The organism is Shewanella sp. SP1S2-4 (assembly GCF_031932075.1).
Lineage (GTDB): Bacteria > Pseudomonadota > Gammaproteobacteria > Enterobacterales > Shewanellaceae > Shewanella > Shewanella baltica.
Genome location: NZ_JAUOET010000006.1, coordinates 57,672 through 115,342, shown reverse-complemented (window position 1 = coordinate 115,342; position 57,671 = coordinate 57,672). Strand labels below are relative to the sequence as shown.

41 protein-coding genes (1 of these 41 only partly in view) are annotated in these 57,671 nt (G+C 47.8%); 27 read left to right on the top strand and 14 right to left on the bottom strand.

From position 1 onward, the window contains the following. Window positions 1–382: 382 nt before the first annotated feature. From phsA to nrfD, 3 genes are read left to right on the top strand one after another with little or no spacing between them, the layout of a single operon-like run. Entirely contained in the window at window positions 383–2,665 is a 2,283-nt protein-coding gene (gene phsA, locus Q4Q52_RS08580) for a thiosulfate reductase PhsA (RefSeq protein WP_311990370.1), read from the top strand. Between the two features lie 12 nt (window positions 2,666–2,677). Continuing rightward, window positions 2,678–3,244 carry a 4Fe-4S dicluster domain-containing protein gene (locus tag Q4Q52_RS08575; RefSeq protein WP_198573398.1) on the top strand — a complete coding sequence of 189 codons (567 nt, stop codon included), beginning with the start codon at window positions 2,678–2,680 and terminating at the stop codon, window positions 3,242–3,244. Between the two features lie 2 nt (window positions 3,245–3,246). Then, window positions 3,247–4,194, top strand: coding sequence for an NrfD/PsrC family molybdoenzyme membrane anchor subunit (gene nrfD, locus Q4Q52_RS08570; RefSeq protein WP_105251317.1), 948 nt, complete (start codon window positions 3,247–3,249; stop codon window positions 4,192–4,194). A gap of 105 nt (window positions 4,195–4,299) precedes the next feature. Here the strand turns inward: nrfD and Q4Q52_RS08565 are convergent, their stop codons facing one another. Further along, window positions 4,300–5,043 (bottom strand): sulfite exporter TauE/SafE family protein, encoded by a 744-nt coding sequence (locus Q4Q52_RS08565; RefSeq protein WP_006087004.1) that lies wholly within the window; start codon window positions 5,041–5,043, stop codon window positions 4,300–4,302. 81 nt (window positions 5,044–5,124) lie between these two features. After that, entirely contained in the window at window positions 5,125–5,439 is a 315-nt protein-coding gene (gene metJ / locus Q4Q52_RS08560) for a met regulon transcriptional regulator MetJ (protein ID WP_006083215.1), read from the bottom strand. Between the two features lie 212 nt (window positions 5,440–5,651). Between metJ and metB the strand changes: the two genes are divergently transcribed. The 3 genes from metB (at window position 5,652) to metF (ending at window position 10,325) form a co-directional block, all read left to right on the top strand. Next, window positions 5,652–6,815, top strand: a complete 1,164-nt coding sequence (gene metB, locus Q4Q52_RS08555) for a cystathionine gamma-synthase (protein ID WP_311990369.1) — start codon at window positions 5,652–5,654, stop codon at window positions 6,813–6,815. A gap of 11 nt (window positions 6,816–6,826) precedes the next feature. Then, window positions 6,827–9,220, top strand: a complete 2,394-nt coding sequence (locus tag Q4Q52_RS08550; protein ID WP_311990368.1) for a bifunctional aspartate kinase/homoserine dehydrogenase II — start codon at window positions 6,827–6,829, stop codon at window positions 9,218–9,220. A gap of 217 nt (window positions 9,221–9,437) precedes the next feature. After that, window positions 9,438–10,325 (top strand): methylenetetrahydrofolate reductase, encoded by an 888-nt coding sequence (metF, locus tag Q4Q52_RS08545; protein ID WP_311990367.1) that lies wholly within the window; start codon window positions 9,438–9,440, stop codon window positions 10,323–10,325. Window positions 10,326–10,381: 56 nt separating this feature from the next. Here metF and Q4Q52_RS08540 read toward each other — a convergent pair whose 3' ends face one another. Beyond that, window positions 10,382–12,283 (bottom strand): methyl-accepting chemotaxis protein, encoded by a 1,902-nt coding sequence (locus Q4Q52_RS08540; RefSeq protein ID WP_311990366.1) that lies wholly within the window; start codon window positions 12,281–12,283, stop codon window positions 10,382–10,384. 221 nt (window positions 12,284–12,504) lie between these two features. On the opposite strand from Q4Q52_RS08540, the gene slyA reads away from it, so the two are divergent. The 7 genes from slyA (at window position 12,505) to Q4Q52_RS08505 (ending at window position 19,179) form a co-directional block, all read left to right on the top strand. After that, complete coding sequence (gene slyA / locus Q4Q52_RS08535) at window positions 12,505–12,978, top strand: transcriptional regulator SlyA (protein WP_220776938.1); 474 nt, start codon at window positions 12,505–12,507, stop codon at window positions 12,976–12,978. A gap of 8 nt (window positions 12,979–12,986) precedes the next feature. Further along, window positions 12,987–14,045, top strand: a complete 1,059-nt coding sequence (locus Q4Q52_RS08530) for an HlyD family secretion protein (protein ID WP_311990365.1) — start codon at window positions 12,987–12,989, stop codon at window positions 14,043–14,045. Window positions 14,046–14,222: 177 nt separating this feature from the next. Further along, the gene (locus Q4Q52_RS08525; RefSeq protein WP_006083209.1) at window positions 14,223–15,251 is read left to right on the top strand and encodes a DUF2955 domain-containing protein; all 1,029 of its coding nucleotides are present in this window, start codon (window positions 14,223–14,225) and stop codon (window positions 15,249–15,251) included. Between the two features lie 227 nt (window positions 15,252–15,478). Next, window positions 15,479–16,105, top strand: a complete 627-nt coding sequence (locus Q4Q52_RS08520) for a c-type cytochrome (RefSeq protein WP_006086998.1) — start codon at window positions 15,479–15,481, stop codon at window positions 16,103–16,105. A gap of 10 nt (window positions 16,106–16,115) precedes the next feature. After that, window positions 16,116–17,183 (top strand): c-type cytochrome, encoded by a 1,068-nt coding sequence (locus Q4Q52_RS08515; RefSeq protein WP_311890595.1) that lies wholly within the window; start codon window positions 16,116–16,118, stop codon window positions 17,181–17,183. A gap of 677 nt (window positions 17,184–17,860) precedes the next feature. Beyond that, a complete protein-coding gene (locus Q4Q52_RS08510) occupies window positions 17,861–18,418 on the top strand; it encodes a hypothetical protein (protein ID WP_259563779.1) in 558 nt (185 codons plus the stop codon). 431 nt (window positions 18,419–18,849) lie between these two features. Next, window positions 18,850–19,179, top strand: coding sequence for a cysteine-rich CWC family protein (locus Q4Q52_RS08505; RefSeq protein ID WP_311990363.1), 330 nt, complete (start codon window positions 18,850–18,852; stop codon window positions 19,177–19,179). Between the two features lie 17 nt (window positions 19,180–19,196). Here the strand turns inward: Q4Q52_RS08505 and Q4Q52_RS08500 are convergent, their stop codons facing one another. Then, entirely contained in the window at window positions 19,197–20,309 is a 1,113-nt protein-coding gene (locus Q4Q52_RS08500) for an energy transducer TonB (protein ID WP_311990362.1), read from the bottom strand. A 281-nt stretch (window positions 20,310–20,590) separates the two neighbouring features. Continuing rightward, window positions 20,591–21,394, bottom strand: coding sequence for a hydratase (locus Q4Q52_RS08495; RefSeq protein WP_311990361.1), 804 nt, complete (start codon window positions 21,392–21,394; stop codon window positions 20,591–20,593). 316 nt (window positions 21,395–21,710) lie between these two features. Between Q4Q52_RS08495 and Q4Q52_RS08490 the strand changes: the two genes are divergently transcribed. Beyond that, the gene (locus Q4Q52_RS08490) at window positions 21,711–22,685 is read left to right on the top strand and encodes a DMT family transporter (RefSeq protein WP_311990360.1); all 975 of its coding nucleotides are present in this window, start codon (window positions 21,711–21,713) and stop codon (window positions 22,683–22,685) included. A gap of 31 nt (window positions 22,686–22,716) precedes the next feature. After that, window positions 22,717–23,325 carry an HAD family hydrolase gene (locus Q4Q52_RS08485; RefSeq protein WP_311990359.1) on the top strand — a complete coding sequence of 203 codons (609 nt, stop codon included), beginning with the start codon at window positions 22,717–22,719 and terminating at the stop codon, window positions 23,323–23,325. A 56-nt stretch (window positions 23,326–23,381) separates the two neighbouring features. On the opposite strand, the gene Q4Q52_RS08480 is transcribed toward Q4Q52_RS08485, so the two are convergent. The 6 genes from Q4Q52_RS08480 to uvrA form a co-directional block, all read right to left on the bottom strand. Then, window positions 23,382–23,894: a hypothetical protein gene (locus Q4Q52_RS08480; RefSeq protein WP_311890589.1), complete on the bottom strand. Its 513-nt coding sequence runs from the start codon at window positions 23,892–23,894 to the stop codon at window positions 23,382–23,384. 141 nt (window positions 23,895–24,035) lie between these two features. After that, complete coding sequence (locus tag Q4Q52_RS08475) at window positions 24,036–24,395, bottom strand: hypothetical protein (RefSeq protein ID WP_168825605.1); 360 nt, start codon at window positions 24,393–24,395, stop codon at window positions 24,036–24,038. A 67-nt stretch (window positions 24,396–24,462) separates the two neighbouring features. Continuing rightward, window positions 24,463–24,618: a hypothetical protein gene (locus tag Q4Q52_RS08470; protein ID WP_168825603.1), complete on the bottom strand. Its 156-nt coding sequence runs from the start codon at window positions 24,616–24,618 to the stop codon at window positions 24,463–24,465. Window positions 24,619–24,759: 141 nt separating this feature from the next. Then, the gene (locus Q4Q52_RS08465; protein WP_311990358.1) at window positions 24,760–26,658 is read right to left on the bottom strand and encodes a DEAD/DEAH box helicase; all 1,899 of its coding nucleotides are present in this window, start codon (window positions 26,656–26,658) and stop codon (window positions 24,760–24,762) included. 195 nt (window positions 26,659–26,853) lie between these two features. Then, on the bottom strand, window positions 26,854–28,023 hold the full coding sequence (locus tag Q4Q52_RS08460; RefSeq protein WP_311990357.1) for a M28 family peptidase: 1,170 nt from the start codon (window positions 28,021–28,023) through the stop codon (window positions 26,854–26,856). A gap of 183 nt (window positions 28,024–28,206) precedes the next feature. Further along, window positions 28,207–31,089 carry an excinuclease ABC subunit UvrA gene (uvrA, locus tag Q4Q52_RS08455; RefSeq protein WP_311988891.1) on the bottom strand — a complete coding sequence of 961 codons (2,883 nt, stop codon included), beginning with the start codon at window positions 31,087–31,089 and terminating at the stop codon, window positions 28,207–28,209. Between the two features lie 415 nt (window positions 31,090–31,504). Between uvrA and Q4Q52_RS08450 the strand changes: the two genes are divergently transcribed. The 6 genes from Q4Q52_RS08450 (at window position 31,505) to yidZ (ending at window position 40,031) form a co-directional block, all read left to right on the top strand. Continuing rightward, window positions 31,505–32,872: an MFS transporter gene (locus Q4Q52_RS08450; RefSeq protein ID WP_006083193.1), complete on the top strand. Its 1,368-nt coding sequence runs from the start codon at window positions 31,505–31,507 to the stop codon at window positions 32,870–32,872. A 109-nt stretch (window positions 32,873–32,981) separates the two neighbouring features. Continuing rightward, a complete protein-coding gene (gene ssb / locus Q4Q52_RS08445; RefSeq protein WP_107946491.1) occupies window positions 32,982–33,686 on the top strand; it encodes a single-stranded DNA-binding protein in 705 nt (234 codons plus the stop codon). A 242-nt stretch (window positions 33,687–33,928) separates the two neighbouring features. Next, window positions 33,929–34,513 (top strand): hypothetical protein, encoded by a 585-nt coding sequence (locus tag Q4Q52_RS08440; RefSeq protein WP_311990356.1) that lies wholly within the window; start codon window positions 33,929–33,931, stop codon window positions 34,511–34,513. A 353-nt stretch (window positions 34,514–34,866) separates the two neighbouring features. Further along, window positions 34,867–37,674 carry an insulinase family protein gene (locus Q4Q52_RS08435; RefSeq protein ID WP_311990419.1) on the top strand — a complete coding sequence of 936 codons (2,808 nt, stop codon included), beginning with the start codon at window positions 34,867–34,869 and terminating at the stop codon, window positions 37,672–37,674. 229 nt (window positions 37,675–37,903) lie between these two features. Beyond that, window positions 37,904–39,097 (top strand): MFS transporter, encoded by a 1,194-nt coding sequence (locus tag Q4Q52_RS08430; RefSeq protein ID WP_311990355.1) that lies wholly within the window; start codon window positions 37,904–37,906, stop codon window positions 39,095–39,097. Continuing rightward, on the top strand, window positions 39,072–40,031 hold the full coding sequence (yidZ, locus tag Q4Q52_RS08425) for an HTH-type transcriptional regulator YidZ (RefSeq protein WP_311891431.1): 960 nt from the start codon (window positions 39,072–39,074) through the stop codon (window positions 40,029–40,031). Before Q4Q52_RS08430 ends, yidZ begins: the two co-directional genes overlap by 26 nt. A gap of 5 nt (window positions 40,032–40,036) precedes the next feature. On the opposite strand, the gene Q4Q52_RS08420 is transcribed toward yidZ, so the two are convergent. Then, complete coding sequence (locus tag Q4Q52_RS08420; protein ID WP_311990354.1) at window positions 40,037–42,766, bottom strand: DEAD/DEAH box helicase; 2,730 nt, start codon at window positions 42,764–42,766, stop codon at window positions 40,037–40,039. Between the two features lie 375 nt (window positions 42,767–43,141). Between Q4Q52_RS08420 and Q4Q52_RS08415 the strand changes: the two genes are divergently transcribed. Together Q4Q52_RS08415 and Q4Q52_RS08410 are read left to right on the top strand one after the other, a co-directional pair. After that, window positions 43,142–44,515 carry a DUF4397 domain-containing protein gene (locus Q4Q52_RS08415; RefSeq protein ID WP_311990353.1) on the top strand — a complete coding sequence of 458 codons (1,374 nt, stop codon included), beginning with the start codon at window positions 43,142–43,144 and terminating at the stop codon, window positions 44,513–44,515. A 158-nt stretch (window positions 44,516–44,673) separates the two neighbouring features. After that, window positions 44,674–45,795: a sterol desaturase family protein gene (locus Q4Q52_RS08410; RefSeq protein ID WP_311990418.1), complete on the top strand. Its 1,122-nt coding sequence runs from the start codon at window positions 44,674–44,676 to the stop codon at window positions 45,793–45,795. Window positions 45,796–45,984: 189 nt separating this feature from the next. On the opposite strand, the gene Q4Q52_RS08405 is transcribed toward Q4Q52_RS08410, so the two are convergent. Next, window positions 45,985–47,436: a LysM peptidoglycan-binding domain-containing protein gene (locus tag Q4Q52_RS08405; protein ID WP_311990352.1), complete on the bottom strand. Its 1,452-nt coding sequence runs from the start codon at window positions 47,434–47,436 to the stop codon at window positions 45,985–45,987. Between the two features lie 221 nt (window positions 47,437–47,657). On the opposite strand from Q4Q52_RS08405, the gene Q4Q52_RS08400 reads away from it, so the two are divergent. The 4 genes from Q4Q52_RS08400 (at window position 47,658) to Q4Q52_RS08385 (ending at window position 55,618) form a co-directional block, all read left to right on the top strand. Then, window positions 47,658–49,013, top strand: a complete 1,356-nt coding sequence (locus Q4Q52_RS08400; RefSeq protein ID WP_311990351.1) for a leucine-rich repeat-containing protein kinase family protein — start codon at window positions 47,658–47,660, stop codon at window positions 49,011–49,013. A gap of 294 nt (window positions 49,014–49,307) precedes the next feature. Further along, window positions 49,308–50,540 carry an efflux RND transporter periplasmic adaptor subunit gene (locus Q4Q52_RS08395; protein ID WP_311891436.1) on the top strand — a complete coding sequence of 411 codons (1,233 nt, stop codon included), beginning with the start codon at window positions 49,308–49,310 and terminating at the stop codon, window positions 50,538–50,540. Further along, the gene (locus Q4Q52_RS08390) at window positions 50,540–53,617 is read left to right on the top strand and encodes an efflux RND transporter permease subunit (RefSeq protein ID WP_311990350.1); all 3,078 of its coding nucleotides are present in this window, start codon (window positions 50,540–50,542) and stop codon (window positions 53,615–53,617) included. The genes Q4Q52_RS08395 and Q4Q52_RS08390 overlap by 1 nt, the downstream gene beginning before the upstream one ends. A gap of 183 nt (window positions 53,618–53,800) precedes the next feature. Continuing rightward, complete coding sequence (locus tag Q4Q52_RS08385; protein ID WP_311990349.1) at window positions 53,801–55,618, top strand: sel1 repeat family protein; 1,818 nt, start codon at window positions 53,801–53,803, stop codon at window positions 55,616–55,618. A 166-nt stretch (window positions 55,619–55,784) separates the two neighbouring features. On the opposite strand, the gene Q4Q52_RS08380 is transcribed toward Q4Q52_RS08385, so the two are convergent. Further along, window positions 55,785–57,671, bottom strand: the 3' portion of a protein-coding gene (locus Q4Q52_RS08380) for a M9 family metallopeptidase (RefSeq protein WP_311990348.1). Its footprint extends 1,239 nt past the window's final position; the window shows 1,887 of its 3,126 coding nt (coding positions 1,240–3,126); the start codon falls outside the window, past its right edge; its stop codon occupies window positions 55,785–55,787.

The window sequence follows — 57,671 nt, the reverse complement described above, 5'->3', positions numbered from 1 at the left end:
TTATCCTGCTAGGGTTATCGCAATTGACTGAAATGTCAGTTTTCTTCTAAGCCGCCAGTGTCCAAACTGGCGGCTTTTTTCTGCCCGTATTTTAAGACCTATTGATCTTATTCACGTATTTCAGCGTCAGTCTTAGGTTTTAGTTGCGATAGATCACACCGAGCTTCCCCATGTGGTTTACCACAATATCCGCCTACCTCTTTCGGGATAACAATCTTTGTGGATGAGCAGTGTATTCAGCGGATGCTGGTATTTTGAAGATATGGCGGCGCTGTTTTTACGCTTTTATAACTAAAAAAGTAATCAAATCAGTGAGCAAACCTCTGCTCGATGGCGCCACAAATGGCGACTGACGGGTGGGATGAGCGTGATGGAGGTAACCATGATTGAGCTTAATAGGCGAACCTTTTTAAAGGGAGCGGGAGCGAGTAGCGCCACGTGTGCGTTAGCCAGTCTGCTGCCGGGCAGCTTAGCGGCATTAGAGAATAAGCAGCTAAAGGGCATGGGCAAAGACATTGCCAGTATTTGTGAAATGTGTTCGACTCGCTGCCCGATTTCGGCGCGGGTGATTGAGGGCAAAAACGTCTTCATTAGTGGCAACAAGGCCGCTAAATCCTTTGGCGGTAAAGTGTGTGCCCGTGGCGGCGCAGGCCATAGTTTATTGTACGATCCACAGCGTATCGTTAAACCGTTAAAGCGGGTCGGTGAGCGCGGCGAAGGTAAATGGGCTGAGATCAGTTGGGATGAAGCTTATAAATTAATTGCTGAAAACCTCAATAAAATCAAAAAAGAACATGGCCCAGAAGCCGTGGCATTCTCGTCAAAATCTGGCTCACAAGAAAAGCATTTGTTTCACCTTGCGACCGCCTTTGGTAGTCCAAATACCTTTACCCACGCGTCGACTTGCCCAGGTGGTTATGAAATTGCCGCTAAGGCTATTTTTGGCACTAAGGTCAAACGTGATTTAAGTAATTCTAAATACATCATTAACTTCGGCCATAACCTGTACGAAGGCATCAATATGTCCGAAACCCGCGGCATGATGGCGGCGCAGATGGACAAAAGTGCCAAGCTAGTCGTGTTCGAGCCAAGATTCTCCGTCGTGGCCGATAAAGCCGATGAATGGTACGCCATTCGCCCCGGAACCGACGTGGCCGTCGCCTTGGCGTTATGCCATGTATTGATTGAAGATAATCTTTACGACAAGGCATTTGTCGCGCGCTATGTGGAAGGCTTCGAAGCCTTTGCCGCCGAAGTGAAAGCTTATACCCCTGAATGGGCCGAAACCATCTCCGATGTGCCTGCCAAAGACATTCGCCGCATCGCCCACGAATATGCGGCAAAAGCGCCCCATGCCGTGGTCGATTTTGGTCACAGAGCCACCTTCACCACCGAAGAGTTTGAGATGCGCCGCGCCCTGTACGCCGCCAACGTCTTGATTGGTAATATTGAGCGTAAGGGCGGGATTTATATCGGCCAGAAACCCAGTGATTACAACAAGCTTGCTGGTGAAGCTGTTGCGCCCGTATTGGCCAAACCCGGCGTGAAAGACATGCCAAAACCAGCAGCGAAACGTATCGATCAAGTGGAAGAACAGTACGCCATGATGTGGACATCGGGCGGCGTCTACCAAACCATTCTCGATGCCACCTTAAGCGCTGTGCCTTACCAGTTACACGGCTGGGTGATGTCACGCACTAACCCAATGCAAACCATGACAGACAGGGCGCGCGTTGTTGAAGCGATGAAAAAGCTCGACTTTATCGCCGTGTGTGATGTGTATATCAGCGAAACCGCCGCCTATGCGGACGTGATTTTACCTGAATCGACTTATCTTGAACGTGATGAAGAAATTGCTGATAAATCCGGTAAAAATCCGGCCTATTATGTGCGCCAACGTGTGGTTGAAACCTTAGGTGATACTAAGCCTTCTTGGCAGATCTTTAAGGATGTGGGCGTGGCTATGGGCCTTGGCGAGTTCTATCCATGGGAAAACATGGAAACCCTGCAAATGCTGCAGGTGAACCGCGACACTGACCTGCTGCGCCGTATCAAAGACGAAGGTTTTGTGAGCTTCGGTAAGCCAATTATGTTGTGCGAGCCTAAGATGGTTGCTGAGTTTATTAAGGCATACCCCAATGCGCGACCTGCCGATGAAGACGGCACTTACGCCAGTGCACTCACCTTTAAAACGCCAAGCGGCAAGATTGAACTCACTTCCGCGAAAGTCGAAGCCATGGCACCAGGCCGTGGGGTGATCAAGTTCCGCGAAGTGAATCTTAAAAAAGCAGATGAGCTGTACTTTATCCAAGGCAAAGTGGCGGTGCACACCAATGGCGCCACCCACAATGTGCCTATGCTCGCTAACCTGATGTCGGATAACGCTGTGTGGGTTCACCCCATCTCTGCGGGCAAATTAGGGATCAGCAATGGCGACCCAATCCGCCTCACCAGCAGTGTTGGCACAGAAGAAGGCCATGCCTTAGTCACGCCGGGTATTCGCCAAGATACTGTGTTTGCTTACATGGGCTTTGGTTCTAAAAACAAAGAGTTGGTCAGAGCAACGGGCAAAGGTATCCACTGCGGTAACTTACTACCGCACGTTACTGCTCCTGTGTGTGGCATGACAGTGCACACCACGGGCGTCACGCTGGCAAAGCGCTAATCGGAGGCTTAAATGAATAAACGATATGTAATGGTGCACGACGAGAACAAGTGCATCGGCTGCCAAGCTTGTAACGTGGCGTGTCGCAGTGAAAATGGCGTACCCGAAGGCGTTACTCGTCTGCAAGTGCGTGTGGAAGGCCCCTTTGGTGAGATGCCCAATCTGCATTTCAAATACCACAGGGTATCTTGCCAGCAATGTGAAGATGCACCTTGCGTTAAGGTGTGCCCAACAGGCGCGGCCTATGTGGGTGAAGACGGCATTATCTCTATCCATACCGAGAAGTGTGTCGGCTGCATGTACTGTGTGGCAGCGTGCCCCTACAAAGTGCGCTTTATGAACCCAGAAACCAAGGCGGCGGATAAGTGTAACTTCTGTAAAGACAGTCGTTTAGCGCGGGGCGAAGAGCCAGCGTGTGTGACTGTGTGTCCAACCGATGCCTTAGTGTTTGGCGATGCTAATGATCCAAGCAGTGAAGTGGCCATCATGCTCAACACTAAAATCACTTACCAAGATAAAACCCATTTGGGCACTAAACCTAGGGTATATCGCGTTCCTACCAAAAGAGGGGGGATTTGATTATGAACAATACTTGGGGCGACATGGCGCAATATGATCCTGTCACTTGGCACTGGGTCATTGCCGTTTACCTGTTTATGGCGGGGTTATCCGCGGGCAGTTTATTGATTGGCATTGGTTTACGCTGGGCGAATAAGGAACTCAGCGCGGGAGCCGAAAGCAGCATTCTTAAGGCGGCCGCCATTATTGGGCCTGTAGCGATTAGCTTAGGTCTAGCTTGTTTAGTGTTTGACTTAACCAAACCCTTCCACTTTTGGTTGATCTTAATTCACTATAACTTCCAGTCTGTGATGGCGATCGGGGTGCTGGCGCTGCTGGCGTATTCTCCCTTAGCTTTTGCGTACGCCATTATTGTGCTGCGGGATGACTTACCAAAATGGGGTTTGGGTTTCCTAACACCTATCGCTAAGTTACTTATGCCATTTCGAAAGCTGATTGAAGTATTGTTGTTTGTCCTCGCCATTGGCGTAGGGGCTTACACTGGCTTCTTAATTTCGGCGATGAATGCTTATCCTATGCTCAACACTGCGGTACTGCCTGCGCTGTTTTTAGTGTCGGGTTTGTCGGCGGGCGCTGCGGCAAATGCGGTACTGGCGTTGCTGATGTTTAAGACGGACAGCCACGACAAAACTTTAGTGAAGATGCACGGTTTAGAATTGCCTGTGATGGCGATTGAAATCCTGTTCCTGTTCATGTTGTTCTGCGCCTTGTACTTCAAGGGCGGCGCGGCGGCTGCGGCCTTAGCATCGTTAACGTCTGGGCTATGGGCAAGCGTGTTCTGGATAGGCGTTGTCGGTATTGGCTTTGGTATTCCATTGCTGTTTATGCTGCTACCCGCCGCGACTCGCCACACTAAGGGCGCGATGATCATGGTGGCTTGTGCGAGCTTAACGGGCGTACTCGCCTTAAGACACTTTATTGTGTACGCAGGGCAAAGCTATTTAAGCTGAGTATAAGCTGGCTTTACATATTGATAGATAAAGAAAAAGCACTGACAATGTCAGTGCTTTTTATTGTTTGAATCTTCAGATGATTTGTCAATACAAGCAGGACGCTTATTGGGGTAATAACTCGATAACCGACTTCACCGTTAGCACTAAGGCGCTGATACTGCACAGGACTAATGTCGCCATTTTAGTTTTATCTTTATCGACACTGCCCACCAATCGCCCCGCGACTAAATACCCTAAAAGCACAGAAGGCAGCAACATCAACGACAGCCACAGGTGCTTCAATTCTAATAAGCCAGTGATCGCCAGAATGACCATAGCTATGGTGGAGCTAAAAATGAAGAAGGCCGACAGGGCGGCGCGAAACTGCGAGGCATCTTTGCCTGACAATAGAATCGCCATCGGCGGACCACCAATGGCGGCAATATTACCGAAAATCCCCGAGACGACGCCCGCGCCGAAGAGGGTTTTCTTATTCACTGGTAGGCTGAATTTATACAGGCTGAGGATAACCGCGACAGCCACAATGGCGGCGATGGATAACCCGAGTATGGGCTGAGGCGCAAACAGCAACAGGCTCGCGCCGATAAAACCGCCGGGCACGCGACCTAGGAGTGCATATTGCAAGCCATTGAATTCTAAATGACCACGTTCCCGGAATAAGGTCAGTAGCGAGATGGTAAATCCCATGGCAATAACGGGACCCGGTACGAGCTGCGGATCGACGATATACAGCAAAGGACTGGCGACAACCGCTAGGCCAAACCCAATCAGGCTCTGGGTTAAGGCGCCAAGAAATACAATCAGCGAGGCCAAGGCAAGAGTCTGTGGATCTATCATAGAAAACATAGGATTCCATATAAACAAAAAGGGATCGTTAACGATCCCTATTGATGAGCACTGTGATGTAACTTTGCCAGCGACAAGTCGCTATTCCATGTCTTCCCACTCGATCCCCATCTCGTCCATCAGCAACTTGGCTTCGGCGGGAATGCTGTCTGGGCTATCTTTTGACAGATCTTCATCGTTAGGCAATGGCTGGCCAGTGTAGGCGTGCAAAAATGCCTCACACAACAGCTCGCTGTTGGTGGCGTGACGCAAATTATTGACCTGACGACGAGTTCGTTCGTCCGTAAGGACCTTAAGCACTTTGAGCGGAATAGACACAGTAATTTTTTTTACTTGTTCATTCTTCTTGCCATGTTCAGCATAGGGGCTGATGTATTCCCCATTCCATTCAGTCATTGACTCACCTGTTATAACGCTAAATTCGGGGCAGATTTTAAACCCTTACAAAGAACAGTCAAATTATTGCTACTATTTCTTTGTGATTGCAAACAGATTTCTTTATGTTCAGACGTCTAAACGTCTTCACGCCTATTGACGATGGCGTTGGGCTTAGGTACATTTAGACGTCCAGACATCTCTATCAGTCTACCGAATTTAGGAGTCCACCCATGGCAGAGCGTCAATTAGCCACACTGGCAGTGCGTCAGGGTATCGAAAGCGATACTCAATATGGTGCAGTTGTGCCACCGATTTATTTGTCGACTAATTACGCCTTCGATGGTCATAAAAATCCCCGCGAATTCGATTACAGTCGTTCAGGCAACCCAACGCGCTGCATTTTAGGTGAAGCATTAGCCCAATTAGAAAAGGGCGCCACTGGCATAGTGACATGCACTGGCATGGCGGCCATCACCCTAGTGACCACATTGCTCGGCCCTGATGACCTGTTGGTGGTGCCCCATGATTGTTATGGCGGTTCTTACCGTTTATTTACTAATTTGGCAAAGAAAGGCCAGTTTAAGTTGATTGTGGTCGATCAAACCGACAGCCAAGCGTTAACCGCAGCGATCGCGCAAAATCCTAAGATGGTGTGGCTCGAAACCCCGTCTAACCCGCTATTGCGAGTGGTGGATATCGAAGCCATTGCTAAGGCGAGCCATGAGGTCGGCGCGCTGGTGGTGGTCGATAACACTTTTTTATCGCCGATATTGCAACAACCCCTATTGTTAGGCGCGGATATCGTTATCCACTCCACCACTAAATATATCAATGGTCACAGCGATGTGGTTGGCGGCGCAGTGGTTGCCAAAGATGCACAAATTGGCGAAAGCTTACATTGGTGGTCGAACACGTTAGGCTTAACGGGGTCGGCATTTGATAGTTACTTAACCCTGCGTGGCCTACGAACCTTAGCGGTGCGTATTCGTGAACATCAAACCAATGCCCAGCGCATTGTTGAGGTATTGACGCAAAGCCCTGTGGTGAGCAAAGTTTATTACCCTGGTCTTGCGGATCACCCAGGTCATGCGATTGCAGCCAAGCAACAACAAGGCTTTGGCGCTATGCTGAGTTTTGAGCTTAAGGGCGGCGAGGCCGAAGTCGTGGCCTTTTTAGGTGCACTCCGCTTATTTAGCGTGGCGGAAAGTTTAGGTGGCGTCGAAAGTTTGGTGGCCGTGCCCGCCACTATGACCCACAGAGCCATGGAGCCGCAGGCGCGCTTCGAGGCGGGTATTAAGGACACCCTATTGCGTCTATCGGTGGGTATTGAAGATGCCGCCGATTTAGTTGCAGATATTCAAGCAGGATTAGCCGCCGTTGCGGCTTGTCAGTAGAGGAATAATAGATGGCACGTTGTCACTTACATAAATTTGGTGGCTCCAGTTTAGCGGATGCCGATTGTTATCGCCGAGTCGCCCATATCCTGTTAACCCACGGTCATAGTGATGATCTCGTGGTGGTCTCTGCGGCGGGTAAGAGCACGAATTTCCTGTATAAATTATTAGCGCTGCGTGATGCGGGTCAGCTATGGCAAGAAGAATTACAAGTGCTGATCAGCTACCAACAGGGGTTGATTGAGCAGTTGTTATCAAATGAACAAGCCCGCGATCTGCGTGAGCGTTTGGCCACTGATAAAGCGCAGCTTATCAGCTTATTATCCTTAGATACCCGCAACGATTACCAAATTAGCCATGTGGTGAGCTTTGGTGAACGTTGGTCGGCACGTTTAATGGCGGCGCTGCTGCGCGAATCTGGCGTGGCCGCAAGCCATGTGGATGCCTGTTCAATTTTAGTGGCCGATGAAGCCGCTGTGCCGCAAATTCGGGTACAAGAATCCCGTGCTAAAGTACAAGCCCTATTAGCTGCCCATCCAAATGAGCGCTTAGTGATCACCGGCTTTATCTGCGCTAACGAGCGCGGCGATACCTTGTTACTCGGTCGAAATGGTTCAGATTTTAGCGCCAGCTTGATTGCCAGCCTTGCCGATATCGAGCGCGTGACCATTTGGACCGATGTGGAAGGGGTGTTCAATGCCGATCCTAATAAAATCAACGATGCTAAGTTACTGAAAAGCATGTCACTTGCCGAAGCCGATCGCCTAGCGCGTTTAGGTTCGCCAGTATTACATTCGCGCACTCTGCAGCCTTTGTTTAATACCGAAGTGAGTTTAGCGGTACGCTCAAGTTATGCATCCCACACCGACTTTACCTTAATCGCGCCCCACAGTTCGTCTGCGAGCGCGCCTGTGGTGACGAACCTCAATGCTGTGGTCCTGTTCGGCTTTAAGCTCACTGGTGAATTAACGAGCTTATTAGATTCGTTGATCGCCGCGGGTTTAACGCCATTGGCCCATTGGACGTCTGCCCATCAAAGGGTTGAGCTTGCCTATACCGCTGAAAATCAAAAACAAGTGCAAAGATTGCTCGATGCCGAGGCACAAGCATTAGGGATCAGCGATCAGCAGATCAACACAGATCTCGGCTTAGTGGCGTTAGTGAGTGCCGATGCCGAACATTATCGCCGTAGCTTTGCCCGTTTATTAAGCCGTGATGCTAAACCTTTGTTCAGTGGAGACTTAAGTTTAGTGACGCTGGTGCCTCAGTCGCAGGTGAATCTGTTGACGCAAAAGGTCCACCGTCGCTGCGCTGGGCCGCGTAAACGCATTGGTGTCTTGCTGCTCGGCGTGGGCAACATAGGTGAGGCATGGGTCGATTTGTTTAAGTCGGTGTCGCCATCACTGGATCATGAACTCGAAGCTAGCGTTGAGTTAGTCGGCTTAGTCAGTTCGAGTAAAGCCTTGATTAAATCCACAGGCATTAATCTTGCCGCGTGGCAGACTGAGTTTAATACCGAGGCAACACCTTGGCAGTACGAGCACTTGTTCGAGCAATTAGAACGGGTTAACTGCGATGAGCTGGTGGCCTTAGATATCAGTGCCAGCGCCAGTTTGACGCTGCAATATCCAGAGCTATTCGAGCGCGGTATCCATGTGGTGAGCGCGAATAAACTTGCGGGCTCGGGTCCACTGCCTTTCTACCGTGAGTTAAAGCAGCAACTGGGTAATCGTCGTTTATTTTGGCGCTATAACGCCAGTTGCGGCGCGGGCTTACCCATCCAACATGCGCTAAATGATCTGCGTAACAGCGGTGATAGTGTTGAAGCCGTGGGCGGGATTTTCTCTGGCACTCTGTGTTGGTTATTTGAGAAATACGATACCAGTAAGCCATTTTCAGAATTAGTGATTGAAGCCAGAGGCTTAGGTATTACTGAACCCGATCCCCGCGACGATCTGTCCGGTCGTGATATGCAGCGTAAGCTGCTTATTTTGGCCCGTGAAATTGGCCTTGAAATCGAGCTTGAAGATATTGAATTACGCTCATTAGTGCCAGCCGATTTGGCCGATATTCCCTTAGATCAATTTCTCGCCCGCATTGCCGAGTTAGATGCCGATCTGCTGCAACAATACGGCGCAGCGGCGGAACAAAATAAGGTGCTCAGATACGTGGCATCCTTAGATAACAGCGGCCCAGAGCTTAAAGCTGAAGTCGGTTTGCAGTGGATTGATGCCCATCATCCCTACGCTAATTTGACTCCAGGCGATAACGTGTTTGTGATCCGCAGTGCCTTCTATCAAGGTAACCCTTTGATCATCCGTGGACCGGGCGCTGGACGCGAAGTGACAGCGGCGGCCGTGCAGTCGGATCTGACGCAGATCTGTCGCGATCTCTTGCAAGAGTAGACTGAAATTCAGCAGCTTAAAGGACTCATTCGAGTCCTTTTTTATTGGCTAAAATAAATCTATCGAATTAACCGAGATTAAATGCGGTTTATGGATATTTTTTGGCTTGACTTACATCTCAGTTTCTCTAGTATATGGACATATGGACGTCCAAACGTCCATTTGAACTAATTCATAATAGCAAAGAGTAGCGCCAAGGGCGGTTGAGGAATTACACATGGCTTTTCATCACGCACAACATTCACAATCGCTGAACCAGAGCTTGTCTGAGCTTAATGGCGATATTAATGTTTCTTTTGAGTTTTTTCCGCCATCGACCCCCGAAATGGAACAGATCCTGTGGAACTCTATTCGTCGTTTAGAGCCGCTTAATCCTAAGTTTGTCTCTGTGACTTATGGCGCTAACTCAGGCGTGCGCGACCGAACCCACGGCGTGATTGAGCGTATTCAACAGGAAACCGATCTTGTTGCCGCGCCGCACTTAACTTTAATTGATGCCAGCGATGAAGAGCTATTAGAACTGGCTAAGCATTACTGGAAATCGGGCATTCGTGACATAGTGGCACTGCGGGGTGATTTACCTGCGGGCAGCCCTAAGCCCACTCGTTTTGCGGTGGATTTAGTGCGTTTGCTGCGCTCAGTGGCTGACTTTGATATTTCCGTTGCGGCCTATCCAGAAGTGCATCCCGATGCGAGCAATGCACAGGCGGATTTGATCAACCTTAAGCGCAAGATTGATGCGGGCGCTAGCCGTGCCATTACCCAATTTTTCTTCGATGTGGAATCCTACCTGCGTTTTCGTGACCGCTGTGTTGCCGCCGGTATCGACGTTGAAATCGTTCCGGGCATCTTGCCTGTGACTAACTTTACTCAGTTAAAACGTTTCGCGGGCATGACCAATGTGTCGTTACCTAACTGGTTGCATAAGCAATTCGATGGTTTAGAAAATGATGCCGGTACACGCCAATTAGTGGGTGCAAACGTAGCGATTGATATGGTTAAGGTGTTGTCACGTGAAGGCGTGAAGGATTTCCACTTTTACACCCTAAACCGCGCCGAATTGACCTATGCGATTTGCCATACGTTAGGCGTGCGTCCTAAGTAAAACTTTATAAAATAAGCTAATAAAAACGCCGCAGAGAATGCGGCGTTTTGTTTTGTTTAAATTCTAAATTGAGCTAATAAAGTTGTTAAACGGACTGCGAGTTGGGCAAGCTCATCGCCAGCGCGTGCAGTTTGTACCGCACTATCTGTCGCATTAGTTGCAATGTCATTGATGTTATTAACATTCTTATTAATCTCTGCTGAAACCGCACACTGCTCATTTGCCGCGCTGGCGATTTGGATATTCATCTGGCTAATGGTGGAAACCGCATGGGTAATGGCTTCGAGTGCCTCACCCGCTTGGTGAACTTGGGATACACAGCTTTGGGTGGTGCGGGTGCTTGTTTCCATCGCATTGACTGTGGACTTAGCTTTATGCTGAAGCGCTTCGATCATCTGCTGAATTTCTGTCGTAGATGCTTGAGTGCGGCTCGCCAGAGTGCGTACTTCATCGGCAACGACTGCAAATCCTCGACCTTGTTCTCCCGCCCTTGCGGCTTCAATTGCCGCATTGAGTGCGAGTAAATTAGTTTGGTCGGCAATGTTACGGATAACCACAAGCACAGAATCAATTTCAGCGGTATTACGCTCTAATTCATTGATTGCACTTGCTGCTGTGGCTATTTCCTCGGCTAATATTGCGATAGTGGTTACCACTTTTTGTACAACTAATTTGCCTTGTTCGGTTGAGTCATTGGCATGATTGGCGGCATCGGCCGCATCGGTTGCGTTATGGGCAACTTCTTGTACCGTTGCGGCCATTTCATTCATTGCGGTGGCAACTTGATCTGTTTCGAGGTGTTGACGACTCGCCATCTTCTGGGTTTCCCGCGTAATGCTCGACATTTCTTCAGCAGAGGTTGCGAGTAAACTCGTGGCATCAGACACTTGAGTTACTGTGTGGTGGATTTTCTCCACAAAACGGTTAAATGCCTGCGCTAACTCGGCGATTTCATCTTTACTCGTTATGGTAATTCGACGGGTTAAATCGCCTTCGCCTTCGGCGATGTCATTCATGGCTTGGGTTGTTTCTGCTATTGGGCGGGTAATGCCCTTAGCAATAAACCAAGCAATGGCAGTGCCGATTAACATTGCAGCGAAACCGATGAGGATCAACTTGAGGCGAATATCCGCCATGACTTGCTCTGAATGGCTTCTGTCCATCGCAATATCTAGTACCCCAAAGACTTGTCCCGAGTAATCTTTTATGGCGTGGCGATACAAAGCGAAGGTTTTGCCCTCTAAGCTAATAGTGCGAATTACTTCATTGCCTTGCATCACGCTATTGAGTTCACTTATGGCCTGAATATCGGGCGTGAACGTGGCGCCAAATGCTTTAAAATCCGCGCCATTGGGCAACAATAATGCGATTTCAGCTTGATAAGCATCTTTAAAACTGTCGAAGAAAGGTTGTCCAAAGGACATACCAAATTCCACTGAGCCAGTGTGTTGACCTTGATAACCCATGGGTACTAAACCGCGAATCCCTAAACCTTCAACACCATATTCCAAACCGTTTAAGGGCTGTTTTGTGGTGTTGGTTTCCACAATCGTTTTACGAATGGCAGTGAGATCATCACCGAATTTTTCGGGGCGATGTAATCGTAAAAAAGAGGTTGCCGGCGGCGTATGAAACTGAAATTGTTGTACGTCGAAATCTTGCTTAAGCTTGGCAAACAGGGGCTGAGTTCGGTCTTTGAGTGCTGGGCGATCCCGTTCGGCGAAGTTACTTTGGATCTCTGGCGTCAGTGAAACTATCGTTGCCATGGCCTGTGCGAGTTTACCGGATGAGGCTATGTTGGCCACCGCAGTTTCGTACAGTTTATGCAGTTCTCTTTGCTCAGATTCTTTGACCTGACTGCTGAATTCCGACAGGACTAGCAGCATGATAAAGCTCATCATGGCCAACAGTAATAGACATATCCCAACCACAATCCTCGTACTAATTTTTAAATTCACCAAAGCCAACCTCCCATTTCACTTCATCAGTCTGATTTATCTTTTTAATATTATAGAGATACGGCTGATTATATTTGAGATGGCGCCAGCCTTTTGGATTATTTGTTTCCCCATGCGACATTTTTGCGCCATAGGACACAGAAAATTTTTTATATGAACACATTTACTTAGCCTGCTAACTAAGTATAATGCTTAGCACGCTAACTAAGTGGGTAATCAAGATGCAAAAAGAATTAGAGCGATTGAAAGAATTATCACTGGCGGAGCATTTAGGCCGTCTGCATCGACTGTGGCGCACCGTGGCCGATGTCGAGCTGGCGCCTTTGGGATTAACTCATCCCCGTTGGACGGCATTGTGGAAATTACTGCGTTTAGGCGACAGCGTGAGCCAGAAAGTGTTGGCCGATGCCTTAGAAATTGAATTGGCTTCGTTAATGCGCACCTTAGGGCAATTAGAAGAGCAAGGTCTAGTCGAGCGTCATTGTTGTGACAAAGATAAGCGGGCAAGGATTGTGAGCCTGACGCCAGCGGGATTAGATGTTTTAAAGCAAATGGAAGCGCGGATTATTCAAGTGCGCCGTGAGTTATTAGGCGGGATCAGTGCCGAAGAGTTGAGCGAATTTGAACGCATTATTAGTCTGATCAGCGACAACGCCAGCGCCAAATTAACCAAGGTTACAGACACCATTTTGTGAGAAAGAAGATGACACCGGATCAACAGTTTGCCCGTTTAGTAAAATTTGCCATGTTTGGCTTTGTGATGGTTTTTGGCTATTTCATGCTGGCCGACACTATGATGCCATTGACGCCTCAAGCCATGGCGACCCGTGTAGTGACGAAAGTGACACCGCAGATCAGTGGTAAAATCCAGACCATAGCCGTGGCCAATAACCAAGCGGTTGCCAAGGGCGATTTGTTGTTTCAAGTCGATCCCGCGCCTTATGAGTTAGCGGTATCGCAAGCTAAATTGGCCTTAGAGCAAGCCCGTCAAGATAATGCTGAGTTAGATGCCTCGCTACTAGCCGCTAAGGCCGAGGTCAATGCCAATAAAACCACCTCACAACAAAAACGCAGCGAGGCTAAACGTCTCGATGCCCTGTATGTCACCCATGGCGTATCGCAGCAGCAAAAGGAGTTAGCCGATAGCGATGCCGCAGCTGCTGAAGCAAATTTGCTTGCCGCCAATGCGCGTTTAGAAAAACTCAAAGTGAGTCGCGGCAGTTATGGCGAAGAGAATCTTAAAGTGCGTCAGGCGCAAAACCATTTAGCCCAAGCTGAGCTTAATCTGTCTTACACCCAAATACGTGCCGATCAGGATGGGATAGTGACTAACTTGCAATTAGAAGTCGGTAGTTTTGCGACCGTGGGGCAACCTCTGTTGGCCGTGGTATCGGATAAAGTGGATATTATTGCCGATTTTCGCGAGAAGAGCCTGCGTGGTGTCAATACTTCTTCGACCGCTTTGATTGCGTTCGATGGCGAACCTGGCCGTTTATATCGGGCGACGGTGAGCAGTGTCGATGCGGGCGTGAGTGCTGGGCAATTCGATGCCAATGGCCGTTTAGCGGCGCCGCAGGAATCTGATCGTTGGGTGCGTGATGCCCAAAGATTGAGACTGCATTTGGAGTTAGATGGGATGGCGATGAACAGCTTGCCAGCCGGTGCGCGTGCAACCGTACAACTGCTGCCCGAGAATAGCCTATTTAGTCTGCTGGCGAAGGTGCAGATTAAAGTCATTAGCCTGCTGCACTATATTTATTAGCCTATCTACTCGCCTATCTACTCGCAGTTATTGCTGTTGACGGGCGAGTGACTCGCGGTTGGTGTGTGTTTGCCGTGAGTCGCTTGAGTGAACGCTTCAAAGCAACATAAGTGTGAATGCAGTATAAGCCAGCTAAACATCCCCAATTTTACGTATCGATAGAACAAGGCGACGAGCATGTTACTACGCCATAGCCCATTGACGGCCAACGATTTACGCCAGTGTTTACGGATTGCGACTGGCGCGACCATAGGTTTTACCCTGTGTAAAATGTTTGGTTGGAGCAATGGAGTCTTCTTCACTGTGACACCTATGCTATTACTCGGACTCGTGCCTGTGATGAATGGCCACGCCATGCGCCAGTTATTGGCCTCATCTGCCATGGCGGGGTTAGAGGTTGGACTGCTCGGTGGTTTCTTTGGCAGCCATCCCGGCCTGATGACGCCCATCGTCTTCCTGTTATTTCTATACCGTTTTGCTGCCATGTCCCGTGGCAGTTTGTTCCTCTTTGGCGCCAACGGAGTGCTCAGCCTCAGCATCATGCTGCACTTTGCTAGCTATCCCAATACCAACTTGAATGACTTAGTTTTCAGTAACTTTTGGGCGACGGCCCTGTCGGTTGTTATCGCCTACGCTATGACGGCACTCTGGCCCGATGTGGAACCTAGGGCGGCTTACAAGCCTGGACCTAAGGCGCCACATCGAATGCGCCACGAAGCGTTACTCGGCGCGACCATAGCGACCGCATCATTTCTGGTATTCCAAATATTTGATCTGCGGGATTCGATGTCGGCTCAGGCGACCACCTTGTTGCTCCTGTTTCCTATGCATTGGAATGGCGCACTCGACTATGCCCGTAAGCGCGCTATAGGTACTTTGCTAGGCGTGTCGTTTGGGGTCGTTGTGCAGTTGGTACTCTATGACTGGTCAGGACTATTGATATTAATCGTCCCCTTGCTGTGGATTGGACTGATGATCTTTAGCCAAGCCCATGTGCGAGAGGCAAGTGGCTCTGGCGTGGGTTTTGGCGCCATGACAACTTTAGGCATTCTGTTTGGCCAGTATCTGACCCCGGGCAACGATTTAATCTTCAGCGCCTTATATCGAGTGAGCAGCATTCTCACCGCCATCGTCGGCACGCTACTCCTGTGTTATTTGATACATAAGTTATTGAATCGTTTTGAATCGACGCGATTTGGTTATTGATTCTGGCTACTCGGGCTTGAAGACTTGCAGCTTACCCTTTCAAAGAGTAAGGTAAATTTATCCCATTTGGATTGAACGATAAATGAGCCTTAATGAACGCTAAGGCTCATTTATTGGCTGTTTTAAAAATGAGCGGCTGATTTAAAAATGGGTTTAGTGTATGAGTAGCTACATAAATAACAATAACCACCTATGCTTTAGAGCTTAACTCTCTTCAAGGATAGAACATGAAGATTAAAACATTCGTCATAGGCTTAACGCTATGCAGCGGCTATGCGGCCGCCTCCGTTGCGCCTTCTGGCAAACAATTGATGGAAATTATCCCCCAACCGGCACAGTTATGTGTGTCTTGTCATGGGGTAGAAGGTGAGGGCGTTGAACCAATCGGCCCTCGATTAGCGGGATTATCTAAACAATATATCTCGACCCAATTACAGCATTTCCAAGCGGGTGTGCGCCAAAACGCAACCATGATGCCGATGGCAATGACGTTACAAGGTGATGGTATTGAGCAAGTGGCAAACTACTTTTCTGCAAAGCCTGCCAATGAGGTCAAGCCCGTTATCCGCGGTGAACAGGTGGTTTTCAATGACGATACCGCCCGCTTAGCCTACCAAGGTGATTGGTCACGTGGTTTACCAGCCTGCGTGACCTGCCATGGTCCTTCGGGGTTAGGTGGCGGCTTATTTCCCCGTTTAGCCGGTCAGCAAGCGAGTTATATTAAAACTCAATTACTGGCATGGCAGTCGGGAACGCGCAAAGGTGATGTCGATGGCATGATGGCGAACGTAGCTAACAAGCTTACCGCCGCTGAGGTTGATGCCTTAGCGAACTACTTTGCTAATTTGAAATAAGGAGCTGGCCATGAAATATTCCGCAATGTTATTACTGGCCGCGATGGGGTCGTTAACCGTGCAGGCGCAAGCCGAATCGGATCCGCTGCAAGAGCGTCCAGATAAACAAGCCCCGCTGCCTTCTTTCCCTAAGATACCGGATCAAACCTATCTCGTCCCTAGACCTTTGAGTGCCATTCCTGAAGGTGCCTTTGGTGACAAAGTGCGTTTGGGTTATCAGCTATTTGTGAATACCCAACAACTGCGTGATAAGTATGTGGGCAACGAGCTTAATTGCACCAACTGCCATATGGATGCGGGCCGTAAAGCCAATGCTTCACCTCTATGGGGCGCGTATTTTGCTTATCCGGCCTATCGCAAAAAAGATAATAAGGTCAGTAGCTTTGAAGAGCGCATCCAAGGCTGCTTTAATTATTCGATGAATGGTAAAGCCCCTGCATCGGGTAGCCCTGAGTTAGTAGCGCTTTCTGCCTACGCCTATTGGTTAGGCATGGGTGGCTTGATGGACGAAGCTAATATTAGCGGCCCAGTCCCTGAGCTTAGCGATGCCGAGTTAGTCAAAGGTGCTAAGAGGGAAGACTTCCCGCTACCTGAGATATTAGCCAAGGCGATGACAGTTGAGCAGCGTGCCAACTTGCCGGGTCGTGGTTATCCTGAGATCCCAAAACCCGAACAAGCCTATTCACCTGAACGGGGTAAAGAGGTCTATGTCGCCCATTGCCAAACTTGCCACAGTGTTGATGGCCAAGGTCAAGCGATTGCTGGCGTTTATGCGCTGCCACCGCTGTGGGGGCCTAAGAGTTACAACTGGGGGGCGGGAATGCACAGGGTCAATACTGCTGCATTCTTCATCCATGAAAACATGCCTTTTGGGAAGAGTATGCAGTTAACTAACCAACAGGCTTGGGACGTTGCAGCTTATATTAACTCCCACGAGCGTCCACAGGACCCGCGTAGCAAAGGTGATGTGAAGCAGGCGCAGGAAAAATACCATAATGACAGCGATTACTATGGTGTCACGGTCGATGGCAAAGTGTTAGGCACTGAGTCCTATCCGATTTTTCCTAAGAAGTCTTAGTTGAGCCGCTTTGATTCAGTGCTCGTGTGATGTTATAAAGCGAGTGAATAAGTTAGACAGAAAAGCCAGCAAGCATTTAGCTTTGCTGGCTTTTTTATTGGTCAATTGTACTGAGTGCTCTGTGATTTCAGGGTATTAGTACTTAGTGGTTTAGCCCGCTAGAATCGGCTTGTCACGGCATTCGCTCGTCGACTCGCAGCCAGTCCATCCTTGGATGCTCGACCGCCCCGTCCATGGGGCGGACGGTCGCCTCGCAAATCACCATGACTCGCCTTTCGAGCATTAGTGTCATCTGTTGATCTAAAGTACACAGAGAAATTAGCCATGGGTGGCTCAGTAAACTATCTTGATTGAGCAAAACATATCAAGGGAGTCTAACCCTCTCTAAGTTTTCTAAGAAGCTGATTTAAATCTGGTTTTTGGTTAAAGTAATCAGAGTATTGTTACACCTTACTGTACTTTTTTATCTAAATGAAAGACTTTGATCCGTTTCATATAAGCTTTTGATCTCATTTTGCCACTTTATCAAATCAAAATTCAGTAGTATTCATAAACTGACACATGCTAACTTACTGACATATTTATATTATTTTCCCACTTCATGCTTAAGACCTAAATCTCCGGATAAACAAGTGATTTGGGATATACACAACAGGCTCATTAGCCATGAGGATTAAATGAAGACCATTTTTAAAGTGTTTGTTCTAGCTGTATTCGTATTGTTCCCAACTATTACATATGCTGATGATTCTGTTGAAATAAGTAGCATTGTTTCTAAGTATTTTGATGCCCTACGTATGTATGACACTGAAGCCATGTCATCTTTGATGCACCCTGATGCATTAGAGCAATTTAGAAGTTCTTTCGATAATGCATTTGAAGGTTCAAAATCTGCTCAAGCGAAAAAGGAACTATTGCCATTATTGTCACTGAATGACTATTCAGAATATTTGAAACTTTCAAACAAAGAAGCATATAAAAGGCTCAATGACGGTATTGCCTCTCACGCTCCAGAGTTAATTGAAATGATGAAGAGTTCTGAATTTGAAATCGTATCAACGACTGTAAAGAACGATACCGCATACGTAATTTATAAGTTAGGTTTGAACATTAATGGGCGAAATTTGTCACAAGAAGTCGTTCAGAAGCTGAAAAAACAAGATGCAAAGTGGTTGTTATTGTTACCTTCTACAGCTGAATCATCAATTGCCAATATTCATGCAAGATTCAACTAAGCAAACAATACGCTTTAGTCATTCCCTTCAGTAGTGTTATACACAAACGCGTAGGATCTTATCGAAGATACCCCACGCGTTTGCACTCTGAAGTAAGAGTTATTTGTAAGCACTTCAGGTACTACACATCTGGTTATAAAGCTGATTAACTTATTAGCATCTTCAAACTGCATTCACTATGTATGCATCTGTGAACACACTTGCTATAACGCAGGAATGCGGCTCTCTGAGTAAAATGAATACACCCAAATATCATTTAAGTTAGATAACTTGATGAATATAACCAATTGAAGGATAAGAAACACCTAGGTGTTAATTTGCACGCTGAATTGACATGAGCACCTTGCTTCATTGAATAATCTATCCCGCGCTTATTGAAAAACCATTATGATCTCCGCGCTATAACAACTTATCTTGCTATAAGGATTACCGTGTCTCAGCCATCGGAACAACCTAAGTTAGAAGCTGCACAAATTTGCCCCCTGTGCAAAGGCGCGAATCAATGTGCTGTGATTTTAGGTAAGGGTATTGAGGACTGTTGGTGTGCGCAGCAGATGTTCCCGCCTTTGGCTGCCTTGCAAGCGCAAGCATTAGGTTCGCTGCAAGGGGCTATTAGCCCCATTTTACCGTCTGCCGATGCGTGTATTTGCCAAACCTGTCTAAGCCAACTCAAGCAGAGTTTAAGTCAGGGGCAGATTACAATGCAGGATGAAAAAAGCCCATCGAGTGTGAGCGATGGGCTAGGTTATGAGGTGAAATAACGGGCTGAAGTAATGAGCTATCGATTTACGATGTAATCCAGTTGCACAGTGGTTTGTGCCTCAACGGCTTTACCATTTTCAAACTTGGGTGCGTAACGCCATTTATCTAAGGTTTCAATACTCTCTTTTTCAAATAAAGCCCCACCCTTAGAAGCTAAAATTTCAGGATTTTTGACGAAGCCATGTTCATCGATAGTAAATTTAAGCTGAACCCAGCCACTTTTACCTCGCTGCGCATAGGACATTGGATAGTCTGGTAGAGTACGGAAAATAGGTTGTTGTTCCTGCGTGTCGGCCCAAGGGCGCATTTTGCCGATAGCAATACAGTGAGCGGTGGATGCGTCACGCTTTCCTTGGCGCTCATACAGTTCGACTAAATATGCATGGGCACTCAAGGCATAGGGGTGACTAAAATTGAGTGCGTCGAATTGTTTAACCACTTCCAGCAGTAAAGGTTCGGCTTTACCATCGTGTTTGTCTGCAAATTCAACAGCTCCAACAACATAGGTTGCTTTGACTCTGTCTATGGCGTTCTCTGGCAAAATCTCTTTATAAATATCATAGGCATCGAAGGCATAGCGTCTTACGCTTTTCGTGTATAGCTCTGTATTAGATAAGCGGTTGAAGGCTGCCATTTTTACATCAGCGATCAGTTTCTTTTTATCGGATTTTTCAGCAATTGCGATTGCAGTAAGAAAATCCTCTTTCGCATCTTTGGCTTCGACGGCGGTTTGCGCAGCGCCAAGTAAGGGATCGATAAGCTCAAGCGCTTTTTTGCCATAATGAACTTTATAGTTAGCCAGAGCGAGCTGATACAACTCATTCGCCTTAGCCGTTTTGGGCAAATTCTTTTCTGTAAATGGGTAAGGGGCGACTTGCTTTTCTATCGCGCTGGCCCAGTTCAAGGCGAGGTTAGCTAAGTCGACACTGTCTTTGGCATATTGAGCTTCGCCGAGTTGGTAAGCGGTTTTTGCGCTCGCTTCAATATTTGCAGCATCGCCTTTTTCTACGGCGGCTTGATAGTCACTATAGGCTTTGGCAAAGCTATTTTCTGAGGCGTGCACGCTAAGAGATGTGCCTAAAGTGAGGGCAAGAAGACAGGCTATTGGCAGCATTTTTCCGTGCGACATTCTATATATCCTTATTATTGATGAATTTAGATGATACATAGGTGTGCATTATGGGACAAGTCGGTTTGGCTTTTGTTAATAATGCTGGGGGAGTGCTGATAACTGAGTACTGATAACTGATAACTGATAACTGATAACTGAGAATTGAGAGTTGAGAGTTGAGAGTTGAGATTAAAAATAAGCGAGCCCAGTTGAAATAGAGTTCGCTTATTTATCAGTGTTTTATCGCTTTATTAGCCGTTATGACTTCTATTAGCCGCAAGTGCTTTTACTCGCCACCATCACTTCGCAGTGAAAGTCACGGCAAATTGCCCGAGTGAGCCGTATTCAAAGTCACAAACCTGCGCCAATGGCAGATCGAGGACGCCAGCGTAGGAGCCTGTGATCACATATTGCCCTTGAGTTAAGCCAATGCCTTGGGCGGATAAAAAGTTCACTAACCAGTAGAGTCCCGCTTTAGGGAAACCATTAGGATGAATGGCGGATTTTTGCAGTGTTTCGCCATTGTGAATGTTAACGCTGAGTTCGAAATGGCTGGTCTCTATACCTGCTAGCGGGTTTAGCACTGGCCCTAACCATAATCCTTGATTGACTAAGCCATCGGCGAGGGCATCGAAATGCGTCGCTTCACTGGGCGTATGGTAGCGGCTTTTGATCAATTCCAAGGCTAAGCGAGTGTGGCCTAAGGCCGCGTCGATTTCGGCCTCTGTGTAAGGTGTGGCTCTTGGTGGTAAATCGCAAGCAATCTCGAAGGCGAGTTCAGGTTCGACGCGGGCCAGATCTTTAGTCGATGGATAGAGTGGGCAAGTGGCCGATTGCTGATACACATCCTTTTGATAAATAGGCGCTACGACGGTTTTTTCCGCCGAGGGTAATAGGCATTTCCACGCCGCGATAGGATTATTGTTAGCCTTATAGATGGCAGCCACGGTTTGCTGAATGGCGAAGGCCTGTTCGAAGCTGGTTGGCCTCAGCTCTGGGAGCAGTAAATCGCCGCTGGTGCCTGCTGCGCGGCGCGCGGCTAATTCTTTGGCTGCGGCATGAATATGCGTTTTAACTTGTTCGATCGTGGCGGTAGATAACATTAACTTTCCTATTTAAAGCGTTCGCTTAAAAAGAAGTGGCCTAGAGAGTGTGTGAAGAAGCCATTTAATCGGCCAAATATACTCGGTTATTGCCATCGCGGGAAATGCCAATGTTGGCTTTCCTAGTAAATCAGCTGCCGCTGGGTCAAGAGTGCGGCCAATATTCCAATTATTGTAAGATGCTGAAACTTGCTCCACATAAGTGTCAGCTAAAGTATCCAATCTAACGCGAATGTTTCCATGATGTGCCGCTAGATATTGCGCTGACTCAGTGCCAGAATGACGCTCCATTTTGCGGTCTCTACTGGATATCTCCGTGAACCTTAGCCATAACGCCCCTTCGGCAAATAATCATGCTCAACTCGGGCTGATCTTCATCTCAGTTGCGATTGTATTTTGGGGTATGTTACCCATAGCCTTGAAGCTTTCGGGGGCTTTTATCGATCCTGTCACTTTGACTTGGTTTCGTTTTTTGGTTGCGCTTGTGGTCAGCATACTAATCCAATGGAGCGCGGGCAGCCTTAAGCAATTTGCGGCGCTCGATGCTAAAGTCTGGTTAAGATTAGTGCTTGCGGGCGTGTTTTTGATGCTCAATTATGTGTCTTTTGTTTACTCACTCGATTATCTCGCGCCGGGTGCTGCCCAGCTGAATTTCCAGACTTCGCCCTTTTTCCTTGCCTTCGGTGGCGTGCTGTTTTTTAAGGAACGGCTGAATGCGGTGCAACTCAGCTGTTTTGCGACACTGGCCTTAGGCATGTTGATGTTTTTCCATCCGTATTTGGATTTATCTGGCGCCAATAATCATCAGGTTTGGATTGGGGTGATGATCATTCAGTTCTCGGCGTTGTCGTGGACTAGCTATGCCTTGTTGCAAAAATCCTTATTGAATCGTTTATCGCCCGCGAACGTGCTTTTAGTGATCTATGGCTTAGGTATTTTCGTAATGGCTCCCTTTAGCGACTTTAGTCAGTTTGCCAGTATGGACAGCTTCGAGTGGCAGATTGCGCTGTTTTGCGCCGCCAATACCTTGATCGCCTATGGCTGTTTTGGGCAGTCGATGAAGTACTGGCCGACGGCACAGGTGAGTGCCATGTTGGCCCTAACGCCAGTATTTAGCTTTAGTGCCACTGCTTTGGTGGTGAGCATTGGCTGGTGGCCAGACGTCTTCCATGCAGATGAATTAGATGGATTATCTCTGCTTGGGATTGGCGTCATTATTGTGTCTGTGATGGTGGTACAATTACTGCCACTGTATCGCAATCGTCAGGCGAAGCGTTTGCAGATTGTCTAAGGCGTACATTTTCACCTAATGGGAAAAGCCAGTGATCACCAGACTTAGCGATTTAAAACTTAAGGATATCCGTGGGGTCATCTTCGATCTCGACGGCACCTTAGCGCATTCTAATCCGGATTTTTCTGGGCTACGGCGCGAGTTGGGGATTCATTCTGGCACGGATATCTTGGCCCATGTCGATAGCCTGAGTGCGGGTGAAGCGCAGACTCAGGCGCTGGAAATCGTCCATGAGTACGAAAGACAAAGTTCACTCAATGCCAGTTGGATCGATGGCGCGCGCGAGCTTATCGAATGCCTAAGGGCTAAGTCGCTGCCCTTGGCTATTTTGACCCGAAATATGCCAGAAGCGGCGCAAATCACTATCGATAAGCTCGGCATAGATATCGAATTGGTGTTAACGCGCTACGACGCGCAGCCTAAGCCGCATCCCGAAGGCATTCACCTTATTTGCCAGCAGTGGCAACTCGCGCCCGCAGATATCCTGTATGTGGGCGATTATCTATTCGATCTGCAAACCGCGCGTAATGCGGGTAGCCGCTGCGCATTATATTGCCCTGAAATTATTCCTGATTATGCCCAAGCGGCTGATTTACTGGTCTCTTGCTACCACAGCCTGATTAAAGCATGGCCTAAATAATTTATTCCTATGCGGTTAACCTGTTTAGCCGCATATATCTCAATTAACTCCTGTGACTACTTAGGTAATTGCTTACAAAGGTCATCAAATAGTGCAAAACTTTCGGTTAGCACCGTCTGTAATTGATCTTCGTTATAGCACCATGGCTGGCGTTGTGTACGCCAGTCGTTATCCCAGTCAATCTCTGCACCTCGTGCTAACCGCTCTGCCACGGCAATCTTTTGGTAAGAGCCGCCACCGATGCGCATATCTTCACGCCATAGGTTAAAACGGAAGGTAACCCACTGCCGCATCTCCATCATAAGTGTCATATGCGGGTAGGCGAATTTTTTCGCATTTAGCATGTAATATCCCCCCTCACTTGTGTAAAAGCGGATCGGGTATGGGAACTGGGCAACCAATATTTGTTGACGCTCCGTCGGCACCTTAGGATTAAAATCGCCAGGGAGTTTAGGAAAGCGCGCTAACATGGAGGCATAGCGCTCGGCAAAATTAACTTCACGGGCAATGGTAATCACGGGTTGTGACACTTCACTTAGGATAAAATTGTGTTGTTGCTCAGTTAACATATCGTCATCCATCTTGACTGTTTATGGTGTTATTTTCATGGTAGCTAAAGGTTAATATCCAATTTTTCAATTGATTAAAAATGTTAGGTCAATATCAAAATCGCTTTTGTCGCTACGGCCTCGCTAAGAGTCAGAAGGTATTTAGCGGTTACTTTGTGTATCCAGCTTATCTTGCTTAAGCCCAAGCCGAATACTGTCGAGTAATGCCACTAACCAGCAGAGGATAAAGCCGTAGAGCAGTTCATTGGCATTGGCAATTGTGGTCTGGGTTTGTTGGGTGATTTCGGCAGAAATTACGCCGATATCTAGCGGTAAGATGCCGTTTTGAATATCTAAGGCGATGACTTGCGCCACTTGATAGATTTGCGATAGCAACAGCACAAGACTCACGACCGCTAAGCTAAAAAATACCAGTGCCGAGCGTTTATGTTTTAGGTAAAAATGGCCGCTGCCGGGGGCGACAAAGGCGGATAACAGGCCGGCGTTAAAGGCTTTTTTCATCGAAATACACTAGATGCGTTGCTAAAGACTAAGTCGACACTAATAAACATGTTGGCTTAACTGCAAGTTAATTTGCCATTGCGACTAACATTCCAATAAAGCCCGCAAACAGAGTGCAACCGACAAGTACCATGATTAATAACGTTTTATCTTTGTGGCATGACTTAGCGAGTTCAGGCAGTGCCGAGGTAAATGGGGAAGTGATCAGTGCTAAAAAATCCATTTTATATCCTTAAGCTAGGCGTTCTTGCACTGACTATATCAGCTTGAAATATCAACTGGCCAGTGTGCTTTGAGCTAGTGCGATGTTAAGCCAACAAAAAAGGAGCCTAGGCTCCTTTTTTAGTCTCTAGCTTAAGCTAGATTAGTCTTCACGTGGTTTACGTGGCTTACGCTCACCGGCAGGTTTGTCTGCACGAGGTTTGCGGTCAGCAAATGGCTTGTCACCCGTAGATGCTGCGCGAGGCTTACGATCACCCGCTGGGCGGTCACCACGTGGTTTACGGTCACCAGCAGGACGGTCTGAACGCGCGCTACGGCCTGAATCAACAAATACTTGATCGCCAGCTTCACGGATGTTCAATGGCTTGCCACAAACACGTACTTTACGTAGGTGCTGTAACACGTCTTTTGGCATGCCGTCTGGCAGGTCAACAGTGGTCACTGCATCGTAAAGTTGGATTGCGCCAATGTAACGGCTGTCGATGTTAGCTTCGTTCGCGATAGCGCCAACGATGTTACCCACACCTACACCATTCTCACGACCTACGTCGATGACGTAACGGCACATTTTCAAATCTGGGTTATCTTTCAACGCTTCAGCTGTACCTAAGCTGGCTGGCATTGGACGCGGTTCGCGACTTCTGCGTTCACCACGCTCACCACCACGGTCGTTACGCTCGCTGCCGCGATCAGTACGTTCACTGCGCTCATCACGGGCACGTTCTTGAATTGCTGGCAATTGAAGCGGGCGTTCTTGTTGTACTTGATGCAACAAGGCTGCGGCGAGAAGATCGGTATCGACTTCTAACTGTTGGCATAGTTGAGCAACCGCTTCTTTCATGAAATCTAAATCGCCGTTGATCGTCTCAGCCAATTGCTCACCTAAGCGAGATAGACGACGTTCTGCAACAGTCTCTGGGCTTGGGATTTTCATTGGAGAAATTCGGCTGTTAGTTGAACGCTCGATCGTGCGCAGCATGCGCATTTCACGGCTTGTCACAAACAGGATCGCCATACCAGTACGGCCAGCACGGCCAGTACGGCCAATACGGTGTACATAAGCTTCGGCATCATACGGAATGTCGTAGTTCACAACGTGACCGATACGCTCAACGTCAAGACCACGGGCCGCAACGTCAGTCGCGATCAGTATGTCTAACTTGCCACGTTTCAGTTGGTCAACTGCACGCTCACGGGCTTGCTGGTTCATGTCACCATGTAGTGGTGATGAAGCATAACCGCGGGCTTCTAACTTCTCGGCTAACTCAACACATGAGTTACGAGTACGCACGAATATGATTACACCTTCAGTGTTTTCAACTTCTAATACGCGTACTAAAGCTTCGAGTTTGTTGTGCTGTGATACTTGCACGAAACGCTGCTCAATTGACTCAACCGTTGTTTGGCTTGATTCAATACGAACATGCACTGGGCTGCGTAAGTGTTGGTTTGCAACACGCTTAATTTGCTCTGGCATAGTGGCAGAGAATAACGCCAGTTGGCGCTCGCTTGGCGTGTGCTCAAGGATCCATTCGATATCATCGATGAAGCCCATTTTTAACATTTCATCGGCTTCATCGAGCACGAGTGCTTTTAATGAGTCGAGTTTCAAAGTACCGCGACGCATGTGGTCCATAACACGACCAGGCGTACCCACGATAACTTGTGGACCACGTTTCAGTGCATTCAACTGTTGTTGCATGCTTTGACCGCCGTAAATTGGCAGTACGTGGAAATTTTTCATAAATTTGGCATAGCTGCTGAACGCTTCAGCAACCTGAACCGCTAACTCACGTGTTGGCGCTAATACTAAAATTTGCGGCGTGGTTTGGCTGGTCACTTTGTTTAGTAGTGGTAACGCGAAGGCGCCAGTTTTACCTGTACCTGTTTGCGCTTGACCTAAAATATCTTTGCCAGCCATAAGTGGGTCGATACTGGCTGACTGGATTGGCGTTGGTTTTTCATAACCTAGCTCGTCAAGAGCACGCAACAAATTCTCGGATAAGCCGAGTTCACGGAAAGTTCTTTCATCGGATGACATTGGGTTGTAGCCTTGTGGATGCGCGCGCGAAATGGCGCTAATAGTTTCACAGACAGAAAATCAACCCCGTGTCGATTTCCCGCGAACGACGGATTATAGCAGCATGGACGCCACTTTACCAATCAGAGTCACGCTATTTAACCTGTTTTCTGCATTTTTTTCGCTAAAACTGAGCAAGAAACGCGCCACTTCCCATTAATTCTTTAAATATTCGGCATTTAATTGAAGTAACTCAAATGCTGACTCAGTCACTGCCGCAAGAAAAGTGATGTCGATTGTCGCGACGGTATCTTCAGGGGTGTGATATTGGGGATGGGTCGGCACGCCAAAATACAACCAAGGGATATTGGCTTTGTGGAAGGAATAGTGATCCGATGCCCGCAGCCAATCGGTACTTTGTATGCTACGGCCAACGGGTTTGGGGTGGGAGAGCTTAATGCACAGTCGGTTCTGTTGATTAAGTAGAGGTTTAAATTGATTGAACTGAGTGAAGTTTCGACTGCCTTCAAGGTAAATCGCATAGGGCCTGCCGGGGTGACTCACCATATCTAAATTCAACATCAGCTCAAAAGTCGCCTCTGGCAGGCGGGTTTTGAGTTGTTCAACCAAGGCGATACTGCCATAGAGTCCCGGTTCTTCGGCATCGGTTGCGACAAACATCAGATTCACCTTAGGTAAGGTATTCGATTGCAGGGCAAATTGCTGCTGCCAATGTTTGGCAATCGCCAGCATAGCAGCGACGCCGGAGGCGTTATCATCGGCGCCGTGGTAAATCTTGCTGCCGCTCATGCCTAAATGATCGTAGTGGGCGACGATAATACGCCATCGATTCGTCGGCTCTGTCGCCATGGCGTTGGCGACCACGTTGGCGCCATTTTCTTGGGTGAAGAAGGTTTGATATTCAAAGGGCACGATAAAGTCTGCTCCCCAAGGCTGTAAACCTAGCCCCTGAAATTGCTGCTTTATATAGTCACGACTTTTTTCTGCGCCTGGAGTTTGGGTTTTGCGGCCTTCAAATTCATCTGAGCTTAATCTTGTAACAATCGCTTGTAACTCTAAGGGCTCGGCCCAAGTGAGCTTAAGCTCAGTACGTGCACAGGTTTCGGGTGAACTGGCGCAGCCAGTGAGAGTCGTTGCAACAAAGCAGGCCAGTGCTAATAAGCCAAGTCTTTGGAATTGATATCTTATAAAGTGCATGAACGTGAACTTGGCGAGCAGCTGACCGATGCGACTGTGGTTGAATTGAGTCGATGGGCTTAGGTTTATGTCACTAAGGTTTATGTCGCTTAGGTTTTTATTTAAAAGTGATTGATGTTGCCTCGGTAACATAAGGTGGGTCACTGGGAACTGAGTGCTATCACGCATGGACATTCCTTATCGCTGAAGCCTTCGCCAGAAGATGAATATCATCTTTGCCTAAATCCGATTCTAATTCAATGAGATCTCTATGTATGCGATAGCTTAAGCATATTGGATTGCTGAGCTAAAAAAAAAGCGCAGTGCTTATGCGACTGCGCTTCTATTCTACTCAGACCAAGGGCTCGAAACTCAAGCCTTGGCTTGATTGGCCTTTGCCATTTCAATATCCCGTTCCAGCAGTGGCTTTAAGAAGCGTGCCGTATGGGAGGTTGGATGCTCGGCGACGTCTTCCGGCGTGCCTGTGGCTAAAATCATCCCGCCGCCACCGCCGCCTTCTGGGCCTAAGTCGATAATCCAGTCCGCGGTTTTGATCACGTCCAGATTATGCTCAATCACCACAATCGTGTTGCCGTGGGATTTAAGACGATGCAAGACATCGAGCAGCAATTGGATATCGGCAAAGTGTAAACCTGTGGTCGGTTCATCCAAGATATACAAGGTCTTACCCGTATCACGCTTAGACAGCTCTTTAGCAAGTTTCACCCTTTGGGCTTCACCGCCCGAAAGGGTGGTCGCGCTTTGGCCGAGGCGTACATAGGATAAACCCACATCCATCAAGGTTTGCAGCTTACGGGCAATGGCAGGTACGGCATCGAAGAAAGTGCGCGCATCTTCCACTGTCATCTGCAGTACTTCGTGAATATTCTTGCCTTTATAGCGTACTTCTAAGGTTTCGCGGTTATAGCGCTTACCTTTACAGGAATCGCAGGGTACATACACATCGGGCAGGAAGTGCATTTCGACCTTGATCAAGCCGTCGCCTTGGCAAGCCTCGCAGCGACCACCTTTAACGTTAAAGGAGAAGCGGCCGACCTGATAACCGCGCGTGCGTGACTCTTGGGTTCCGGCAAAAATCTCGCGAATTGGGGTGAAGATGCCAGTATAAGTGGCAGGATTCGAGCGCGGCGTGCGGCCAATCGGGCTTTGGTCGATATCGACCACTTTGTCGCACTGCTCCATGCCTTCGATACGATCATAGGGTGATGGCTCATCCACAGTCGCCCCGTTGAGCATTCTATGGGCGATCTTGAAGAAGGTATCGTTGATTAAGGTTGATTTACCAGAACCCGACACGCCCGTCACACAAGTGAATAAACCAATGGGAATGGTTAAATCCACATTGCGCAGGTTGTTGCCGCGTGCGCCAAATAACTCAATCACTTGAGTTTTGTCGAAGGGAATACGCGGCGTATCAATATGAATGCTGCGCTTACCGGAAATATATTGGCCAGTGACTGACTCTTCACAGGCGATGATTTTCTCAATCGGGCCGTCGCAAATCACTTCGCCGCCGTGTACGCCAGCGCCAGGGCCAATATCGATCACGTGATCCGCCATGCGGATCGCATCTTCGTCATGCTCAACCACAATCACAGTGTTGCCCAGATCCCGCAGGTGGATCAGGGTTTGTAGCAGACGTTCGTTATCCCTTTGATGCAGGCCGATTGAAGGTTCGTCGAGCACATACATCACGCCGACGAGTCCGGCACCGATTTGGCTGGCGAGTCGAATCCGTTGGGCTTCACCACCCGAGAGGGTTTCTGCCGAGCGCGATAGGCTCAAATAATTGAGGCCCACGTTGACGAGGAAACCTAAGCGATCGCGGATTTCCTTTAAAATCTTCTCGGCGATCTGCGCTTTTTGGCCACTAAACTCGACTTTCTCGAAGTAATCTAAGGCTTCGCCAATCGACCAAGTGGTGAGTTGCGGCAGATTGATATCGCCTAAAAACACGTTACGGGCTTCTTCGCGCAGACGTGAACCACCACAGCTTTGGCAGGCTTGGGTGTTGATAAACTTGGCTAATTCGTCACGTACCGAGTTACTTTCGGTTTCGCGATAGCGCCTGTCCATGTTGTTGAGAATGCCTTCGAAGGGGTGATTACGCACCACCACATCGCCGCGATCGTTGATGTACTTAAAGGCAATGCTATCTTTGCCTGATCCGTACAGGACGATCTTGCGGACTTTTTCGCTGAGCTGCTCATAGGGCACTTCGACGTCGAACTTATAGTGTTCGGCGAGTGAGCTGAGCATTTGGAAATAGTAGAAGTTGCGTCTATCCCAGCCGCGAATCGCGCCGCCAGCCAGTGACAGCTCAGTGTTGCTGATCACGCGCTCAGGATCGAAAAACTGTTGTACCCCTAAACCATCACAGGTTTGGCACGCGCCGGCTGGATTGTTAAAGGAGAAGATCCTTGGCTCTAATTCCGCCATCGAATATCCGCAGTGCGGGCAGGCGAAGTTGGCCGAAAAGATCAGTTCTTCGCCTTTTGCTTTACCAGTACCTGTATCGTCATCCATGGTGGCAACGGTCGCGATGCCGCCGGAGAGTTCCAGTGCGGTTTCAAAGGATTCAGCTAAGCGTTGCTTGATATCGTCACGCACTTTAAAACGGTCGACGACCACTTCAATCGTGTGCTTAACGTGTAAATCTAAGGTTGGCGGATCGGTTAAATCACACACTTCACCGTCGATACGCGCACGGATATAACCCTGCGCCGATAGACCTTCGAGCAATTTAACGTGTTCACCCTTACGGGCGTTGACCACAGGCGCGAGCAGCATCAAGCGGCTGTCTTGGGGCATTTCTAACACTTTATCGACCATCTGGCTGACGGTTTGCGCCGCTAAGGGTTGATTGTGTGTCGGACAACGCGGCTCACCCACACGGGCAAACATCAAGCGCAGGTAATCGTAAATTTCGGTAATCGTGCCCACGGTGGAACGCGGGTTATGGGAAGTGGATTTTTGCTCTATGGATATCGCTGGGCTTAAGCCTTCGATATGGTCCACATCGGGCTTTTCCATCAAACTCAAAAATTGGCGAGCATAGGCTGACAGGGACTCGACGTAACGTCGCTGGCCCTCGGCATATAAAGTATCGAAAGCAAGGGAGGATTTGCCAGATCCCGATAAGCCCGTGATGACAATCAGTTTATCCCTTGGGATAGTCAGGTTGATATTCTTGAGATTGTGGGTGCGTGCGCCGCGTATTTCAATCTTATCCATCTATCGCTCTAATGCCATATGCTTAAAAAAATGAGCATAAGTATCGCACAGTTCCGCGGCTGAGTTTAGTTGATTCTGTGATCTGCACCAATCCTAGGGCTGGCACTGGCTTTTCATCACCTTGCAGATAGCGGCAGTGATGTTCCGAGTGGATTAACTAAGATTAATCCACTTGTTGCGTACTGACTCACAGGACAAATGTGAACACTATGTTAGACTCGTTTCCCTGTGCCTGAGCGTTAAATAGGGCAGAAAAATAAACATGTTAATCCGAGCGCGGCCAATATAGGTCTGTGATAATCGGGATAAAAGTTAACGGTACAGGCAGTGGTTTAGGCCACTATTTCCTTTTGAGCAAATCCTTTTGGGTGTGGTAACATGCGCCCCTTAAAAGACTTCAATCCAGGGCAAAATCATGGGTAACAACGGACTTTCGGGTACTGAGAAAAAAGTCGCGTTTTCTTTAGCCAGTGTATTTGGTTTACGCATGATGGGCTTGTTTATGATCATGCCCGTCTTTGCACTTTATGGTCAGCATTTAGAAGGCTTCTCGCCGCTGTGGGTCGGTATTGCTATCGGCGCCTACGGTCTGACTCAAGCTGTGCTGCAAATCCCCATGGGGATTTTATCTGACAAATATGGTCGCAAGCCGATTATCCTTATCGGTCTGGTGCTGTTTGCCATTGGTAGCTTGATTGCCGCCAACGCCGATTCGATTTACGGCGTGGTATTTGGTCGTGCAGTGCAGGGCATGGGCGCGATTGCCGCAGCCGTGTTAGCACTGGCGGCGGATTTAACCCGCGACGAACAGCGTACTAAGGTCATGGCGATTATTGGTATGTGTATTGGCGGCTCTTTTGCGCTGTCCTTACTGGTCGGCCCGATTGTGGCGCAACATGTTGGCTTATCAGGCTTGTTCTTCCTCACGGCGATTCTCGCTGTGACGGGCATGTTGATCGTGCAATTTTTAGTGCCGAATCCGATTTCCCACGCGCCTAAGGGTGACACGTTAGCCACGCCTGCCAGACTCAAGCGTATGTTGACCGATCCCCAGTTGTTTAGACTCGATGCGGGGATTTTTATTCTGCATTTAGTGTTAACCGCGGTATTCGTGGCCTTGCCGCTGGATCTGGTGGATGCCGGTTTAGTCAAAGAAAAACACTGGATGCTGTATTTCCCTGCTTTTGTGGGCGCGTTTTTCTTGATGGTGCCGTTAATCATCATAGGGGTTAAGCGCAAAAATACTAAGGCGATGTTCCAAATTGCCCTCGTGATAATGATAGTGGCATTGCTGGCGATGGCTTTATTCTCTAATAACTTATGGGTGTTGAGTTTTGCAGTGGTGCTGTTTTTCACTGGCTTTAACTATTTAGAAGCCTCATTGCCCAGTTTGATTGCCAAATTTTGCCCCGTCGGTGAAAAAGGCTCGGCCATGGGCGTGTATTCCACTAGCCAGTTTTTAGGGGCCTTTTGTGGTGGTATGCTGGGCGGTGGCGCCTTCCAATTAGTGGGTGCGGTCGGGGTGTTTATTGTTGCTGTGATCTTAATGTCTATTTGGTTATTCCTGACATTGGGCATGGAAAATCCTGTGCTGTTAAAGAGTTACACCTTAGAAGCCGAAGTCAAAGACAAGGCGCAAGCGCGGGATATGGCGGCTCAGTTATCACAGCTCATGGGCGTCGTCGAAGCGATCGTCGTGCTTGATGAAAAAGTTGCTTATCTTAAGGTCGACGAGCATTTCGATTTAAGAGAAGCACGAGCTGTGTTAGGCTCTGCTCAATAATATCTGGGTCTGCCGTGTGATATTTGGGGAAGCTGATTTTCCTCTATGGCGACACAGATAAACAACATACTGAATTAATAGATTATTTAAAGAATCGCAGGAGATTTCAATGGCCAGTCGTGGTGTTAACAAGGTAATTTTGGTTGGCAATTTGGGACAAGATCCAGAAGTGCGTTATATGCCAAACGGTAATGCAGTCGCTAACATCACAGTTGCGACCAGCGAATCGTGGAAAGACCAACAAGGTCAACAGCAAGAGCGTACTGAATGGCACCGTGTGGTTCTGTTCGGCAAATTAGCTGAAATTACAGGTGAATACCTGCGTAAAGGTTCACAGGTTTACCTCGAAGGTAAACTGCAAACCCGTAAGTGGAAAGACCAAAGCGGTCAAGACCGTTACAGCACTGAAGTGGTTATCGACCAAAGCGGTAGCATGCAAATGCTAGGTAGCCGTGGTCAAGGTGGCCAAGCACAAGGCGCGCCAATGGGCGGCGGCATGCCACAAAATACTGGTTACCAATCTGCACCGCAACAAGCGGCACCAGCGCAAAATCAATATGCGCCAGCGCCTCAAGCTGCACCTGCTTACCAAGCGCCAGCTCAGCAACAATATGCTGCGCCAGCACCTGCTCAGCAGCAATATGGACAACAACAAGCTCAACCACAGCAAGGTGGTTATGCGCCTAAGCCACAAGCCGCTCCAGCGCCTGCTTATCAAGCGCCAGCTGCGCCGGCACAACGTCCAGCACCACAACCACAGCAAAACTTCACGCCAGATTTGGATGATGGCTGGGACGACGATATCCCGTTCTAATTTGCTATGAAGTACTAGCGTCAATTTAGATGCTAAAGTCGACATAATCTCATTTTTTAAAGCCTCGCAATGATTTGTGGGGCTTTTTTATGACACACACTTCTAGTTGTGACTAATTTGTAAATTAATTTATTTAGCAATATTCAGCTTTTCAATTAGAATGTTGCACGCATCACATCAAGATGATGTAACTAATAGAAAGCTATATGGCTTAGGCATTATTTATATAAAGGAATATTCCCATGGAAGAGACAATGAGTCAGGAAAGCAGTTTGTTGGAAAGTGATGATAAGTTAACCAAGGTAGAGAGTAAAAGTCACAGTGCGCCACTGTTTCATGTATCACTGACCAAGTTAATTATCATGTTTATTGCAACCTTTGGTCTCTACCAAGTTTATTGGTTTTATAAACAGTGGCAGGCTTTAAAAAATTACTATGACTTAGATGCATGGCCAATAGCGCGTAGCTTTTTTTCTATCTTTTATACACATTCTCTATTTGTTTATATTAGTGAATACATTAAAGAAGATAATCGAGAGTATCGCTGGAATAGCTCAGCTATGGCGACATTTTATGTTGTGTTGTTAGTCGTTGGCGGAATTCTTAATCAAATTGAAACGTTGCCAATATCATTAGTTGTGGCATCAATATTTATTCCATTAGCTGTTTTATATCCGCTGTATCAAGCTCAAAAAGCAGTTAATTTTGCACTTGAATCTGTGGAATATCCTGATAATTCGCGCTTAACTTGGTTGAATTGGATATGGATTTGTCTGTTTTGTTTCTATTGGGCGATGATTATTTATGCTCTCACCTTGTTAGTTTAAATTTCTGAATATGAAAGCGGAATATATTTCTAATCACTTATATTCTGCTTTTTTAACGTCACTGCTAACATCTGGGAGCTAATACGGTTGGTATAAGCTAATTTTTAGCTTACTGAATGCTATCCTTTGCCCTATCCCCTCGCGCTTATTTTTCAAGATATTCCTGCTAAATATCAAGGCTATAAACTATTTTTAGTACGCCATAAGGTATTGATTTTGTGACTTAAAGTGCTTTAGGTACTATAGTGACTGCTTATTTTATCTGAAACTTAGGTATGCGCTTCTTAGGTTTCTTGTTTGATTTTGGGGGAAAAGTGCGAATTTTAATGAATAATTTCAAGGCGATTAGCCTGATGCGCCAGTGGCTACTGCTGACATTGTTAACTGTGGCATTACCACTACAGGCGAGCGAAGAGCCGCTGTGGATGGGAACGCCTGACTTGCCCATGAGTGGGCGAGTCCATACCGGTGAACTTGCCAATGGCATGCGCTATTTATTAGTGAGCAATAAGACGCCAGAGCAGGCTGTCATAGTGCGCATGCGGTTGGATGTCGGCTCAGTGGTGGAGTCCGATACCGAACAGGGGTTAGTGCATTTTCTTGAACACATGGCCTTTAATGGCTCGACGGGTTTGGCTGCGGGCGAGATGATCCCGACTTTGCAGCGCTTAGGTCTGAGTTTTGGCGCCGATACCAATGCTGTGACTGAGTTTCAGCAGACGGTTTATCAATTCAACTTGCCTAGTAATAGTCAAGATAGAGTCGATACTGCTTTATTTTTAATGCGTGAAATTGGCAGTAATTTACTACTCGACCCGGCGCTTATCGAGCGTGAAAAAGCGGTGGTATTGGCTGAACTGCGTGAGCGTAGCGGTGCGGATCTGGAGAATTACCGCAATCAATTACAGTTTTTAATGCCAAATACACTGTTGTCAAAGCGCTTACCTGTGGGTGAGGCGAACAGCATCAAGAATGCTACTCGCGAGACGCTGCTGTCTTTATACCAAGGTTTTTACACGCCCTCACGCACCACCTTAATTGTGGTGGGTGATATCGAGGTAGCCGCAGTTGAACAAAAGATAAAACAACAGTTTGCCAGTTGGCAGGCCGCGCCTTTGGCGGCGAAGGTTAAGCCGCAAGCGCTAGGCACTGTCGCAGAGCGCCAAAGCGTCGAGGCGGCGGCATTTTTCGATCCTAGCCTATCGACCTCGGTTTCACTCGGTATGCTCAAGCCTATGGCATACCCTGCCGACAGCCCTGCCGTACGAGAGCAGGAAATACTGCTTGAACTCGCCCACGGCATCTTGTATCGCAGAATGGAGTCGCAGTTACTGCATAGCCAAGGTTTATCTGGCGTTAGCCTGCAGGTTGGGGATCAATTTGATATCGCCTATGGCACTCAAATGAGCTTAGGTACGCAGGAGAATAACTGGCAAGAGGGCATAGCAATATTGGAGCAAACCCTGCGCCAAGCACAAGAGTTTGGTTTTAGTCAGCAGGAAATTGACCAACAAATCAAACGTATGCACAAAGGGTATCAGCTCAGCGCAGCGGGTAGCACTACTATCCACAGTGTGAATATTGCCGAGGGGTTAGTGTATTCGGTCGCGGAAAATCGCGTGCCTGTAGAGCCTGAGTGGCAGCTGGCATTTTTTGAAAAAATACTGCCAACAGTGACGCCGCAAAAGCTAAAGCAAGTGTTTAATCAGACATGGAATGCTACGCCGTATCTGTATCTGACGAGCAATAAGCCCATCGAAAATGTTGAAAAACAGCTTATCGCTAGCTATGAGAAAAGCCGCAAACAAGCTGTGAGTGCGCCAGCAACTAAGGCGATTGACGAGTTTGCATACACTCAATTTGGCGATCAAGGCAAGTTAGTGGCCGATAGTCGCGATGCCGAAACGGGCATTCGCCAGCTACAATTTTCCAATGGCGTACGCCTTAATCTTAAGCCTACTGACTTTAATAAAGGCACTACTTTGGTCAGCCTCAACATAGGCTTTGGTGAAGTGCCATTCCCTGAGTTAGATGGCTTATCTTATCTGTTTAACAGTGCGTTTGTGCAGGGTGGACTCAAGGCCCATGATTATGAAAGCCTGCAGGAGATTTTTGCTGGGCAAGATATTTCCATCAACCTAGGCGTGCGTGAGCAGAGTTTTGGCGGTGAGATTAGTACCAATGCTGCAGAACTGCGCACGCAGCTCGGTTTAATGACGGCCTTTTTGATTGAACCCGGCATGAATAAGCAGGCTGAGCAATTGTTCCGCGAGCAAGTGATTGCCGAGCAGCAAAGTCTCCATAGCAACCCGCAAACTGAGTTTTCTAATCAGTTTGACCGTATCTCCCACAGTGGTGATAAACGTTATGGTTATGGTGAACCGGAAGAAATTTTAAAACGTCAGTTTGCAGAGCTGGCGCCGAGTTTCCATTCAGCCGTCGAGCAAGGAGCAATTGAAATCGCCATAGTAGGGGATTTCGACGAAGCCAGCGCCATTACTGCTGTGGCCGAAACTCTCGGGGCAGTTAAACGCAGCACCACTAAAAATAGCCAGTCGCTAGTGCCTATGTTCCCGAAAGTGCCCGCTAAGATGACGTTAACACACTATGGTCATCCAGATTCAGCGGCGCTGGCCATGGTGTGGCCAACAACGGATATGACTCACCTAAGCCAACACGCTGGACTGGGATTGTTGGAGCAAGTGCTCAGCATCCTATTAACGGAGAATGTGAGAGAAAAAGCGGGCGCGAGTTATTCGCCATCGGCCTTTTCTTATAGTGATTTCAATGCCAGCGGTTATGGTTACTTAGGTTTGTTTAGCGTGACGACTCAAGCCATGTTGCCAACGGTTTCTGAGTATTTCACCGCTGCAGTTAACCAAGTCAATCAGCCGCAGGGGATTAGCGAGGACTTACTTAATCGAGCCCGTCAACCTGTACTTGAATGGATGCAAGCCGCGCCGCAGAGCAATGGTTTTTGGTTAGATTTAGCGTCAAATGCCCAGAGCAACCCTGGGCGTTTTGCTGCTTTCAAACAAAGACAAGTGTTGGCACAGCAGATGACGGTTGCTGAACTGAATAAATTGGCACAGCAATATTTGCCAGCAGAGGGCAGTTTAACCATCCAAGTCCTTCCTGCACCCTTAACACCTCAGCAATGAGTGTTGGGTTCATAGAATAATATTTACCATTCGCAGACATGTCCCCGTGCTAGCAAGCGCTGGGGACATGTTATTTAAATGACTTCTTTTTTTCAATTTAGGGCCAATTCCACGGCCTATATCCCTTGGTCGCAAACGGAAATACCTGTTGTCGAAAAAGCCACTCACTTAACTGCGGTCGCCCCACTACTCTAAGCGCAACTTATTTGCGAGGAGATGGGGGAGGTATATGTTGCGATATCTTTTGTGTAGTTTTTGTTTAGTGCTTCTGTATCCAACTGGGATAGATATGTACTTGGTTGGTTTACCGCAAATCGCGCAGGATTTAGGCGCGAGTGAAGCACAGTTGCATATCGCTTTTTCTGTGTATCTTGGCGGAATGGCGGCAACTATGCTTTTTGCTGGCAGCGTTGCGGACCGATTAGGACGCAAATCTGTCACTCTATTCGGCGCTATCATTTTTGCCTTAGCTTCGTATTTAGGTGGCATGGCTGAGACAAGCAATCAGTTCTTACTCATTCGTTTTATGCAGGGAATTGGTGCTGGTTCCTGTTACGTTGTCGCCTTTGCTATTCTACGCGACACCTTAGACGATAAGCTTCGAGCTAAAGTGCTCTCAATGATCAATGGTATTACGTGCATTATCCCGGTCATTGCACCTGTTATTGGGCATGTAATTATGCTCAAGTTCCCTTGGCAGAGTCTGTTTAGCACTATGGCTGGCATGGGACTATTAGTCTGTTTGTTATGTATTTTTATATTACGGGAGACTAAGCCAGCGCAGAGTAGGATTGAGGATGTTAATCGTGAGCTGACGTCGCAAGAGTCTTTTCGTCAGTCCTTTTTCCTCAGCCGGCTTGTTATGACGACTCTAGGTGTGACTACGATTCTCAGTTATGTCAATGTGTCTCCCATGCTGATCATGGGGCAGATGGGGTTTGACCGCGGGCAATACTCTAATGTTATGGCATTGACAGCGTTAGTGAGTATGCTGGTATCGTTCTCGACTCCTTTTGCACTTGCTGTGCTTAAAGAAAAAAGTTTGATGTTGATTTCACAGCTGTTATTTGCAGCTGCCGCGCTAGTGTTTGTGCTAACTCAGGTGCAATATTTTAGCCTTAATGTGAATTTATTAGGCTTTGGTTTTGTCTGTAGCGGATTCGCTATTGGATTTGGTGTGACTATGAGCCAAGCACTGAGCCCCTTTGCATCGCGTGCTGGGGTGGCAAGTTCATTGTTAGGTATTGCACAGGTTTGTACTTCAGCACTGTATATTTGGCTGATGGGATTAATAGGTATTAGTCCACTTAACATATTGTTGCTGATATTAGCCTTGGGCTCTGTTATCAGTACCTTACTCATATTATGTGTGCCTACAGCACCGAGCGTTTATCTAGATGAAGAAATCACTCGCACGTCTTGACCTTAATCTATTGTTTACTCTACAACTTCTCTTACAAGAGCGGAGTGTGACTAAGGCCGCTAAAAAGCTCAATGTCACCCCATCAACCGTGAGTAAATCCTTGGCGAAATTGCGTGATTGGTTTGACGACCCACTATTCATTAAAACGCCTCAGGGATTGCAGTTAACGCCATTGGCCCAAAGCATGGAGCATGACTTAGCCGATTGGTTACAAATGGGCAAACAGCTTATGGGCAAGCGCGGGGACGATATGGCAAAAGGGCTCAGTTTTGAGCTAATGCTTGAGTCACCTTTGTCGCTCATTATGCTTAATCAATTAACGCAGGCTATTTACCAACACTACCCTGATGCAAAAGTGAAAGTACGAAATTGGGATTATGATTCTCTGGAGGCCATTATTCGCGGTGAGGCTGACATAGGTTTTACAGGCCGAGAAAGTCATCCTCGTTCCAAGGAATCCCTTGATTTATTACCGTATTTTATCGATTTTGAGGTTTTATTTACCGATCTTCCCCAGGTGTATTTACGCCGCGATCATCCCGCCTTGCAGGAAGAGTGGAATATAGACACTTTCTTAAAATACTCGCATATCAATATCTTGTGGGAAAAGAGCGAAACCTGGGCCTTAGATGATGTACTTATTGAGCTTGGTTTAAGTCGCAATATAGTACTGACCTTGGCCAGCTTTGAGCAGTCACTGTTTGTCGCGGCAGAGCCTCACCACAGTATGATGGCAATCGCGCCGCAATATTGTGAGCAGTATGCCCACCAATTACACCCTGACTTAGTCAGTCGTCCTATCCCGATAAGTGGCGAATATCTTGATAAACTTGCCATTCCTTTTACCTTGATTTGGCATAAGAGAAACAGCCACAACCCCAAAATCACTTGGCTGCGAAACAAGATAAAAGCAATTTATCAACAGCATGATTAAGGTTTCTATTTACTGCTTTCACTTTGTTGGGGAATACCCAATTGCTGGCAAATATATTGGATACACAATTCTTGCTGTTGGCACCATAGCCCATAACTGACGGGGATAAGTTTAATCCCGGCGCGCTGTAACAGTTTATACAGTTCAATATCGAAAAAGTCCGCCCATGGCCCTGGGTAACCGATTAAATCTATTGCTAAATATTGGTTACCATAGCGGCACAGAATGTCCAGTTCTAGCCCCGCCATATGGTAGGCGCGCCAGACTGTTATGCCTTTTGCTTCAATCGCGAGTGCCACCGACTGGCCGAAGCTATCGAGGGCATCGACATAATTGTGCGCCGCTTGAAATTGGCCCGCCGATGTTAAGTAAGTTGCCAGTAAATTATTGTTGGGGAGCTCATGCGCTTGTACCGATAAAAATAGCCACTGCATTTGTTTAGCGCGGGTGATGGCGACATTGAACATATCGGCTCGATTTAAATACACGGCGGCGCGGCTGTCGTTGGCCGTAATGCTAAACGACAGCAGCATGATATCGCGCTCTTCCCCTTGAAAACCAAAGGGCGTGGCAATCCTCAATTGATGACGTTCTATTTGTTGTGCGCTAAAGCGTGCGAGGATCTGCTGGGATAAATACTCAGTTTGATTGCGAAAACAGGAGAGCACACCAATGCTGGCGGGCACTAATGTATTCATTTGGTCATCAATCAGTTGTGATAACTTTTGAATTAATGCCTCCGCTTCTAGTCTGTTAACTCCCTTGCTATCCCGCGCGCCTGTCACTTGTATTCTATGTAAGTGTCCTGAACTCGTGCAGGGTCTGTGCTGCATAATTTTCAGCATGCCTTGATAAAACTGCTGATTACTAAATTGGATCAGCTCAGGTTTACTCCGAAAATGCTCATTTAAAAATACCACTTGGGATTGGCTCGCAAGGGATTGTGATACTAAGTCGAGCATACTGGCATCACGGTAGCTCATTAGGCCGCGGCAATCCGCAGCAAGTCCGAGTTGGGTCTGGATTTGGGTTTGCTTTGCGCGGGATAAAAACGAGAAATGGCGCAGCTGTTTACTGTCGCCCACCACCAGTGCCGCTTTTGCCCGCTGTAAGGCCGGTAAACAGGCGGCAATATTGGCTTGGGTGGCTTCATCAATAATCACTAGATCAAACATTTGCTGCTCCATGGGCAGCACTTTATGCAAGCTGGCAAGGCTAGATAACCAAATGGGAAAGGTTTGCTTTAAGGCATCAAAATCCGTTTTGTAGAAACCGTCGAGTTGCTTAGCGGACTGCCGAGCGCGAAGTGCACTGGCAAAACTCACCAGTGTACTGCGCTTATGTTTGAGTAATTGGTTTAATCGATAGTGAGTGGCCAATTGTAAGTATTTGAGGCTTAAGTCTTCTTTTTGGGCGATGAGGGCGGTTAATTTATCGAGCACATCCCATTGCTGAGCAAACTGTTTGATCCCGGCACGGTAAGCCCAGTTGTAAAATCCTAAGCGCCAGCGCGATTGTCCTTGTTGTAAGGTCGCCAGTTTTTGGCCGCGACGTATGGCGTGTCGGCAATGGTGAATAAAACCGGCTTCCATTTTGGTTTGCTCGCGAGTCACAGTATTAAGTTGCTGTTTTGCATTGAGTAGTAGGATATCCGAGAGGGTTTCAGCAGTCGCAGGATGCTGACCATGCAGCATTTCATCTATCTGGTTTTTAAGGACTTTAATAAATTGCGGCGAGCCGGCGCGAATAAGGCTGCTCCCAAGCTGGAATTGTTGCTGCAACTTATCGGCAATCACATCAACGGCAACATCGGTGTGGGCGACGATGAGGACAGATTTACCCCTTAATACCTGCTCCGCCGCCACTGTGGCTATGGTGTAACTTTTACCCGTTCCCGGTGGACCCGATATTTGCCCCAAAGTTTGATTGGCCGCCACCTTTAAGGCTTGAATTTGCGCGCGGCTTAATAGCCCAGGAAGGTAATGCTCTTGGGTATCGACATTGTGACTAAGTGGATCTCGAGTTGGCACTTGCCTAAACAGCGCTTGAAGCGGCGCAGAGTGTGAAGGCGCTGTGATGAGATTGTCGAGTTCGTGCAATATGCCGCGACTTGCCTGCGAACGCTCTGCAAGAATAATTTGGCTGCGACTAACCATAAACCGCCCACGTTTACGGCATAAGCCAGTGAATTCAGTCTCATCGATCAGCTTGGGAAAATGCAATAAATGACTGGTATCAACATCGGCTTGGCCCGCCCGCAGCCAAGCTATCCAGCCACTGACATCCGTTGGATTATCGCGTAACTCTTGACTTAAGCTGTGTCCTTCAACGACTAATTTTTCTAATAGTGCTTCATTGATGGTGAATGGCCCGCCGCCAGAGAAGCTGTTATTAGATTCGAGGTAAATGTTATCGCCATCGGCCTGTAACTGGCATTCACGGTACAGCAGTGGCGTGACGACTTTACGTTTTTCGCCATTAAGTTCGACTGTGCCGCAGAAAAATAAACAACAGTGCAATAGTACTTTTTCACGTAGATACAAGGCACTACGCGCCATTAATGCGGAGGCAGGAGCAAATGGCACCGGCAAGCGAGGCAGAAAGCCACTGCTTAACTCGTCTTCTCCTTGGAGTAATAGCTTTTCTTGCTCAGCAAGTTTGTGGCTAGACCAAAGGTTAATTTCAGCACTATCGTGTTGAAAACACTGTTTATAGTAGTTAAGAATCCCTTGCAAACCCTATCCATCCCAAAGGCTTAATTGGCGGTGCGAGAGTAACTCAATCGCATAAGTCGAACAAGGTTTGCACCAACTGTGGATGATTTCTCCATGGTCGCAATAGCCTAAAAGAGAGGTATTCGATATGCCAGCCTTATTGTTCTGGAGTGGAAGCGTTTTTGTAGATGTGAACTAAGGTATCAGCAATCGCATTTGTATCAATTAAGGGCCTGAAAAGTGGCGTTTGTATCAGTATTTGGCGTGTTATTGAAATGTTTGTTAAGTGTTTGAGTTTGTGAAATATTTGTTTTTGTTTTTAGTGGAAATTGCCATTGTTGTCATTGTATAAATGCGTAGACTGAACTGAATTTTTGTCTGCTAATGAGGGAAACAATGATAAAAAGTAAGCTAAAGGGATTCGCGGTTTTGACCTTCGCCTGTTTAGGCGTGACCGCTTGCGGTGGTTCTGATAATGACAAGGATGAGGATACCTCTAAAACTGATACTTATGTGCAATTCTATAATGCGACAGTGGGGAGCACTGCTACCGCGCTGAAGATTGGCGATAAAACCTATGAAAGCGTGAGCTACGCAGATGCGATGCCACGATTTACATCTACCCCCGGTGTGAGTGAGGTAGAGGTGATGGGTAAGGATGCGGCAAATAAAGATATTTCACTCTACAAAGAGAATATCGATTTAAAAACGGCAACCGACCATTTCTTTGTATTGCATGGGGATTTTGCCTCGCCAGCCCTTTTGAATATTAATTACTCGCGTACCGAGCTCGATAAACAAAATGCCGAAGCGGACAAGAGCAAGATGCAATTATTGATTGCACACACTGCGACTGATGCACCTGCCTACGATGCCTATATTGCCAAAGCGGATAAAGGCTTTGCCGATGCAGTGATGCTAGGCAGTGTCTCCTATGGTGAGGTTTCAACACCACAGATTTTAGATACAGGCGACTATAAAATTTATCTGACTGCGGCGGGTACGACCAATATCAGCTACACCACGGCAAGCATTAACTTTAAAACCAAGGTGCCTTATAAGTTGATTTTAAGGGAAAGCTTTGGCGCTTCAGCTGCTAAAATCAGTTTAGACAGCGTCGACTCAACCACCAATGTGCGTAACCATGTCGCCCTCGAAAGCAGTGTAGACTTTAGAGTATTTAACGGCTTGGCTGCACATAATGTCGATGTGAAAGTGGTGAGTAGTAAGCAAGAAGCGCTATTTAGCAATGTGGCCCCCTTCGGCGTAACAGCTTACCAAGGCGCCGAGTTTAATGACTTTGGTGTGAGCGTACTTGACCATACTAGCCAAGCTAAATTACTCGACAATGTGCTGATCACCCTTAATCAAGATGATATTAAAACCATCTTCATTTACGAGCAGGCGACAGAGCAGGGCAGCCAAGTGAAGGCGATGGAGATGAAGCAAACTCAGACTCCAAGTCCCTATAGCTTTAAGTTTGACATCGTGAGTTTTGCCGATAAAAGTAATCTCACTGTATATTTCTTAAAAGCAAATGACACGATTGAAACTGCGGTAAATAAAATCACTGCGGTCAACCCAGCTAGCCCTCAGTCAGTGACTGTACCTGCAGGCGAATATTCTATTAAAGTCATCGCAGTCGAAAACGGCACTAAAACCATTGTCTATGCCTCCGATTTAATGGATTTCAGCAATGAAGATAATGTCACTATGGTGCTGAATAAAGATGCTGCCACTAGCTTTGGTTATAACTTGATTAAGCTCTAACCGTTAAGGTGAGTGAACTTAGCTAATACAAGAGCGCTACTTAGGTAGCGCTTTTTATTGATTGTGGCAGTGGGGTTAATGTAGGCTAATCGGCAAAATTAAGCTGAGTGGTGGTTGTGTGGATAACGCGAGCAGCATAGGAAAAGGAGTTCACTGTGATTAGCAAAGGATTTAAAGACGGCCATTTCCAAATTGGTGAAGGCAGTATTAGCGGCACCATAGCGTGCATGTTAGCCATATTATCGTTTTTAGGTGTATTGGCGTTTCATTTCCCTGAATACCTGACTACCCCCGAATTACGCCAAAGTTATAACGTCGATATTATTCGCAGTTTGATATTTGTCGCCTTAGTGGTGTCGGGCAGCTTAGGTTTATTAAATTTTATTCGAAATAAAAATAAACGATTTGGCTTTGTCGCTTGGGTATTTGTGAGCTTGGCGATTGCCTTTGGTGGTCATCAAGTCGAGGTCGAGCCTTTTGCCAATCATAAGGTCTCACTGGGGTTAGATTGGTTTATTTTAGACTTATTAGGTTCAACCTTAATTTTTATTTTTATCGAAAAATGGCTACCCCATAAACCTGAACAGCCAATATTGAGACCCGAATGGCAAGGGGATTTAAATCATTTTTTGGTGAATCATTTAGCGATTGGATTTGTATTATTGGTGACGAATCAATTTGTGCAGTCGACCTTTTCTTGGGCTATTTCCAGCACAGTGCAAAGCTTTATCGCAGGTCTGCCCTTTGTGTTGCAACTGCTGTTGATTCTATTGGTCGCCGATTTAATGCAATATGCGGCGCATCGCGCTTATCATGAAATTCCTTTCCTGTGGCGCTTCCATTCAGTGCACCATAGCGCCAAGCATTTAGATTGGTTGGCGGGATCTCGGCAACATATGTTTGAGTTGATTGCTACCCGTTGTTTAGTGCTCACGCCGATTTTTATCTTAGGATTCTCTAAAGACATCATCAGTATTTATGTGATTATCGTTGGCGTGCAGGCGGTCTTTAATCATGCCAATGTCCAAGTTAACTTCGGTTGGTTACGTTACTTGATCGTCAGCCCGCAGTTTCACCATTGGCATCATGCTTCCGATAAGGCGGCCATCGATCGTAACTATGCTGCCCACTTTTCATTTTTAGATTACTTATTTGGAACCGCCGTTCGAGGTCAGAAAGAGTGGCCTGAGCGATATGGTGTCGTTGGCGATTACATGCCTGTTGGCATGTTTAAGCAGCAATTATATCCCCTCGGTTTAGCGAAGAAGGACACAAAATAACGGCGCTGCATTTGGAGTGGTTCGTTTTGGAGTGGTTTGTTTTGGAATGATTATCTGGAAGTCAATGTGAGGTCAACTGAGTAGCAATGTTTAAGTGATGGTTAACTCTGACACTGGGACAGCAAAAAGCCCAACACAGCGTTTTTAATTCGCGCTTTGTTGGGCTTTTTGCTGTTAACGCCGTAAGCGTTATTCGCTGATTTTCAGTTCTTGGCCTGGCATAATAATGCTCTTGCCATTGAGCTGGTTCCACTTCATTAAATCAGCCAGTTTGACCTTATTCTTACGGGCGATTTTATCCAGTGAATCGCCGGATTTCACCTTGTAGGTTTTCGCTTTTACCGCAGGCTTGTCGGCCGATTTTGAGCTGGTGGCTTTAGTGCCACTGGCATTTGCTTTAGTCGATGACTTGTTGCTGACTTTGCTATCGGCCTTAGTGTTGGCTTTAGCGGGTTCAGGCGCATTGTCATTGGCCGCCATTGGCGTTAATAGTGTGAGCTCTTGGCCGACTTTGAGACGGTCAGAGGTTAGATTATTAGCCTGTTTTAATGCTTTGACTGACGTATCAAACTTAGCCGCGATTGTGCCTAGGCTGTCGCCGGATTTAACTATGTAGCTTTGGCTGTCATAGCGTTTTTGGGCGTAGAGTTTGTCGTGATTTTCTTGATATTGACCTATGTTTTCCAGCGGTAAGGCGATTTGATATTTGCCTTTGCTCGGGATCACGCCTTGGCGAAAGCCAGGGTTATAGGTTTTAAATTCTGCCTTGCTCAGCCCAGCCGCATTGGCGATTTGGCCGATATCCACGCCATTGGGTGCAGGTACTCTATCTAAGAAAGGGCGGTTAGCTATCGGTCGCACTTTTAGATTGTAATGATTAGGGGCGCGAATAATTTGAATAAACGCTAACCACTTAGGCACAGTTTGTACGCGTTTCGCCGGAATGCCCAGCGACCAAAAGTCCGTCGGTTTACCCTTGGCTTTGTTCTTGTCGATGGCGGCTTTAATCACCAATTCACCGGTATTGTAGGCGGCGACAGCGTTGATCCAGTCTTTGTCTAAGGTGTCGTACAAATGCTGTAGATAGTCGAGCACGGCATCGGTTGAGGCCAGTGCATCTTTGCGACCGTCGTAGGCTGAGTTAACCGTTAAGCCAAAATTACGCCCAGTGGCGGGGATCATCTGCCACAGTCCAGCTGGGCCGTTTGCCTGTGCCAGTGGATTGTAACCACTTTCGACTATGGGTAATAACGCCAATTCTAATGGCATATTACGAGCTTCGAGCTGGCTGACGATGTAATACAAAAAGGGTTCGGCGCGTTCGCCGACTTGGTTCATAAATTTCTGTTTATCATCGAAAAAGTTACGCTGTTTGCGCACTTCGGCATCGTCATGTACGTCAATGGTGTTGGCGTGTTGGATCTTTTCCCAAACGTCGCTGTACTGCTCAACCACAGCGGGTGGCGTGTGCTGCTGGTGTTGTGGCGAGTGCTCGTTAGCGTTACTCACATCATTTGCTGGGGCATTGAATTCTGTGGTTGATGGGCTTGCCGACGTGGTCGCGCAACCGCTCAATTGGGCCACGAACATGGCCAGCACTAGCACTGTAAAAGAGTGCGTTTGGCGAAAATGTTTCCGCATGATTGTCCTGTGATGAGTTAACTGGGCATTCCATATTGGTGCACATGCTAATCTGTTTTCGCGTTTCTGGATAGCTCCCCCACGGTTTCCCCCTATTTGCAGCGCCCGCCTAACGCCAGCTTAACGCCGATTGTGCTGCCCTTTGGCTGGATATCTTGCGTTTAGCTTTAGCTATTAATGCGCTACCATAGCGGCGATTTTTCATTGACTTGGGTAGCAAAGTGCAGACGTTAGCGCAGTTAAGAGCAGGGCAGTTACAAGGGATCACGCGTTTACAATTGGTCGAGGAGTTAACCGAGTTTCCGCGGGAGATTTTTGACTTAGCCGATACCCTCGAAATCCTCGATTTATCGAATAATCAATTGAATACTTTGCCCGAGGACCTGTACCGATTATCGCGTTTAAAGATCATCTTTGCTTCTAATAACCGCTTCGAGCATTTACCCGAGGCATTAGGACGCTGTGAAAGTTTAGAGATGATTGGCTTTAAGGCGAATCAAATCCGTACTGTGACTGCCGCCGCGTTACCGCTGCAAACTCGCTGGCTCATTCTTACCGATAACCAAATCGAAACCTTGCCTGCGGCTATGGGCGATTTACCTCGTCTACAAAAATTAGCCTTGGCGGGCAATCGATTAACGGCTTTGCCCGAGTCGATGGCCAATTGCCGTAACTTAGAATTAGTGCGCCTATCGGCCAATCAACTGCAAGCGCTGCCAGCTTGGCTACTGGGTTTGCCTAAGTTAACTTGGCTCGCTTTTGCGGGTAATCCGTTCAGCCATACCTTAGTCGATCCCCATGCCGATGTGGCCACAGTGGCGAATGTGACTCTGCATGATATTAAGTTGGCTGAAAAACTGGGTGAAGGCGCCTCAGGGATAATTTATCGAGGTGATTGGTTGAATCAAGCCATGGTCGCCATGACGGGTTCATCGCAGATTGCGGTAAAACTCTTTAAGGGGGAAGTGACCAGCGATGGTTATCCCGCCGACGAGTTAGATTGCTGCCTAACAACGGGAGATCATCCGAGCCTTATCAAGGTGGTCGCGCACATCAGCCAAAAAGATCAATTGGGCTTAGTGATGGAGCTTATCCCGCCAGGGTTTAGCAATTTAGGCTTACCGCCAAGCTTAGCAAGTTGCACCCGCGATACTTTCCATGCCGATACCCAGTTCAGCCTTGATGAGGTGGCAATGATGGCATTCCAACTCGCCGATGCGATGGCGCACATGCACGCTAAGCAAGTGAGCCATGGCGATGTCTACGCCCATAACATTATGGTTAATCAACAGATAAACCTGTTGTTTGGTGATTTTGGTGCGGCATCCAATTTACGCAATCTGTCTACAGTAGAGCGCTTGGCAATGGAAGCGATTGAAGTGCGCGCGCTGGGCTGCTTGATTGAAGATTTGTTGGCCTATGTGGATGCATCAGCCTATGTGAGTGCCTCGATTGGCCCTGAACACTATAGAAAGTTGAGTGCGATTAAGGATGAGTGCATGCAGTTAGATGTGACTCAGCGCCCCTGTTTTGCAGAGGTGAAAAAGGCCATCGAAGCCCTGTTAAAAGGCAAATAGTGGCTTGCTAACAGGCTGATTTTACATCTGTTTCTAGTTTGTTGTGGTTTGTGTGATTTTGTGTGATTTAAGTTTTGTCGATTAGGTTTTTCGTTAACTCATTGTTTTGTTTGAATGTGTAACAGTATTTTTACTGGCACTGACAGGGATTATGTCTATAGGCTGTATACCCAAATAACCTCAAATTGCTGAATAAGCACTTTGGAGGACTGGGTATTAGTCTTGGGTTCAATCCGGTTTGCTGTTGTCGGATAGGATGTCCGTTGAATAGTAAGAACAATAGGTTTGCATACTATGTTTACACGAACGCTGTTTACACAAACGATGTTTATACAAAGAGTGACTGAACGAGCACGCAGTGCATGCGATATTTCATTAAAAAGCCCCCATCATCTCCCAAAGGCGCCCTTAATCGCGCCTTTGACGTTTCTACTGGCGAGTCTTTTCACCTTAACCCCTATAGCTGTATCAGCGGCGGATAAGATCGACGTTATCCCTGTGACGGTTGAGGCCATTCAAGAAACTGCCTTTGCCGATGTGGTCAACGAAGTCGGTAAAATTAACGCCATCGACTCGGCGATCCTCAACTTTAATGCCAGTGAAAAAATCAGTGCTATCCATTTTAGTAACGGCGACAAAGTGACGAAGGGTCAAGTGATTGCCGAGCAAGATAACACTAAGGCCAAGGCAGATTTAGACAAGGCCAAAAGCACCTTAGCACTGGCAAAAACAAAGCTTGAACGGATTGAAGACCTGTTAATCAAAGAGCCATTTGCACTCTCCAAGCAAGATGTGGATGAACTGCGGGAAAATGTGAATCTGGCTGATGCCGATTTTCGTCAGAAACAAGCAACCATGAACGACTACTTGATCAAAGCCCCCTTCGACGGTCAGCTAACAAGCTTTAGCCAGTCCATTGGTAGCCAAATTGGCGCAGGTACCGCCTTAGTCACCCTCTATAGTTTAAATCCGGTCGAAGTCCATTATGCCATTAGCCAGAAGGATTTAGGTAAGGCACAAAAAGGCCAGAAGGTGAATGTCACCGTTGAAGCCTATGGTAATAAGGTGTTCAATGGGTTAGTTAACTATGTGGCCCCTGCGGTGGATGAAAGTTCAGGACGAGTTGAGGTACACGCCGCCCTCGATAACCCTGAGTTCAAACTGGCGCCCGGTATGTTCGCCAATATTAAGCAATTCTACAGCAATGATATTAAACACTTATTAGTGCCGCAAAATTCAATTATCGCCAATAATGACGAACGCTTTGTCTGGTTAGTGCGCGGCGATAGCGCCGTAAAACAAGTGGTTAAACTCGCGCAAAACACTAATGATGGCTATGCGGTTGTAACCGAGGGTTTAGCCGAAGGCGATCTCGTGGTTAAAACGGGTATGCAAAACCTCAAGGCCGATAGCAAGATCAAAGTCATTCAGGACAAAAGCGCGGCAGATAAAGCCACTGTCTCCAGTGCTAACTCTGGTGCGGCCGTAGCGCTAAGCGCTGAGCCCAGCACTGAGGGGGCCGAATAATGCGTTTACCCGAAGTCTGTATTCGCCATCCTATCTTCGCCTCCGTGCTCAGCATCATGGCAGTGTTACTGGGCTTGATTGCCTTTCAAAAACTCGATATCCGATATTTTCCTGAGCACACCACCCACTCGGCATCTGTGAATGCATCGATTGCAGGGGCGAGCGCCGATTTTATGTCGAGCAATGTGGCCGATAAGTTAATTGCGGCGGCTTCGGGCATAGACAAGGTCGATACTATGTCGACCGACTGTAGCGAAGGTCGCTGCTCGTTAACCATTAAATTCAATGACGATACCAGCGATATCGAATACACCAACTTAATGAATAAGTTGCGTAGCAGCGTCGAAGGGATTAACGATTTCCCCCAGAGCATGATAGATAAACCGACCGTCACCGACGATACCTCGGCTACCGATGCTGCCAGTAATATCATTACCTTTGTGAACGCGGGTGGCATGGAAAAGCAGGCCATGTACGACTACATTAGCCAGCAGCTAGTGCCGCAGCTCAAACAAGTGCAAGGTGTTGGCGCCGTGTGGGGCCCCTATGGCGGCTCACAAAAGGCGGTTAGAGTCTGGCTCAACCCCGAGCAGATGAAGGCGCTCAACATTAAAGCCGCCGATGTGGTGGGCACCTTAGGTTCTTACAATGCCAGCTTCACCTCGGGGGCGATTAAAGGTAAGTCGCGGGATTTCTCGATCAACCCTTTGAATCAAGTTGAAACGCTCGAAGATGTGAAGGACTTAGTGATCAAGGTCAGCGAGGGCAAGATCATCCGTGTGGCCGATGTCGCCGATGTGGTGATGGGCGAAGAAAGCCTGTCGCCGAGTCTGTTGTCCATTGGCGGACACAGTGCCATGTCGCTGCAAATTTTACCTTTGAGTAATGCTAACCCTGTGACAGTGGCCTCGAACATTAAGGCCGAAATTGCGCGCATGCAGCAGCATTTGCCCCAAGGGTTAGAAATGACCTTGGCCTACAATCAGGCCGATTTTATCGAGGCTTCCATCGACGAAGGTTTTTCCGCGCTGATTGAGGCGGTGATCTTAGTCTCCTTAATTGTGGTGTTATTTTTAGGTAGCCTGCGGGCGGCGTCGATCCCGATCATTACCATTCCTGTGTGTGTGATCGGTGTGTTTGCGGTGATGTCGGCGCTGGGTTTTAGCATCAATGTGTTGACTATTCTGGCGATTATTTTGGCCATAGGTCTGGTGGTGGACGACGCTATTGTGGTGGTGGAGAACTGCTATCGCCATATCGAAAACGGTGAAACCCCTTTTAACGCGGCGATTAAAGGCTGTCAGGAAATCATTTTCCCTATCATTGCCATGACCTTAACGCTCGCCGCCGTGTATCTGCCGATAGGACTCATGTCGGGGTTAACCGCCGATCTGTTTCGGCAATTCTCCTTCACCTTGGCCGCTGCCGTGATGATCTCTGGGGTGGTAGCGTTGACTTTGTCGCCTATGATGAGCGCCTATCTTATCAATACCACTGAGCAGCAGCCTAAATGGTTTAGCCGAGTCGAGCATGCGCTGCTGCAGTTAAATGATTTGTATATCAAAGAGCTGGATAAGTGGTTCGGTCGTAAGCGTTTAATGCTCGGCGCGGCAGTGGTGCTTGTCGGTCTTGCGGGCATAGCCTACTGGCAGCTGCCGAAAATACTTTTACCCGCGGAAGATTCTGGTTTTATTGATGTGGCGTCCAATGGCCCAACGGGTGTGGGTCGCCAGTATCATCTGAACCATAATGCTGAGCTTAATGGCGTGATGGACGAGCATTCTGCCGTTGGAGCGAACTTGTCTTACATCGAGGGCGAGCCAGTAAACCATGTGTTGCTCAAACCTTGGGGTGAGCGCAGCGAGGGGATAGAGGAGGTGATCAGCGACTTGATGACTAAATCGAAGGAGAGCGTTTCTGCTTACAACATGTCCTTTAGCATTCGCTCGGCGGATAATCTCAGTATTGCCAATAATCTGCGCTTAGAGTTAACGACCCTAGATCGCAATAAGGATGAGCTGAACAACACCGCCGCCAAAGTGCAAAAGTTACTCGAGGATTATCCAGGGCTGAACAACGTCGGTAACTCGGTACTGAGGGATCAACTGCGCTACGATTTATCTATCGATCGCAATGCGATTATCCTCTCTGGGGTGAGTTATGGCGATGTGACGAATGCGCTTTCTACCTTCCTTGGCTCAGTCAAGGCGGCGGACTTACATGCCACCGATGGCTTTACCTATCCCATTCAAGTGCAAGTAAACTTAGATAAGCTCAGTGATTTCAAAGTATTGAATAAGCTGTACGTCACCTCAGAATCGGGGCAAGCATTGCCGTTATCGCAGTTTGTGTCGATTAAGCAGACTACGGCAGAGTCGAACATTAAGACATTTATGGGCCTTGATAGCGCCGAGCTGACGGCAGATATTATGCCCGGTTATTCCACCAATGAAATTAAAGCCTATTTAGACGAGCAACTGCCAACGCTGCTCAATGACGCCCAAGGCTTTAAATACAATGGGGTAGTGAAAGATTTAATGGATTCGCAGGCGGGGACTCAGTCGTTATTTTTGCTGGCACTGGTGTTTATCTATTTGATTTTGGCCGCGCAGTTTGAAAGCTTCGTCGATCCCTTAATTATCTTACTGACTGTGCCCCTGTGTATTGTTGGCGCGCTGCTGACCTTAGCTTTGTTTGGCCAGAGCGTGAATATCTACTCGCAGATAGGGTTATTAACCTTAGTGGGACTCGTGACTAAACACGGCATCTTACTGGTGGAGTTTGCCAATAAGCAACAGGACCAAGGCTTGAGTGCTATTGAGGCGGCGCTCAGCAGTGCTAAATCGCGCTTAAGGCCGATTTTAATGACCTCTTTAACCATGATTTTAAGTGCCATTCCCTTAGCGCTGGCTTCTGGGCCTGGTTCATTAGGGTTAGCCAACATAGGCTTAGTCTTAGTCGGAGGCTTAATGACGGGGACCTTCTTCTCGTTATTTGTGGTGCCTGTGGCCTATGTCGCTATGGCCGAACTCAAAGCTAAGGATGTGCTTGCTGGGCTGCGCAGTGCTAAAGCTTAGTCGCAGGTTGGTTGGGGTTGATCGAGCCTAGATCCACTCCATGGGTTCAACTTGCCTATAAATACGTTATGATTTAAGCCAATAGCTAAGCGCGTTGGCTTAATTTTTTTGTCGAGTGATCATTGCAGTATTTGAGAGAGTGTTGAGTGCGAGTGGCCTCATCAGCGACGGAGAGCTGGCATTATGAGTTTGTTACAGTGTTTTCATCGGGCGCCCCTGTATCTGGCTTGCTCGGCTGGGCTGATGTTTGCCTCTCCGGTCATGGCCTCTTTTTGGCAGTCCTTGTTGCGCAGTGAGTTACCGGTCGATCAAGTGACGGCGCCGGCGGACAGCCAGCGTTTCGAGTTTGTCGGTGTGTTGCCCGCCAATACGCAATTAGAACTGGTCGGTTATTACGCCTCTTCGATTTGTACCCGCAAGGAAATCCGTTTTCCCAGTGGCGATCTTGCCAATCCCTATCGCGCCACACTCGAAGAAACCTCAGTGCTGCGGCAAGTGATTAGCAGTGGTAGCAAAGCGAGTGATTTTTTGCTGCCCTTAGCCTTAAATGGCGGCGGTGATTGTCAGTGGCGGCTTGAGGATTTAATGCTCGATGTGACTATACTGCCAAACTATCCACTGTGGCAGAGAGCTAAAACGCTGCAACGGGATTACCTCGCCAAGTTGCAGCGCACTTCGGTAGATGCATCTAAGGCTGCCAGCCAAACTAGGTTGCCGACTCAAGTGTCACCCCACGATGATTTTTATTTAAGTCATGAACTTAATATCGATCCCATTCGTGCGGGTAGTGAGGCGGATAACTCGCTGCTGGCGACCACGCCGTTATCGTTAGCCCCAGTCTACTATCCGGTTTTTATTCATTATCCAGAGGAAGACAAACCCTTCGAGACACGGCTGAAGAGTAGCCTGCAGCGCACTGCTAGCCTGTGGGCCAGCCCGTATACTCAGGCCGTTCGGCGTGGCGATGAGGCGGTGATGCGGGTGAACTTCAACCCACAGATTGCCGAGCATTACGAGGTCGATGTCTGGTATCAGCCCGATACGGTGGAGGTGAAGTATCCCGACGGCACTCAATATGCTTATGCTAACGGTGATGTGAAACTGTATGCCTATGGTAAACCTGAATCACAAATCAAGACCTTAGCTCAAAGTGCCAAGGCCGAAGATAAGCGCTTATTGGCGCGTATCTATGAGCTTGGGCACGCCTTGCCTAAGGATGAGGCTAAGGCGCTAAAGTATTACCGTGAAGCCGCAGAGGCGGGCGATATTGAAGCCTTGCACTGGATGCGTGCTCAAGCCGGTTACGCGGGGCGAAATGATGAAAAAACCTATTGGCTGGAGCGCGCCGCAAGCTTTGGCGATAACACGGCAAAGCTTGAGCTAATCCGTTTACCTTTATCGGTTATCGAGCGTGGCCTCGTTAATACGGGTGAGGATAAGGTTAGAGAAACGCAAGCGTGGCAGCAGTTAAATCAATTAGTTGACCAAGGATTGCCTGAGGCAAGCAGCCTTATGGCTTTCTATCAAGTGTTACCCTATTCACCGTATTTTAATGCTAATGCCGCGCTGGAAAATTATCGTCTGAGCGTGAAGGCTAAGCCTGAACTGGCCCATGCGGCGGCCAGCGATTACTACTATTTGGCGGATAATTTTGCTGCGGGTGAGGAGTTTTGGCAGATTGCCGCCGAGCGGGATCTCTATGCCGCAGCCGAATTTGCCAATATCTTGTTATCGGAAACCCATCGTGATGCGGTTAATGCGCGCTACTGGTTAGCAAGAGTGACGACGCTGGGTGCTAAGCAAGGTTTGCAGGCGGATATTTTAGGCAATGCATACTTCCAACTCGCAACCTTATTAGATAAAGGCGAGGGCGGCGCGGTCGATGCGAAAACAGCGTTAACGCTTTATCAGCAGAGCCTTGAAATTGCAGAGCGATTTTCAAATGACTATGAAGCAAGGGCCAAGGACAGAGTGCAAGTGCTCGAACAGCTGCGCTTATAACCTCATGTTTATATAAAAGAGTATTCGTTAGTATTTAGCCAATAAAAATCCCTGCCATGGCAGGGATTTTGCTATTTATTCAGCTGCTTGATTTAAGCCTCTAGTGTTAAGTGGCTAGAGTTAAATAAGCAGATTTAAACGTTCTGGCTTAAGCAACGACAGCCAACTAGCGTAAATCAACCTGCAGTGCGACACCTGAACTCTGGGGTTCACTCTGCACTGTGATGTAATACCACCCCACGTTTGGCGCATTGACTGTGATACTTTCTTGAGTGTTAGCAGGCGTGACAGACGCTGCATCGAAGTGTTGAGCATTGGCCCAAGTTGTCCCCGAAAACAGGCTCACATCACCACTGCCATGGGCCGAGTTGATGCTTAACTGACTCGTACCTTCTGGCACCCAAAGATAGTAATCGCTGCGGCCATCGGCGGTGCAGATGGCTTTGCCTGAACTCAGCTCACCATGACTTAAGGGCGATTGCGTCGTGCAGGCATTAGCGATTTGAGCTGGCGTCAGTGTGTTGTTCGCGCCTGTGTTGAGGGTGAGAGTGACGCCGCTAAACTCAGTGGCAGTGTCCACTGTGATATAACGCCAGCCGCGATTGGCACTAAAACTTAGCGACTCTTGATTACCCACTTGAGTGCTCTTGGCATCGGCATTATCGGCGTCGGCCCACTGACTGGCATTGAAGTAGAGATTGGCATCCCCAGCGCCGCCCTTAGTGGTGACGGTGAACTGAGTATTATCTTCCTCAACCCAGAAGTAGAAGCTGTTGCGTCCACCACTGATACACTCGTTTTTGCCCAGTGTGAGCTGGCCATAGTCTAAGGTTACTGCACCGCAATTTGCTGGTGGCTCAGGATCCACGCCGCCATCTCCCAGATCGGGATCAACATCAGCGAACAGCTCAGTGGTGCTAACTTGCATATCAACGCCGCCAAAATCTCCCGACAAGGTAATGTAATGCCAATATTCGTCAGGGTTTAACTGCACTTTAATGACTTGATAGTTACCGTTGCCGATCCCCGCGCCTTGGTTTTGCTCTGGGCTTGCCCAACCTTTAGAATTGAAATAAATGTCGGCATCACCCCAACCGCCGCCAATCTTGATCCAAAGATCTTGGGCCGAGCGATCGGTATTAGTGAAGCTGAAACTGGCGCGGCCGAGTTTAGAATCAATACATTCCATCGGCACATCGATTTTCAGGCTGGCCGATTCAGTGTAACGGTAGGCTTCGTTCGTCACTTGGCAAGGCGAGTAATCCTTACTGATAGTGCCCGCAGGTCCTGTCCAGTTACCTTCTCGGCCACTGGGCTCAGCATCGACATCACTTGGGCCTTTATCGACAATGCCATCGTCAGCCGTGCTCAAGCCGCTGGCGAGCCAACCTTGCCACTCGTTGTCGTAACGTGTGCCGATACCATCCATAAAGGTTTGATATTCCGCGTATTGATCGTTACGTAGGTAGGCGAGAATCTGTCTTACATCGTCCCTGTGATGCTCAAACATAAAGCGCACCGCCAGATAACCCCAACGGTAGATACGGTCTTGGCCCGATTCATAGTTGTTTTTGAATATGGTCGACAACATAAACTCACCGGTTTCGCCCATGGCAATGGCCGCGGTATTGGCGTCACGGTAAGAAATATATTCCGCTAGGCCTTCAATCCACCAAATAGTATTGGCCGAAGTGCCGCGACTAAAGTCACCAAATAGGTTATAGCGCCCGTCGAGGTAGTGCACATATTCGTGTTGCAGGTTCCAGACATGGAAATCCGGCGTGCGCCATTCGGCTTCATAGGCGATAAAACGCGCCTGATTTTTGAGTCCGGCGGGCGAGCCTTCAAGGTACATGCCGCCGTTGTCGGTATTGATGCCAAAGATACTGTTGGCTAAGGATTTATACTCAGACGAACTGCCAAAGATCACTAACTCTAAGTCATCGTTGTTATCTTGCCCTACGGGTTGCATGCCTGTTTCGAGCTTACTGTGGAAATAGCTCTCTTGACTGGTCAGCACATCACAGGCCCATTTGGCTTGATCTTGATAGAG

What these genes read in the sequence shown, in the direction of transcription:
- phsA (WP_311990370.1), top strand. Translation starts at nt 383, where the DNA reads ATGATTGAGCTTAATAGGCGAACCTTTTTAAAGGGAGCGGGAGCGAGT.
- Q4Q52_RS08575 (WP_198573398.1), top strand. Translation starts at nt 2,678, where the DNA reads ATGAATAAACGATATGTAATGGTGCACGACGAGAACAAGTGCATCGGC.
- nrfD (WP_105251317.1), top strand. Translation starts at nt 3,247, where the DNA reads ATGAACAATACTTGGGGCGACATGGCGCAATATGATCCTGTCACTTGG.
- Q4Q52_RS08565 (WP_006087004.1), bottom strand. Translation starts at nt 5,043, where the DNA reads ATGTTTTCTATGATAGATCCACAGACTCTTGCCTTGGCCTCGCTGATT.
- metJ (WP_006083215.1), bottom strand. Translation starts at nt 5,439, where the DNA reads ATGACTGAATGGAATGGGGAATACATCAGCCCCTATGCTGAACATGGC.
- metB (WP_311990369.1), top strand. Translation starts at nt 5,652, where the DNA reads ATGGCAGAGCGTCAATTAGCCACACTGGCAGTGCGTCAGGGTATCGAA.
- Q4Q52_RS08550 (WP_311990368.1), top strand. Translation starts at nt 6,827, where the DNA reads ATGGCACGTTGTCACTTACATAAATTTGGTGGCTCCAGTTTAGCGGAT.
- metF (WP_311990367.1), top strand. Translation starts at nt 9,438, where the DNA reads ATGGCTTTTCATCACGCACAACATTCACAATCGCTGAACCAGAGCTTG.
- slyA (WP_220776938.1), top strand. Translation starts at nt 12,505, where the DNA reads ATGCAAAAAGAATTAGAGCGATTGAAAGAATTATCACTGGCGGAGCAT.
- Q4Q52_RS08530 (WP_311990365.1), top strand. Translation starts at nt 12,987, where the DNA reads ATGACACCGGATCAACAGTTTGCCCGTTTAGTAAAATTTGCCATGTTT.
- Q4Q52_RS08525 (WP_006083209.1), top strand. Translation starts at nt 14,223, where the DNA reads ATGTTACTACGCCATAGCCCATTGACGGCCAACGATTTACGCCAGTGT.
- Q4Q52_RS08520 (WP_006086998.1), top strand. Translation starts at nt 15,479, where the DNA reads ATGAAGATTAAAACATTCGTCATAGGCTTAACGCTATGCAGCGGCTAT.
- Q4Q52_RS08515 (WP_311890595.1), top strand. Translation starts at nt 16,116, where the DNA reads ATGAAATATTCCGCAATGTTATTACTGGCCGCGATGGGGTCGTTAACC.
- Q4Q52_RS08510 (WP_259563779.1), top strand. Translation starts at nt 17,861, where the DNA reads ATGAAGACCATTTTTAAAGTGTTTGTTCTAGCTGTATTCGTATTGTTC.
- Q4Q52_RS08500 (WP_311990362.1), bottom strand. Translation starts at nt 20,309, where the DNA reads ATGTCGCACGGAAAAATGCTGCCAATAGCCTGTCTTCTTGCCCTCACT.
- Q4Q52_RS08495 (WP_311990361.1), bottom strand. Translation starts at nt 21,394, where the DNA reads ATGTTATCTACCGCCACGATCGAACAAGTTAAAACGCATATTCATGCC.
- Q4Q52_RS08480 (WP_311890589.1), bottom strand. Translation starts at nt 23,894, where the DNA reads ATGTTAACTGAGCAACAACACAATTTTATCCTAAGTGAAGTGTCACAA.
- Q4Q52_RS08475 (WP_168825605.1), bottom strand. Translation starts at nt 24,395, where the DNA reads ATGAAAAAAGCCTTTAACGCCGGCCTGTTATCCGCCTTTGTCGCCCCC.
- Q4Q52_RS08470 (WP_168825603.1), bottom strand. Translation starts at nt 24,618, where the DNA reads ATGGATTTTTTAGCACTGATCACTTCCCCATTTACCTCGGCACTGCCT.
- Q4Q52_RS08465 (WP_311990358.1), bottom strand. Translation starts at nt 26,658, where the DNA reads ATGTCATCCGATGAAAGAACTTTCCGTGAACTCGGCTTATCCGAGAAT.
- Q4Q52_RS08460 (WP_311990357.1), bottom strand. Translation starts at nt 28,023, where the DNA reads ATGCGTGATAGCACTCAGTTCCCAGTGACCCACCTTATGTTACCGAGG.
- uvrA (WP_311988891.1), bottom strand. Translation starts at nt 31,089, where the DNA reads ATGGATAAGATTGAAATACGCGGCGCACGCACCCACAATCTCAAGAAT.
- Q4Q52_RS08450 (WP_006083193.1), top strand. Translation starts at nt 31,505, where the DNA reads ATGGGTAACAACGGACTTTCGGGTACTGAGAAAAAAGTCGCGTTTTCT.
- ssb (WP_107946491.1), top strand. Translation starts at nt 32,982, where the DNA reads ATGGCCAGTCGTGGTGTTAACAAGGTAATTTTGGTTGGCAATTTGGGA.
- Q4Q52_RS08440 (WP_311990356.1), top strand. Translation starts at nt 33,929, where the DNA reads ATGGAAGAGACAATGAGTCAGGAAAGCAGTTTGTTGGAAAGTGATGAT.
- Q4Q52_RS08435 (WP_311990419.1), top strand. Translation starts at nt 34,867, where the DNA reads ATGCGCCAGTGGCTACTGCTGACATTGTTAACTGTGGCATTACCACTA.
- Q4Q52_RS08430 (WP_311990355.1), top strand. Translation starts at nt 37,904, where the DNA reads ATGTTGCGATATCTTTTGTGTAGTTTTTGTTTAGTGCTTCTGTATCCA.
- yidZ (WP_311891431.1), top strand. Translation starts at nt 39,072, where the DNA reads ATGAAGAAATCACTCGCACGTCTTGACCTTAATCTATTGTTTACTCTA.
- Q4Q52_RS08415 (WP_311990353.1), top strand. Translation starts at nt 43,142, where the DNA reads ATGATAAAAAGTAAGCTAAAGGGATTCGCGGTTTTGACCTTCGCCTGT.
- Q4Q52_RS08405 (WP_311990352.1), bottom strand. Translation starts at nt 47,436, where the DNA reads ATGCGGAAACATTTTCGCCAAACGCACTCTTTTACAGTGCTAGTGCTG.
- Q4Q52_RS08395 (WP_311891436.1), top strand. Translation starts at nt 49,308, where the DNA reads ATGTTTACACGAACGCTGTTTACACAAACGATGTTTATACAAAGAGTG.
- Q4Q52_RS08390 (WP_311990350.1), top strand. Translation starts at nt 50,540, where the DNA reads ATGCGTTTACCCGAAGTCTGTATTCGCCATCCTATCTTCGCCTCCGTG.
- Q4Q52_RS08385 (WP_311990349.1), top strand. Translation starts at nt 53,801, where the DNA reads ATGAGTTTGTTACAGTGTTTTCATCGGGCGCCCCTGTATCTGGCTTGC.